This window comes from Mesorhizobium sp. Root102, from assembly GCF_001425625.1.
Lineage (GTDB): Bacteria > Pseudomonadota > Alphaproteobacteria > Rhizobiales > Rhizobiaceae > Mesorhizobium.
In genome coordinates, this window is record NZ_LMCP01000047.1 from 109,820 (window position 1) to 163,471 (window position 53,652).

Here is a 53,652-nt window from a genome sequence, read left to right on the forward strand (position 1 = left end):
GCGCCGGCCGCGCGCTTGAGCTTGGCTCGAATCCCGGCAAGTTCCTGTCCTCGGTGCAGATCGGCATCACCCTGGTCGGCGTGTTGTCAGGCGCCTTTTCCGGCGCCACGCTTGGCGAACGGCTGGCGCGGTTCTTGGCCTCGACGGGCATGCGCGAGAATCTCGCCGACCCGCTTGGCGTCGGCATCGTCGTTGCCATCATCACCTATTTCTCGCTGATCGTCGGCGAACTTGTGCCCAAGCAGATCGCTCTGCGTGATCCCGAAAGGGTCGCCGCCAGGGCCGCTCCGGCAATGACCATCCTCGCCACCGTCTCGGCGCCGCTGGTCTTCCTGCTCGACTTCTCAGGCCGCGCCATCCTGTGGCTGCTCGGCCAGCGCGGCGAAAGCGAGGAGAAGGTCACCGACGAGGAGATCAAGATGCTGGTCGCCGAGGCCGAGCATCACGGCACCATCGAATCCGACGAGCGGCGCATGATCGCCGGCGTCATGCGGCTTGGCGACCGCGCCGTGCGAGCGGTGATGACGCCGCGCACCGAGGTCGACTGGATCAATCTGCAATCCGACGAGAGCGCGATCCGCAAGCTTTTGATGGAAACCCAGCATTCGCGCCTGCCGGCCGGCGACGGCGGCGTCGATGTCATGGTCGGCGTCGTCCAGACGCGCGACGTACTGGCGGCAATGCTTGCCGGCCGCGTGCTCGATCCGCGCAGGCATGTGCGCGCCGCACCCATCGTCTACGACCAGGCCGACGCGCTGGATGTGCTGCAGAAGCTCAAGGAATCCGACGTGCCGATGGCGCTGGTGCATGACGAATACGGTCACTTCGAAGGCATCGTCACCCCGGCCGACATCCTCGAAGCCATCACCGGCGTGTTCCGGGCGGACACCGACGCCGGCGATGAGGAAAACGCGGTCAAGCGCGAGGATGGCTCATGGCTGCTCGCCGGCTACATGCAGGCCGACGAGATGGCCGACATTCTCGGCATCGACCTGCCGGAAAACCGCGACTACGAGACCGTCGCCGGCTATGTGCTGGCACACATGCACCATCTCCCGGCGACCGGCGAATGCGTCGACGCGCAGGGCTGGCGCTTCGAGGTGGTCGATCTTGACGGCCGCCGCATCGACAAGCTGATCGCCACCCGCCTGCCCGGCGTTCACCGCGAGGCGGTGCGCTGACTGTCGATGATCGCCCTATCGTTCCCAGAAGGGCTTGGCGATCTCTCCCTCGACCTGCTGTATCGTCAGACCGATATCGTCGATCAAATGGGGATTGTCCTTCGACATTTGCCTGAGTTGCCAGCGAAAGCGTATCCGCTCGCGCCAGGTCCGATCGTGCCAGGTCGCGATGATGCTTCGCAGGGTCGTCAGGTGCCGACGCGACGCCGGCCCCACCGGCGTTTCAGGCCGCGCTGCACAATGCAAGGCCGAGGTGAGGGTATTGGTCATGGCAACCTCCATATGGTTTGAGGGCCGGAGGGCTCTCGAAAGAGGTTGAATTCTGCGCGATACGGACAGCGCCGTAATTAAGCCTTCCCAAATAGTTCTCAAAACTTCCAAACCGGGTAGAGCAGTTTTCCGGTTCACGGAACCAGCAAACTGCTCTAACTCTTTGTTTTGACGCAACTCCGGCCGGAAAACCGTTTCACACTTTTCCTGGAATTGCTCTATAGATGCGCCCTATGCAGGGATCGCGTTTTGCCTTTGGTCCGTTCGTGCTTGATCCGGGTGCGGGAACGCTGCTTCGGAACGATGTGTCCGTTGCCGTTGGCTACCGCGGGCTAAATCTGCTCGCGGCGCTCGTCGGACGGCCCGGCGAAATTCTGGGGAAAGCCGAGTTGATGGACGCGGCTTGGCCGGGCACCGCCGTGGAGCAAGGCAACCTCACCGTCCAGATCGCGCAGTTGCGCAAGCTGCTTGGTCCGGCCGCCGACGGCGGCGAATGGATATCCACCGTTCCGCGCGTCGGCTACCGTTTCACGGGAACCGTCGAACAGCTCGCTGGCGCGAAGCGAAAGCCCTTGCCGCTGCCTGGCAAACCATCGATAGCCGTGCTGCCCTTCGTCAATGTCAGCAACGATCCCGAGCAGGACTCCTTCGCGGATGGGTTGACCGAAGACCTGATCACCGACCTGTCCAGAATCTCCGGCCTGTTCGTCATCGCGCGCAACTCGGCCTTTGCCTACAAGGGAAAGGCGACGGACGTGCGCGAGATCGCTGAAGACCTTGGCGTGCGCTACCTGCTGGAGGGCAGCGCAAGACGCGCCGCGGGGCGCGTGCGCATCAACGCACAGCTGGTCGACGCGGTGAGTGGCGATCATCTGTGGGCGGAACGCTTCGATCGCGGCCTGGAGGATATCTTTGCCGTTCAGGACGAGGTGACGGCCAAGATCGTGGAGGCGCTGCTCGGCCGGCTGCGCGCATCGCCGCCGCGCAATCGGCCCAAAAATCTCGAGGCCTACGACCTCTGCGTGCGGGCGCGCAAGCTGATCGACGACTCGCCGCAGATGGCGCAGGAAGCGCATCTGATGCTCACGCGCGCGGTGTCGCTCGATCCTGACTACGCCGAGCCCTATCGCTGGCTTGCCATGAACCACTGGATGGGACAGGTGCATTGGGGCGGACCAACTGAAGCTGCCCGCAGCGTTGCCTTGGAACTCGCCCGCAAGGCCGTGGCGATCGATCCCAATGATGCTGGCTGTCGCTGGATTCTGGCTTATCTGCTTGCCTATGAGCGCAGCTTCGCCGAGGCGGATGCCGAATTCGCCAAGGCGATCGAGCTCGACCCGAACGAGGCCGACACCTGGGCGGCATTATCCGACATCGCGGTCCTGACCGGGCGGGTCGAAGAGGGCCTTGAGCATATCAGCAAGGCGTTCCGGCTGAACCCGTTTCCGGCGAGTTGGTACTATCTGACGCTCGGCCAGGCGCAATATGCGGCGCGCGACTACGAAGCCGCTATCGAGACACTGCGCAGGGACGAGACCTATCGTACAAGCTCACGCCGTTTCCTGGCGGCAAGCCTGGCCCAACTCGGCCGGCTCGACGAGGCGCGCGCCGAGGTCGAACTGTTCCTCGTCGGCAACCCGCATTTCACGACCCATCACTGGGCCACAACGGAGCCATTCCGCGACACCGCTATGCTTGAGCATTTCGTTGACGGCTTTCGCAAGGCCGGTCTTCCCAAGTGACGCGCAGGCGTGATCCCGGCATCACATGACTTGCTCCCTCAAACTGCGGCCTCGATTGGCTCGGCAAGTTTCGGATTTGCCCGCGCGGCGATCAGGCAGCCGGCGACGATCAGGCATGCTCCGGTCAGCGTGGTCCAGGTCGCCTCCTCGTCAAAGAAGAACCAGCCAAGCGCGACCGCCCAGATGAAGGCCGAGTATTCGGTCGGGATCAGATATTGCGCTTCGGCGCGGGCGTAGGACCAGCTCATCAGGAATTGACCGGCAAGCGACAGCACCGTCACCCCAGCCAGGGGAAGCCAAAGATTGCTCGGCAGCGCGACGGCGAGCCAAGGTGCTGCGAGGCCGAGAAAGATGGCAACGCAAAGGTTCTGGAACAACATGATCTCGATCGGCTTGGCCAACTGCGCCTGTTGCCGGGCGAGGATCAGATTGTAGCCGTAGAACACCGTCGATACGAGCACCGCTGCCGTGCCAAGCATGGCATCTTGCGAATAGCTTGCCTGCCCGAACTGGCCGGCCATGATGATCGCGACGCCGGCGATGCCAGCCAACGATGCCCAGACGGCCTGCCGCCGGATCCGTTCGCCCAGCAGCAGCGCGGCAAGGAAGAGCGCAAACAGGGGCGCGACAAAGCTCAGCCCGATCGCCTCGGCGAGCGGCAGCCTGGCGAGACCCCAAAAGAAGGATATCAGGACGATCCCGACAATTGCGGCACGCAGCGCATGCAGCCTCAGCACCGGAAAGGTTGGCGTTGCGCGCGGCCCTGCCGACCAGGCAGCACCCGCGACCACGGTCGCGACCATGCTGCGCCAGAGCACCGTGTTGTAGACGCCCACCGCAATAACCAGGGTCTTCATCGCCGCGTCCATCCCCGACAGCAGGAAGATCCCGAGCGCGCATACGAGCACCGGGATCATCGGGGAAACGGCGCCGGTCAGGCTGGATGTCTTCACGGCTTCACTCATGTGACGGATTGCAGCCGGATATATCAGGGCAAGACAGCGCGGCCAGATGGCAGGACCATCGATGTAGAGGTCCAATCCGATTGGCGTGGTGTCCGCTGCGAAACTAGGGCATCAGCACCACCTTTCCTGTCGAGCGGCGCTCGTCCAGCAAGCGGTGTGCATCGCCGGCTTGATCGAGCGGGAAGCGGCCGCCGATCGCTACCTGCAGACGGCCGCTCGCCGCCAATTGGAACAGCTCTGACAGGTTGGCTCTCAGCACGTCGGGAGACAACAGCGGCAGTAGCGCGAAACCCCTGAGCGACTGGTTGCGGCCGATCATCGCCTCCAGATCGGAAGCCGCGAGCGCATAACGGCCGAGTGCCGCGAACACCAGTTCGCCGCCAGGCGCCAGAGCCTGCAGCGACGCAGCCGTCAGCGCGCCGCCAACTGTATCGTAGATGATGTCGACGCCCTTCCCGTCCGTGACGTCGCGGACGCGGGCGGGCCAATCCGGATTGGTGTAATCGACTCCGGCATCGGCTCCCCGCGAGAGGCAAGGATCGAGCTTGGCCTTGCCGCCGGCGGCTGCGATCACCTGGCGGGCGCCCTTCAGCCTGGCCAGTTGGATCAGCAACGATCCCACGCCGCCCGACGCGGCCGGGACCAGCACCGACTTGCCCTCTGGCGGGCTTTGCCGAAGCAGATAAAGGGCGGTCAGCCCCTGCACCATCAAGGCCGTCGCATCCTCAAACGGCAGCGAGTCCGGCAGCGGCACGACGAGGTCGGCTGACATCGTCACCTGCTCCGCATAGCCGCTGTGAGGACGCCGCGACATGAACAGCGGCGCCGCCCCACGGGTTCCGAGCAGCTGTGTATCCACGCCTTGCCCGACGGCCTCCACGACGCCCGCCGCCTCGACACCGAGGATCATGGGAAGCTGCGGCGTCACCGCGTAGCGGTCGGCCCGCATCAGCACTTCGAAGAGGTTGATGCCGGCGGCATGAACGCGGATCCGCACCTCGCCAGCCTGCGGCACCGGTGTCGGCAGATCGACCACCTCCAGCACGTCGGGACCGCCGAAGCGGCTGAGTTGAATGGCTTTCATGGCAAACTCCGATCGCACTGGCATCGCCAGCGGTTTGCCACTATCTGCGGAGCCTCGACTACACACTCATTTGTCCCCTGCTGACCAGGAGGTGACCATGCCCAATCCCAACAGAATGCCCGTCAAGAGACTGCCGACGCTGCCGGCGGAACGGGCGCTGAAAGTGATCGCGGGGCGCTGGAAGGCGGTCATCCTCTACCATCTCTTCGATGGTCCCCGGCGGCTGTCGGCGCTGAAGGCGATCATGCCCGGCATCACCCAGAAAGTGCTGATCCAGCAGCTTCGCGAAATGGAAGTACATGGTCTCGTCAGCCGCGAGATCTTCGCCGAAGTGCCCTCGCGCGTCGAATACTCGGCGACGCGCCTCGGCCTCAGCCTCGAGCCGATCCTGCTGGCGCTTTGCCAATGGGGCCAGCATCACGCCGACGAATTGAACGAGATGGGCCGCCTCGCCGACTGCGTTATCCGGCCGAGACAGGCACAACAAGACGGCATGGCCTCCCCCAACTGAAAAGGGCGGCGCAAGCGCCGCCCCATATCCTTGGGAGGATAATTCGAACCGGCGGTCAGGCCGCCTTGACTTCCTCGGCGACGGCATCGGCCTGCCGCGCTGCCTTGAGCACCTTGGCCCACCAGGCAACGTCGTTGACCAGCGCGCTGGCGGCCTGGTTCAGATGCTCGAGATCTTCCAGCTTCTTCTCGCCCTGGCGGACGGCGAGGAAATCGCTCCAGGCGATATGGACAGCCGACTTGACCGGCGCCATCTGCAATTCGACGGCATGAAGGCGGAGCTGTTCGACGGCGCGGGCACCACCGACGCTGCCATAGCCGACAAAGCCGGCCGGCTTCTTGTTCCATTCGTTGGCTGCGTAGTCGATGGCGTTCTTCAGCACGGCTGTCGGGCCGTGATTGTATTCGGCGGCGGTGAAGATGAAGCCGTCGAATTCGGCGACCTTCTTCTGCCAGCGCTGTGCCACTTCATTCGTCGACGGCACCCAGGCGGAGGATGCGACCTCGTCGAAGAAAGGCAGCGGGAAGTCGCGCAGGTCGACGACTTCGACGTTGATGTCGGCATGTGACTTGGCGATCTTGGCGATCCATTGGGTCGGTACGTCGGCAAAACGCGCGGCGCGCGTCGAACCGACGATGATGGCGATCTTGGGTTTTGACATGGGGGCTCTCCTAGTAAGCGATTCCGGGGCAAGTAAAGCTGGTATCGTTTGGATACCGGCGCTATATGAGATACTGCCAACTCGAGACGCAAGGAGGCACCGTTTTGTTACTGAGGCACCCGCACAACACCGAAGACTGCCGCGCCGTCTCGGAAATCCTGCAGCGCGTCGGCGACAAATGGACCGTTCTGGTCGTCGGCAAGCTGGGCGACGGACCGCTGCGCTTCAATGAATTGCGCGCAGCCGTCGGCGGCATTTCGCAGAAGATGCTGACCACCACGTTGCGCGGGCTGGAGCGCGACGGCTTCGTCACTCGCACGGTGTTTCCGACCATACCGCCGCGTGTCGACTATGAGCTCACCGAGCTCGGTCATGAGCTGCTGATCCCGGTCAGCGCGCTAGGCGAATGGGCGCGCAAGAACACCACGCGCGTCAAGGCGGCGCGCGAAAAATTCGACGGCATGCACGTTTGAAACCCTTGGCCAGCAAGGGATGCAGTCTGCGCGTGACTTCGGCTTGACCTGATCCGGAATTCCATCTCGGCCGTGCGGATCGCTGCCCGACCGCACGCAGTGTGTTCACTGGCGTATTGCCTCTGTGCCCCATCCTCTGACGGCTGATCTCAGGCTCCTGACGGGCTGCCATCACATCGCATCGCGGCACAGATATCACACCGCGCGGCCCGCTCGCCGAGGGCCGGGTGGTCATGCGTGCAGGCAATGCGCGAGATGTCTTCCTTCACCTCCGCATAAGCGGTCACGCCGAGCAGGCAGGTCGTCGCGACCAGGGCTGCCACGAGCCAGCCGTTCAGCATATGTTGACGCATTGTCTCTCCTCCGACGCCCACACAATCGGGCCTGGAGGCAACCATTGGATGTCGCGAAAAGCGCCTCCCGAACGGGCGCTGTTACAAATGGCCAAGCATGGGAGAAAACGGCTTCCGTCAGCCTTCGGCGGGAACCGCTTTCGGCTTGCCTTCGCCGTCCAGCGCCACCATGACGAAATCGGCATGGGTGACCTTTTCCATCAAGTCGGAGAGGTAGCGCTGCGCCCAGGCTTCGACCTTGAGCGTCATCGAGGTGCGGCCGACGCGCTCTACATGGGTGTAGATGCACAGCGTGTCGCCGATCTTCATCGGCTTGGCGAATGACATCTCTTTCACCGCGGCCGTCACCACGCGGCCCTTGGCGCGCTCGGCGGCGCGGATGCCGCAGGCAAGATCCATCTGCGCCATCACCCAGCCGCCAAAAATGTCGCCGGCGGCATTGGCATCCGAAGGCATGGCCAGCGTGCGCAGCGTCAGATCGCCGAGCGGCCGTCCTTCAGCGTACTGCACCATGGGAAAATCCTTCGAGACCGGTTGCCCTCGATCCCGTATCGTCACGGCGCCGAGAGGTCAACGCGCCACTGCCGACTGTACCCCTCAGCGAGGGCTCGCCTGGCCGCTAAAAGTAACGCTTGAGGTTCGTGCGAATGCGATCGAGCACGCTGTCCCCGGAAAGGTCGGGAGAGAATTCCCTGCCCGTGATCGCCTCATAGGCCTGCGCATAAACCCTGGAGGCCTGTTCGACGATCTCGTCGGGTATTTTTGGGATCGGATCCTTGTAAGGATCGCACCGCGCCGAGACCCACGACCGGATGAAATCCTTGTCAAAACTCTCCGGCCGGCTGCCGCTGGCGATCGCCTGTTCGTAACTGGCGGCGATCCAGTACCGGCTGCTGTCCGGCGTGTGGATTTCGTCGGCGAGAATGATGGTCCCATTCTTGTCGGTGCCGAATTCGTATTTCGTGTCGGCGAGGATCAGGCCGCGCTCGGCGGCACGCTGCTGGCCACGGGCGAACAGGCGCAAGGCGTAGTCCGACACGGTATCCCACTGCGCCTGCGCAAGCAGGCCCTGTTCGAGGATCTCGGCTTTGGACAGCGGCTCGTCATGACCGCCATGCAGAGCCTTGCTGGTCGGTGTGATGATCGGCTCCGCCAGTTTCTCATTGTCGCGCAGGCCGTCCGGCAGGCGCATTCCATACATGTCCCGATTACCGCGCCGGTACCTGGTCAGGATCGAGGTGCTGGTGGTTCCCGCCAGATAGCCGCGCACCACGATCTCCACCGGCAGGATGTCGAGCCTTGTGCCGACGACGACGTTCGGGTCGGGGTATTCGAGAACATGGTTCGGGCAGATGTCTGCGGTTTCCTCGAACCAGTAACGCGCCGTTTGGGTGAGGATTTCGCCCTTGTACGGGATCGAGGTCAGGATGGTGTCGAAGGCACTGAGGCGGTCGGTTGCGATGATGATGCGCCTGCCATCCGCCAAATCGTAGTTTTCGCGGACCTTGCCGCTGTAGTGGCCCGGCAGTTCGGGAATGAAAGCATCCGACAGGACACGCATATGATTTTCCTGCCTTCCGCAGAGTGGCCAGAGCATGATTCCGAAAAGTTGCAGACTTTTCGGAAAAAATCATGCGCCAAATAATGCCATCGCATAAGCTGTCGAGCCGGTACATATCAAGCGCGATTGTTGGGAATCCCCGCAAACCCGACCAGTTCGACAGTCGCTTTTTTCACAACTGATGCCGGATGGCGCGGCGACGCGGTCAACCCGTGGCGTCTAGGCTGCGGCCAGATTTCCGCGCCGCCCAAACCAATCATGCAGACCATCCATCATGCAGACCTATGACTTCATCATCGTCGGCTCCGGCTCGGCCGGCTCGGTCCTGGCGGAAAAACTGTCGGCCTCGGGGCGCTTCTCGGTGTTGGTGCTGGAGGCCGGCGGCACCGACCGCCGCTTCTACGTGCAGATGCCGCTCGGCTACGGCAAGACCTTCTTCGATGCTGATGTCAACTGGAACTACAAGGCCGAGCCGGACCCTGGCCTCGCCGGCAATGCCGACCACTGGCCGCGCGGCAAGCTGCTCGGCGGTTCGAGTTCGATCAACGCCATGGTCTGGATCAGGGGCGCCCGCGAGGATTTCGATGCCTGGGCGGCCGCCGGCAATCCCGGCTGGGGCTATGACGACCTCTTGCCCGCCTTCAAGGCGCTCGAGGACAATCAGGCCGGTGCTGACACATGGCGCGGCACGGGCGGCCCGCTGCATGTCACCGACTGTTCGGACGCCGTCCATCCGCTGACCAGGCGCTATCTCGCCGCCGGCCAGCAGGCCGGCCTGCCGCTCAATCCGGATTTCAATGGTGCCGCCCAGGAAGGCGTCGGCATCTACCAGATCTCGACCCGCAACGGCCGCCGCTTGTCGGCGGCGCGCGCCTTTCTGCGCCCGGCAATGAAGCGCGCCAATGTCCGCGTAGAGATGAAGGCGCTGGCGACCCGTGTCCTGTTCGAGGGCAAACGCGCCGTCGGCGTCGAATATCTGCAGAACGGCGAGACGAAGACGGTGCGCGCCGGCCGCGAAATCATCCTGTCGGGCGGTTCGGTCAACTCGCCGCAATTGCTCCAGCTGTCCGGCGTCGGGCCGACCGCTCTGCTCAAAGGCCTGGGCATTCCCGTCCTCCATGCCAACGAAAATGTCGGCGCGCATCTGCAGGACCATGTCGGCATCAACTACACCTTCAAGGGCCGGCTGCCGACACTCAACCAGACGCTGCGCCCCTGGTGGGGCAAGCTGCTGGTCGGCATGCAATACATCCTGACCCGCTCCGGCCCGCTGTCGCTGTCGATGAACAATGCCGGCGGCTTCTTCCGCACCGACCCGGCGGCGACGCGGCCCAACATGCAGCTTTATTTCCAGGCCTTCTCGACTGTCATTCCCAAGAGCGGCGAGCGCCCGATCCTGACGCCGGATCCATGGCCGGGCTTTTCCATCGGCCTGTCCAATTGCCGTCCGTCGAGCCGTGGCGAGATCATGATCCGCTCCAGCAACCCGCGCGACTACCCCAAAATTGTCGCCAACGCCTACTCCACCAATGCCGATGTCGAAGAGATGCTGGCGGCGGTGAAGTTCGTGCGCAAGATCGCCTCGATGCCCGCCATGGCCGAGATCATCGAGGAAGAGGTTTTGCCTGGTCCTTCAATCACTTCGGACGCCGATCTGATCCAGGATTTCCGGAAACGCTCCGGCACCGTCTATCACCCGGTCTCGACCTGCCGCATGGGCCCCGATCCTTCACACGCCGTCGTCGACCCACGTCTCAAGGTGCACGGCATCGACGGCTTGCGCGTCATCGACGCCTCGATCTTTCCCGACAACATCACCGGCAACACCAACGCCGCCTCGATCATGACCGGTTGGAAGGGCGCCGAACTGGTTCTGGAGGACCAAAAATGAAGATTACCGACGTCAAGACCTGGGTTGTCGGCAACCCGCCGCCCGGCATCGGCGGCAAGTATTTCATCTTCGTCAAACTGACCACCGATGGCGGCGTCGTCGGCTATGGCGAGGCCTACAACGCCACCTTCTCCGCCCATGTCACGGCGAAGATGGTCGAGGACATGGCCGAGCGCTATCTCGTCGGCCGCGATCCGCACGACATCGAGAACTTTTTCCGCCGCGCCTATTCGTCCGGCTTCACCCAGCGCCCCGACGTGTCCGGCATGGGCTGCTTCTCGGCGCTGGAAATGGCCTGCTGGGACATCATCGGCAAGGAGGCCGATAAGCCGGTCTACAAACTGCTCGGCGGCCAGGTGCACGAGACGCTGCGCTCCTACACCTATCTCTATCCGCACACCGGCAGCGTCCATTCCGAGGACGCGCCCGATGGCAAGAACGTCTACAACGACCCCGATCTCGCCGCCGCCTGCGCGCTCGAATATGTCGAGCAGGGTTTCAATGCCGTCAAGCTCGACCCGGCCGGCCCCTACACCGCTTTCGACGGCCATCAGCCGCGCCTCGTCGACATCGATGTCTCCACCCGCATGATCAAGGCGATCCGCGAGGCGGTCGGCACCCGCGCCGACATCCTGTTTGGCACGCACGGCCAGTTCACCGCGTCCGGCGCGCTGCGCATGGCGCGCGCCATCGAGCCCTATGATCCCTTGTGGTTCGAGGAGCCGGTACCGCCTGACATGCCCGAAGTGATGGCGCAGGTCGCCCGCGGCACCTCGATCCCGATCGCCACCGGCGAGCGGCTGACGACCAAGTTCGAATTCGCCCGCGTCATCGAAAACCGCGCCGCGACCATCCTGCAGCCGGACCTCGGTCGCTCCGGCGGCATCCTCGAGACCAAGAAGATCGCCGCCATGGCCGAGGCCTACCACATCCAGATCGCCCCGCATTGCTATTGCGGGCCGATCGTCGGCGCCGCCAACATCCAGCTGGCGGTGACCCTGCCCAACTTCCTCATCCTGGAATCGCTGAAGCAGTGGGACGGTTTTCACGCCACGCTACTGAAGAAGAAGATCGAGTGGCAGGACGGCAACGTCATCCCGTCGAAGGAGCCCGGCCTCGGCGTCGAGCTCAACGAGGCGGTCTGCGACGCGCACCCCTATACGGGCAAGGACCTGCATCTGCAGATGATGCAGACACCGCTGATGCCATGAGCGAAAACTACGCCTTCATCGGCCTTGGTCATCTTGGCGGCAACCTTGCCGCCAGCCTGATCCGCAACGGCTTTGCCGTCACCGTCTTCGACCGTCACCCCACGGCCGTCGAGCGCCTCGTGGCGCTCGGCGCCACCGCAGCAAGCAGCCCCGCCGAGGCCGCCGCGCGTGCCAGCAATGCCATCACATGCCTGCCCTCGCCCACGGTCAGCGAAGCGGTCCTGGCCGGCCCCGGTGGCTTGCTGGAGGGCCTACCCAAGGGCGGCACCTGGATCGAGATGTCGACCAATGGCCGCGACGAGATTCTTCGCCTCGCCGCGCTCGCCTCGGCCAGGGGCGTCGAGACATTGGAATGCCCGGTCACCGGTGGCGTGCATCTGGCGGCGGCCGGAAAGATCACCGCGCTGGTCGGCGGCGATCCAGCGCTCTACGCGCGCCATCGTCCGGCGATCGAAGCGATGTGCGCAAAGTCGTTCCTGATGGGACCGGTCGGCTCGGCGGCGGTGATCAAGGTGATCACCAACATGCTCGCCTTCATCCATCTCGTCGCCGCCGGCGAAGCACTGATGCTGGCCAGGCGAGGCGGGCTTGACCTGGCCCAAGCCTATCACGCCATCGTTGCCTCCTCTGGCAACAGCTTCGTCCACGAGACCGAAAGCCAGCTCATTCTCAACGGCTCCTACGACATCGGCTTCACCATGGACCTGGCGCTGAAGGACCTCTGCTTCGCGCTTGCCATGGGCAAGGATTTCGGCGTGCCACTCAGCCTGGCATCTCATGTCAAAGCGATTTTCGAGGTGGGCAAGCAGGAATATGGCGGCAGCGCCTGGTCGACCCAGATCGTCAAATTGCTGGAAGATACCGTCGGTACCGACCTGCGCGCGCCCGGTTTTCCGGCCAAGCTCGAACTCTGATGCTGGCTGGATATCAAGCGATTTCAAGATGTTGGATGGATTGGCGGACCCATCTGAATCAATCTGTCAACGGCTTGAATCAATATCTGAGCGTCAGTGCGCCAGGCAGGATATCGAAGGTAGCCGGTATGCGCCCCGGCGACTCGCCATCTATGTCGACCTGCGCGCCGTTCTTCTCGATATCGCCGAGCGGTTCGACCACAACTTTCCTGCCGCGCAGGATAGTGATCGCCGGATGGTTGCGGTGCCGGCCGCCATAGAGCAGGCGGATGTCCCAGATCAGCTTCAGCTTGCCGGCCGCGCGCAGGATGACGATGTCGAACTGCCCGTCGGTGAGTTCGGCATCCGGCGCGATCATCATACCGCCGCCGAAGAATTTTCCATTGGCCACCGCCACCAGCGCCATGCGCGCTTCAACCGGAGTGCCGTCATCGACGGTGATCCTGACGTCCTGGAAGCGGTAGCGGATGAACTCGACCACGGTGCGCAACAGGAACAGCGCCTTGGCCGACATCCTGCCCTTGCGCTTGTCGGCATTGACGGCGCGGTCGGTGGCGCCGGAAAGCCCCAGGCTGGCGATGTTGATGAAGTGCCGGCTGGCCAGCGCGCCGTGATCGTCGATGTAGCAGATGCGCCCGGCATCGACCTTGCGCCCCTTGGCCTTAGCGATCCGCTTCAGCACCGCGTCCACCTCCTTCGGCAGGCCAAGCCCGCGCGCGAAATCGATGCCGGTGCCGCACGGCAACAGGCCAAGTTCAGTGATACACCCGCTCTCCTGGGCTGCCTGCAGCAGCCCGTCGGCCACTTCGCTGGCGGTGCCGTCACCGCCGGCCGCGATCACCAGATCGAAGCCGCTCACCGCGAGATCGATTGCCAGCCTTTCGGCGTCGCCTTCGGCCTGCGTCTCGCGCAGTTCGACTTCCCCGAAATGCTTCTTCAGCGACGCCGCGACCTCAGGCCAATGCCGTTTGAGCCGGCCGCCACCGGCAATCGGATTGAGAACCACCCCGACTTTCAAGCACACCCTCCCGCAAGGACATCGAAACGCTCAGCACCTCGAATCCTTTGCCGGCATTGAAGCCCGCACCGGCCGACAGGGCAAGGGCCGAATGTCCGCCGATGCCGCCCCTCATGACGGATACGAAAATCCCGCTATTCCCAATTGATCCCCGATAATCCCGTTATCCACAGGCCCATGGCCATTCCCTGCGACCCTTACCCGGCGTACGTTAAACCCATCTCAGGCGGCTACCGATCGCCCAGCCGAAAGGCGAAGTGAAAGGCGGATTTCCTGAGGCCCGTACGGCCCGGATCGAGAGCAGGCTTGCCTGGTTGAGGGACGGATGCCGAGACCTACGGGGCCGCGGAAAGCGTGCCAACGCCGACGGCGGACCGATGCTGCCATGAAGGACGGCAAAAACCTTCGATGGTGCGCAGGGCAAAGCTCGCAAGGGTGGAGACCGGCGTGGTCCCGAACGGACGCTGCTTTCGGGTGGCGGACTGGCAGGACCGTCAAAATCAAGGCCGGCAAGGCGCGACGACTTTACGGAAGTTGCTGCCGCGACCGTGTCCTGATCTGACAGGGAGGCGCTGGGAGAAATCCCGGCGCCGACTGTCTTTTCCCCCTCGATGCCCTTTGCGGCGATCTTGCGAGCGCCGCTTCACCGCGCGCTAAAATCGGTTAGTATCGCCTGGTCAGAGCCCGTTTGAAAACGCGCTCTGCCGAGTCGGATGGCGTGGTTTTCGAGAACCGAAGCGCAGCGGACCTTTGGGTCCGTGAGCTCAGTTCTACTGCGACGCAGTAGAACGGGAAGCGCGGAAAACCGCGTCAGGCGCCCGGCGGAGTAGCGTTTGCAAATGGGCTCGTAGAAGGGGGATACTTCATGACGCTCATCCAGAAGCTTGCCGTTGCCTATGCCTTCCTGTTCTTCGGTGTCGTCGCATCGGCTACATACCGGCGTTCAACGATGCCGACGGCAATCTGTTCGGCCTGTTCTCGCTGCAATGGTATGACGACCTGCTTCACGCCTTCTCCGGCGTCTGGGCGCTGGCCGCCGCCTTCATCTCGCACCGCCAGGCAGTGTTCTATTTCAAGCTGTTCGGTTCGGTCTACCTGTTCGACGGCGTGCTCGGGCTGATCACCGGGTCCGGCTGCCTCGATGCCGGCATCTTCATCAACGGCTTCCGCTCCCTCAACGATATCGAATTCCCGGCCCGCTTCTTCGCCAACCTGCCGCACATCGTCATTGGCGGCTTCGCCGTCTATGTCGGCTTCTGGCTGGCCAAGCGCGTACACGACCACTTCGCCACGGCCTGATCGGCCATGTTCCTGTTCCGCTGGCTGAAGCGCATCATCAAGACGATCCTGTGGCTGATCGTCATCGTCATCCTCATCCCGATCGTCGGGCTGAGTTACGGCTTCCTGACGACGTCGTCGCTCGACAAGACCCCGTTGCCCGGCATTGCCGACGGCGCCCCGCCCAAGGCGCTGGCCGACAAGGTCCGCGCCGAAATCCCCGGCTACCAGCGGCCGGAGGAATCGACCTTCCTCACCTATCCGGAATGGGCAATCGTCTACGCCGCGCGCGAATATGCCGGCTTCGTCGACAAGGACCAGCCGAGCGGGTTTCCCTACTGGTCCTATGTCGGCCGCTTCTGGCAGGACTACGCCATGGTGATCCGCGCCAGCTCTCCCTACAAGTTCAACTACGCCAACCACCAGATGCTGGTCATCATCGGCACCAGCCACTCGATCGAGCATATCCTGCAATGGGCCTATGAGAACACGGTCGGCCGCATCACCGAGGCGACATCGGCCAAGCGCACCGCCGCCGACAACTATCAGGCCAAGGTGGCGGCCGACTATGCCGCGTTCCTCAACCAGGTGCCCTGGTACCAGTTCCCCTATGCCGAAAAGCGCGCCGGCCTGTTTGCCGTGCAACCGGCGCCGGGTGACAGTTCCGTCCGCACCAGCGAACGCAAGCTCGCCTTCGGCCTCGCCGACACCATCAAGCAGGGCTATGCCGACCTGATCAAAAAGGCACTCGCCGCCACGGCGGACCCGGCCTTCCTCGATATCCATGTCTGGGCCAAGGGGCCGGTCGGCGAAGCCACGCGCAACGAGCCCGACACCTTGCTCGAACGCGACCTGGGAACCGACGGCACCATCTTCGTCACCAAGCGCTATCAGGTGTTCACCGAAATGATCCCGCGCCTGATCGACAAGGGCGTCTCCTTCGTCGAGATCGGCGGCAATGACGAGATCATGGTCACCGTGCTCTCGACCGACACGATCGCCGTCCCCGAAGGCATGCGCATCCTGTTCAGCTATCCGCTCCCGGCTGAGCCTGCCACGCGCCGCACCGGACTGACTGTTGCCGTGCGCAAGCTGCATCTCGTGCTGCCGGCGCTGATCAAGGCAGGCGCCAGGCTCGAACACGTTTATGACTATTGAGGCCTTTCGGCCACGTCTTGCAAAGATCGGCCGTCTCGAGCGCTCCGCCACGCTCATTCCACAATCGCGGCCAAATCCCGCCTTGTTCGCGCGCGATGGAGTGTTGCCGTCACCCAAAAGCGGCAACCGGTTTGGGGCACCGACATGCACCTGAATGGGCTGCCGGGGGGCATCTCGAAGGGACGAGACCGTGATCAAGACCGCCCTTGTCGCCATGACCATCGTCGGGTGCGACTGCGACGCCAAGCTTTGCGAATATATCGGCGAGACACCGGCCAAGTGGTCGACCGTCGCCGAATGCGAAGCGGCGATGAAAGGCCAGATGCTGCACGAGCGCAATTTCAACTATCCGCTCGTCTCCGGCATCTGCCGCACGAAGGGCTCGTCGTCCTCCTCGCGGCTGGCCGCGACCGCGTCGCGCCCGGAATTAAAGCCCGCCAGCCGCGTTGTCAGGGCCGAAAGCCCGTTGCCTCCTGGATTGAGCCACCGGCCGAGCGTCTCGGTGGGTTCGCCAACGACGGCCATGGAAGCCGACGCCGCCCGGCCCGTCGCCTATGAACAAGTGGTCGATGGCGGAACCGGCGTGCTCTATCGCACGAAAAACGGCTACGCCGTGGTCAAGACCGATCTTGGCCGCGCCGCCTCGGCAACCGCCGACGCCGCGAAACGCTCCGTGAACTGGCTGGCCGGACTGGTGCAGAAGGGGCTGTAGTCCCGCCGGTGTCTCGGGTCACGACCGCAACATGTCAGCGCGGCATCCTCTCGTCGCACCGGGTGTCCGTGATTAGGCCGGAACATAGGTCAACCTGATCACGTCATCGCCAATCAGATCGCTTGCCACGAAGCGAAGCCGCGGACGGGGGTCGGCGAAGAATGGCTTGCCATGACCAAGCACGACCGGATGGAGGTAGAGTTGGTACGCATCGATAAGACCAAGGTCGGTCAGGCTTCGTGCCAGGTTTGGTCCAGAAACTGAAATCTCCCCAACGAGTTCAGCCTTCAGCCGACGTATCACCGCCTCGACGTCATCCTCGACAAGTGTGGCGTTGGGGCCGACTGACTTCAGCGAGCGCGACACAACCCACTTCGGCTGGCTCCGCCACGCCGCCGCGAATTCGTGCCCCTCCGCGCTCCACTCAGGACTGTCTTCGTCCCAATAACGCATGACCTCATACATACCGCGACCATACACGCTGCCGGCCAAGTCGCGCACTTGCTCTATCCAGTGACGAAAGATTGTCGGGCCTGACGGCATTTTCTGGTGGTCGACATAGCCGTCGAGGGACTGGTTCATTCTGAAAATGAGCTTCGCCATACTGCAGGATCTCCAACCCAGGGTCGTCAGAATAACTTGGGCCGCCGTTACGCAAAAGTGTGGACCCCCAGCCGAAATCCAAACTGAGACACGGCCCTGGTCTCCTACAGCTTGACCTTCAGGCTCTGCCAGAACTTGTCGATCAGCGGCTCTTCGGCCGCCTTGTCCTCGCCGGCAATGCGGGTGATGAACAGCAGCCCCTGATCGGCAAGGCCGAAGCCGACGATCTCGAAATAGGCGGTGTCGGTGCGTGTCTTCACTTGGGCGCGGATGCCGGTCAATTCCTTGCCGTCGGCAAGCTTGCGCGTCGTCGGCCCTTGCGTCAGCGTGGCGCCGGCCTGCACCGATTCCTTGGTCATCTCCTGCAGCATCAGCTGGTTGAGCGACACCGGATTCATCTTGCCATATTCCTGCACGACGACGATCGTGCCCAGCGCCGACGCCATCAGATACTGCGTGATGTTCTCGCCAAGATCGGTCTTGGTCACCGAAATATTGCTCGGATGGACGAAGGAGAAAACGCTGCCGGAAAAGGTGGCGAAGTCGTTACGCTCGAGCGTCACCTTGCTGTGCTTGCCGCCGGGCAGCGTCACGTTTGTGCTTTCGCCGGGATCGATATCGACCGTCACGCCGTCGATGGTCAGCTTGAAGGCCTTGAGATCCTCGGCCCCGGCCGGTCCAGCGCACAGCGCGATAAGGGTGAGTGCCGCCGCTGATACCATCCGCATGGGTTGTTCTCCTGCTTTTTATGCCACCCCGCTCAGCACCTTGATGGCACGGTAGAAGGTCGAGGAAAACAGTTCCGTAGGGTCATATTGCCGCTTTGCCGCCAGGAAGGCTGGCAACTCGGGATAGGAGGCCAGCAACTCCTTGGCCGTATAATGCAGCTGATAGGGCAGGAAGAACCGGCCGCCATGCTTGATCGCCACGTCGATCAGCGCCCGGGTCAGCGCCCGCATCCTGGCATTGCCGTCGGCATCGGTCGGCTGGTTGATGTAGAGCACCAGCGAATAGGCCGGCTCCGGCGCGTAGGTCAGCGCCACATCCTCCTTGTGGACGATGCGCACCGAAGCGTTGAGCACCGGCAGGTCTTGATTGCGAAGGATCTCACGGGCTTCCACAATGAATGGATTATAGGCGGAGCGTGGAATAAAATATTCGTGCAGGATGTCGGTCTCTTCCATCTGATCGTTGAAGAGATAGGGCACCGAATCGTGCATCGGGTTGTTGCGGGTGACGAGGCAGGCCTCGCCCTCGGCCATGGCTGAGGTGCGCGCCACCGTGCAGCTTTCGAATTTCGGCTCCAGCGTCTTTTCGGTGAACCATTTCAGCTCCTGGAACAGACTGCCCCATTTCGCCAGGTTGATGATCACACGCTTCAGCCCCACCGAACCCGGTTCGCCAATTGCCGGCTGGTCGGCCGGCGGCTGATCGGCCACCTTGTCATAGCGGTAGACGATCATGTCCTCGAGGAAATTGCCCGGCGCCGTCGACAGATGGCCGTAGAACAGGCCGATCTCCTTGTTCGGCTCCAGCACCTCGGCGAAGAATTTCGGAAAATCGTCCGATTTGATGATTTCGCGCGAGGTGCGGTAGACGGCGTTGTCGACGATATCGAGCGTCGCCTCCAGCACCACGCCGAACAGGCCGTAGCCGCCGACGACGTGGCGGAACAGCTCGGTGTTCTCGGTGGGCGAGCAGGTCGTCACCGACCCATCGGCCAGCATCACCCGCATCGAGCGGATCGAGCCGGCAACCGAGCCCGCCTGATGGTCCATGCCATGCGCATTGACCGACAGCGAGCCGCCGACCGAGAAGATGTCGGTCGACTGCATCGCCTTCACCGCGAAGCGCGGATGAAGCATGTTCTGGATGTCGTGCCAGCGCGCGCCTGGCTGCAGCGTCATGGTCTTCGCCGCAGCGTCGACCGTCACCTTGTTGAACTTCCTGAGGTCGAGCACCAGCGCGTTGTCGTCGAAAGCGTGCCCGCCCATCGAATGGCGGATGGCGGCCATTGAAACTTTCAGGCCGTTGCCGCGCGCGAAGGCCAGCGCCTTGGCGATGTGCTCTTCCTCGCCGATCTCGACGACGCCATAGACCGGCGTCTTCGACACGCCGCTGGCATCGTTGATGTCGCCGCCTTTTGCCGACCAGGGCAGCGAAGGATCGAAGGTAGGCGCATTCTCCAGTGGCTTCAGTGGTAGCGCGATGCCGTCGATATCGGCAATCCGGCCGGCGTTCTTTGGTCCCGAAGGTCCTCGCGCCAGCCGCGCCACCGTGGTGCCGCCCCACAGCACCGCGCCGCCGACGACAGCCGCACTCAGCAGCAATCGCCGCGACAGGCGAAACCCTTTTTGCTCGTCAGCCATGAATATCCCCCGTTGGCCAAGGGATAGCGCGGCTCTTTGGCAAAAACCATAGAGATGGTGCCGGGACAACCGGCCGCCAGACCTTCCTTGGACATTCAACCGGGAGACCTCATCCTGGCCGTCTGGCGTCGAGGGCGGCGAGCATGAAAATGGCCGGTCCCCAAGGGACCGGCCAGGAGTGGAACAGGGTCTGAAATTTCGGTCAGCAGGTCCGCTGACGCACGACGCTGATGCCCTACGAGGCCTTCTTGATCGACGTCACGATGCCGGTCTTGTCATCGACAGTCACCGCCACCTTGGCGCCCACCTTCAGTTTCCCGATCGTCGCTTCCGGCGACAGTTGGTAGATCTTGCCGTCGTCGAGGGTGATCGACTTGGTTGTCGGGTCGACGGCCTGGATGGTGCCCTGAACGGTCGCGGCATAAGCGGTGCCGACGAAGGCGAGCAGAGCGGCTGTGGTTGCGAGGGTCTTCTTCATGGGTAGCACTCCGTGCTGTTTCACTTTTCCGGACCGCCTTGGGAAACGACAGCACCGGACGGCCTGAAACTGGAACGGAAAGCGCTCGCTGAGCAAATCACGTTGGGTGTATTTTCGCAAACAATATCATAGGCTTAATTCCGACACATTGCTTGCTGCCGACATCATTTCCGGCCGCTTCGGCTCCCCCGATGAGCGCACTTCTGTCCGCGAAAAGAGTCGTTTAGCCGGATTGTGGCGGGCGGGTTCGATCACGGCACAGCCGTCGCAATCCGTCTCGGGCGGCATCACGAAACAGACTGCCGACCGGTCACCGATACACACTTTGTTTCATGGATCAGCTCAACTCGCCACTCCAAAGTGGTTGAAACTCGCGCTCCGGTTGCAAATCGGGAACGGATGCAGGATGGTGCGCCGTTACGATGAAGGGGGGCCTTCCATGAAGCTTGCAGTCCGGACCATGATGTCCTGATGCTGGCGCTTGCTCCGGGATCGGCCAGCGCACAAGGCGCGGGTCCGGGCGACGACAAAACGGTTATCTTTACTCCCGACGATCCAGAGATGGCGGCGACGGCGCAGGCGCTCGCCAGCCTGGACGACTTCCTGGCCTTGTCCGAGGCTCCTCCCTCCGACACAGACAGGTTCAAATTGAAGGTCAAGGTGCGGGACGGGAACGTCATCGAACACTTCTGGGTCATACCGTTCCGCCGCACCGAGACCGGATTTGTCGGCATATTGGCGAACCAGCCGGAGGGAGTGCACAACGTCGTCCTCGGCCAAAACGTAGAATTCACCAGGGACGATATTTCCGACTGGGGATACACACGCGCCGGGCGTCAGGTCGGCAGCTTCACCGTCTGCGTCATGTTCGACAAAATGTCGAAAGAGGAGGCGGACTGTATGCGCGACAAATACGGCTTCGACTGCTGACGGCTCGGTCCGATTAACCCTCCTCGTCCTTCGCGCCGATCTTTCGCACCAGCGCTGCCGTCGCCAGCATAGCGCCCATGTCTGATATCATCGGCGCGACATGCGTGGTGTAGTCGAGCGGCACCGAAATATCCGGCAGCTCGAAGAAGTTCTTCGTCTGCGGCAGCAGCAGGAATCCGTCGCTGCCGTTGAGCGCGACGCGGGCCGGGTCGTCCGGCCAGGTTTCGCCAAGCCATTTCAGCGCCTGCGCCAGGCGGCCTGTCACCAGCGGTCGCGCCACCTCGGCGTTGTCGGTGCGGAATTCATAGGCGGCGTCGAGTTCGGGCACACCGGACGACAAGTCCTGCATCTTGCTGGCGAACATGCCCCGGAAGAAGCCGACGACCGCATTGGTCCGGCGCGTTGCCACCAATACTCCCGGGAACGGCTCGATCGCTTCGAACGCGACGATGACACCCTTGAAGGTTGTCGATGAATCCTTGCCCGACCCTACTCGCATTTCTGCTTCGTAGATCTCGAACGGAAACTCTTCGTAGCGGCCCGAAACGACATCGTCGAACGACTGCCGGTTGAAGGCGCCGACCGCCTCGCGCGGCAGCCGGTCGAAAGAGTTCGGCCTCCCTCCATGCTGGTAACGCATATCCGCGATGAAGCCGAAGATGATCGGCAGCAGCGTCTCGCGGAACGATTGCTGCAGCCGCGTCGCCGGTTTCCTGGCCTGGAAGTAGAGCACGCTCGAAGCCACCAAGCCGATGCCATAGAGAGACAGATGTGGCGTCGAGACCCATTGCTCGTTGGGGTCGGCGACCTTGTTGAACAGCCAGGCGACCAGCACCACGGCCACCAGCACCAGGCCGACGAACAGCGGCACCCGCCAGCGCACCTGCCGGACCGCCGAGGCCCTTGCCGCCTCATAGGCCTCGATGTCTTTCCGGATGCCGGCGATGTCAGCCTCTCCAGGCATGAAATCCGCTGTTTCCATCGCCACCCCCGCAAGCCCGCCCCTGCCGTGGCATGATAGTCGGTTTTGCAGGAGCCGCCAGACGGTTAAGCGGTGACGCCCTCTTCGCTTGAAGAGGAAGGAAAGACCGCCCTCAGCCGAGCTTCGACCTTGCCGCGCATTTGCCCAACCAGCGCCGCCACCGGCAGCAGCCGCTCGTGGTCGCCGGCGCGCAGCCGCATGAAGGGATGCAGCCGGTAAGACGAAATGGCGCCCCGCGAGCCGGCACCGGTACTGACATCGACAACGAGGATGCCGCCAACGCGGCCCGGCCATGGCTGGCGAGCAAAGGCGGTGCCGAGGAAATCGCCAAGCCCATAAGCGACGATCGTCCTGCCGATCTTTTCCATCGGCTGCACGACATGGGCGTGATGGCCGGCGATCAGCCCGACGCCCTGCCCGGCCAGCCGCCTGGCCAGCACCCGCGTCTCGGCGCGCGGAAAATGCCGGAACTCCCAGTCCCAATGCGGCACGGCGCAAAGAAGATCGACACCATCGCGCGGCCAGTGCGCCGGATCGCTGTCCATCGATACACGCCCGGCGAACAGGCTTTCATCGGCGTTGCGCCACAGTGTGAAGGCGGCAAAGCCGATATCAAGCGGTCCGACCCGGACAGGCACCACCGGACCGTTGGCGGCCAGGCCGACCGTGCGGATGCCAAGCCGCTGCAGCGCCGCGACCGTCTCGTCAAAACCGGCGACGCCCTGGTCGAGCACATGGTTGTTGGCCAGCGAGAGCACGAGCTTTTCGCGCGCAATGCCGACCGCCGTCAGCGCCCCGGCCAGGAACCGTTCGCTCATCGCATGATGCGTGCCGAGCGTCGTCCCCAGCATCGCGCTTGGTCTGCCCACAACAGGACTTTCGCAATTGCCGATCACCAGATCGGCGGCGCCGAGCAGCGCCTTGATCGCCGGATCGCAGTCCGGCGCGCTGCGGTTGGCCACCGCCGAGATGTCGCCGACGAAGGCAAGCCGCACCGCTCGCTTCGGCGGCGGATCCATCAGCGTTCCCGCCATCGGCGCAAAGTCTCGTGCGTCGCCGGCGAGCGACGGCTTCACGAAACGCGGCAGCCAGGACAGCTTGTAGGAAAACGGATAGTTCGACACGCGGCGCCCAATTGTTTGCCCTGTGTAGACCGTCCGCGGGGCCGGTTGAAGCGCGACGCCGCAAATGGTGTATATTTGCTCTGCGCGACAAATATTGGGGGGAAGAGATGACACGACTGGCAGGCCTGCTGACATCCGCTTTCATGCTGATTGTGCCGCTGTCTTCTGCGTCGGCGGCAATGCCCGAAGCGGCAACCGCACTGTTCGAGGCCAAGACCGTGGCTGCGCGCGACACCGCTCTCTCGACGCTGGAGGCCGCCGCGCCCAAGGACCCGGTATCAGCCTATGCCGCCGGCGCCGGCGAGTTCTTCACCGCATTGGAGATCCTGGCCAGCGGCCTGCATCGCCATGGCTTCGAAAGCCCGCAATCCTTCATGCTGCCATTGATGCGGCTGCCGGTACCCGACAATCCCAATCCCGAGCCGCTGACCTATGAGCAGTTCCGCGCCATCCTGGTCGCCTTCCGCGACCGGCTGGAAAAATCCGCCGCCACGTTTGCGTCGGTGCCGGCAAACGCCGATATCGGCATGGTCATCGACCTCACCCGTACCGGCATCGACCTCAACGAGGACGGCACCATCACGCCTGATGAAAGCATGGCGGCGATCATCGCCTCGTTGTCGCGCGGCGGCATCTCGTCGGACGGCGTCACTCCCGCACTGACATTCCGCTTCGACCGCGCCGACGGTTTCTGGCTGCAGGGCTATGCCGAATTCCTGATGGCGCAGGCCGATTTCTGGCTGGCGCATGATTTCAGGAGCACCTTCGACGGCTCGTTCCACATGCTGTTCCCGCGCGCCAAGCTGCCGTTGCAGGATATTCTCGTGCCGCCGGCCGCCGACATGGGCAGCAGCATCTTCTCCTCGGAATGGCGCATCGCGGATTTCATCTCGATGGTGCATCTCATCAACTGGCCGGTGGTCGAGCCGGAGCGCCGGCAAGCAGCGCGCCGCCATCTGCTGGAAATGATCCGGCTGTCACGCGAAGACTGGAAGGCGATCCGCGCCGAGACTGATAATGACCGCGAATGGCTGCCGGCACCGCAGCAGAAGGGCGAGAACCCGCTCACCGGCCTCGAAGTCGGCGAAGAGCAGGTCCAAGCCTGGCTCGCCGCCCTGAGCATGGCCGAGGATCTCCTGGAGGGCCGCAAGCTGCTGCCGCATTTCCGCATCACCGGCCTAGGCATCAACATGAAGCGTTTCTTCGACGACCCAAAAAACTTCGACCTGGTGCTGTCGATCACCGGCCCGGCCATCGCGCCCTATCTCGAAAGCGGCACGATCCTGACCAGCGACGATTTCGACCAAATCCAGCGTGAGTTCGGCGGTGGCGGGTTTCTGACTTTTGCGCTTTGGTTCAACTGAGCGGCCGCCCGGGCGGAGAAATTGCGACAGGCAGCCGACAGTTTTGCCGGTGACAGGCGCCTTTTTAGGCAATTCCTGCTGGCAATCGCTTCGCCGCATCTATCGCGGGAAGGCGCTGCGTAAAAAAATCGCAGGGGCCGTTCGCTTGACTTGGCCGACAAAAACGGGCAGCAAAACAGGCTTGGAAGGGCAGCAACACCACTTCCTTGGTCGTGGAGAAGCCATTTTTGGCAAGCATCCACATCTCGTCGTTGGTTTTGAGAGGGATTGATTAACCAACTTTGTCCATATTTTGAAGCAATCGGCAACCAACGACAGGCGCGGCAAACGCGTCGGGGACCACCTGGGATCACTCGCAGAATGGTCGTCGCGGCTCACAAGGCCACGTACGGGGAAAACCGATTGGAGCGAGATTGGTTGCATGGCGTTGTCGAGTAAACAAAAAATAATCTGGGAACAGCGTGAAGGCGGCGAGTTCGTCGATCCACCGCGTTCCTCTTCCTTCAATGCTGGCCGGGTCGTCCGCTTGATCGCATTGCCTTGCGCCAGCACCGCCATCGGCCTTTGGCTGATCGGCACCATGGCCGGCCTCAGCTCCGTCGGCGCCTCGCTTTCGGCGACATCGGGTGGCCTGCCGCAAACGCTGTCGATGTCGGGATCGCTCGCCCTTGCCGACCCGTCGAAACAGCATTTCTTGAAAGCGCCGTTCGTGCTGGCCAATGCTCATGGCGGCGTGCAGGCGCTGCGTGACCATGCCGTGCAATGCGGCGCGAGCTGCTTCAAACTGGCTGGGGTGAGCCCTCCGGCGGAGAAATCCGCGCGCCTTGTGGCGCAGGCAAAGCCCGTACCCACCGTTGCAAAGTCGAAATCGCAGGAACGCTTCGAACGCATGGAAGCGTCGCTGTCGCCGATGAAGCTCGCTGCTGTCTTCGCAAGTGCCGGCAAGCCTGCCCTGGCAGCCAACACACCCGCACTTCCGGTCATTTCCAGCGTCGCACCGCAAGTTACCAAGGCGTCGCTGGTGCCATCCGTCCAGGTCATGGCCAGCCTGTCGGATGACATGCCGGCTCCGGCGGCGGAACGCTTCGCTCGGCTGGATACCGGCTCAGTGGTCGTGCAGACCGCGCCGGCCCCGTCGGGCTTTGCCCAGTCGGACGCAAGGACGCCAGACAATTCGCAGCTGGCACTGGCTCTCGTCCAGTCACTGCCGGTCGACGACGAGGCGTTCGCCTCGCCGTTGCCGATCGAGGAATCGCCGGCTGACGTCGCGGTTTCGCCCGTCGAAACCCAGCAGGACCAACCCGGCGATGCCGCCTCGCTGCCGGACGCGCTGACCGACGACGTGCCATTGCCGACCCGCCGCCCGCAATTCGACGCGCCGCAGCAGCCCAAAATCGTGCAGCAGCAGTCCAAGCCCGTCCAGCAGCCGAAGCCGGCGCGCGAGACCGTCCAGCAGGCCAAGCCGGCAAAGCCGGCGCGTCAGGGCCGGCCGGCCGATGGGGGCGACGTGTTGGCCTATGCCAAGCCGGACACGCCTTCGGGTGGCCTTGGCAAGGCATTCAGGAACCTGTTCAATTCGCCAGGGTCCAGGAGCGGCGCGGGCAATGGCGTCGCCGTCTACGACATTAGCAGCGCGACCGTCTACATGCCTGACGGCTCGAGGCTTGAGGCGCATTCAGGCGTCGGCGCCATGGCGGACCAGCCGCGCTATGCCGACCAGAAGAACCGCGGACCGACACCGCCCAACACCTACAATCTGTCGCTGCGCGAGTCGCGCTTTCATGGTGTGGAGGCTTTGCGCCTGACACCGGTCGATGGCCGCAACAAATACAATCGCGACGGCTTTCTGGCCCATACCTACCTGCTTCGGGGCCGCTACGCCCAGTCGAGCGGTTGCGTCGCCTTCAAGGACTATGCGCGCTTCCTCGCCGCCTTCAAGAAGGGCAAAATCAAACGCCTCGTTGTGGTGCCGCGCCTGAACGGATCGCCGACGCAGGTCGCTTCAGCAGCCAGGGGCGTGTAGGCTTTCGGCCGCACCTTCCCGCCTGCTCCTGACAGCCTGCTGTCAGGAGCGGCAGCTGGCGGCACGCCTCACCTCATCTCACTCTTTCCATTTTGGCCAGGAAATCCCATATTCGGGACATGGCCAAATCTCCCGATAAGAAAACGCCGCCGACGGCGAATGACGACCGCGCCGCGCCGAAGCGGCGCAGCCCGCTGACCGATTTCCTCGACGCCTCGGAGCCGCTGCACAGAGCCGGCTTCGCCGAGATGCCGCAGCCGGAGCTCTCGGGCACGCCGCTGACCGGTTCGATCGCGGATTGGGCCGAGCAGATCGAGCAGGAAGCCGAACGAGACGGGCGCCGAATCTCCCCCCTTGAGGGGGAGATGTCGCCGAAGGCGACAGAGGGGGTCGCCGCAGAAGGCACCACCAAGACATCGAATCCGGTCGAACCGACCCCACCCGGCGGCTCCGCCGCCACCCTCCCCTCAAGGGGGAGGGAGAGCGCCAAGTCGAAGAAGATACCCGAGCGCTCAAGCTCGCCGGGGCGCAGCTCGCGCGGCACCTCGATGGGTGGCGCGGCAACGGCCAGGGAGCGCACGGCAGCCGGCCTCAATCCGGTCGCCGGTCTCGACATCTCGCTGGAAGACGCCGAGACGATGGCCTCTGGCAGCGTCACCGCGACGGTGGCCGCGCTGTCGGCGCTGATCGAATCCGGCAACCCGCTGCACAAGGACGGCGTGCTGTGGACGCCGCACCGCCCTGCCCTCCCCGAAAAATCCGAAGGCGGCATTACCATCAAGATGGTGTCGGATTTCGAACCGGCCGGCGACCAGCCGACCGCGATCAAGGATCTGGTCGAAGGCGTCGACAACAACGACCGCACCCAGGTGCTGCTCGGCGTCACCGGCTCCGGAAAAACCTTCACCATGGCCAAGGTGATCGAGGAGACGCAGCGCCCCGCTTTGATCCTGGCGCCGAACAAGACGCTGGCGGCACAGCTCTATTCCGAGTTCAAGAAATTCTTCCCGGAAAACGCCGTCGAGTATTTCGTCTCCTATTACGACTATTACCAGCCGGAAGCCTACGTTCCGCGCACCGACACCTTCATCGAGAAGGAATCCTCGATCAACGAACAGATCGACCGCATGCGCCATTCGGCGACGCGTTCGCTGCTCGAGCGCGACGACGTCATCATCGTCGCCTCGGTGTCCTGCATCTACGGTATCGGCTCGGTCGAGACCTATACGGCGATGACCTTCCAGATGCAGATCGGCGACCGGCTCGACCAGCGCGCCCTGCTCGCCGATCTCGTCGCCCAGCAATACAAACGCCAGGACATCAACTTCGTCCGCGGCTCGTTTCGCGTGCGCGGCGACACGATCGAGATCTTCCCGGCCCACTTGGAAGATCGCGCGTGGCGCATTTCGATGTTCGGCGACGAGATCGAGCAGATCACCGAGTTCGATCCGCTGACCGGCCAGAAGACCGGCGAGCTGAAAAGCGTCAAGATCTACGCCAACTCGCACTATGTGACGCCGCGCCCGACCCTCAACCAGGCGATCAAGTCGATCAAGGAAGAGCTCAAGCACCGTCTGGTCGAGCTGGAACGGGCCGGCCGCCTGCTGGAGGCGCAGCGGCTGGAACAGCGCACCCGTTTCGACCTCGAGATGCTGGAAGCCACCGGCTCCTGCGCCGGCATCGAGAACTATTCGCGCTATCTCACCGGGCGCCAGCCGGGCGATCCGCCGCCGACGCTGTTCGAGTACATTCCCGACAATGCGCTGGTCTTCATCGACGAAAGCCACGTCACCGTGCCGCAGATCGGCGGCATGTATCGCGGCGACTTTCGGCGCAAGGCGACGCTGGCCGAATACGGCTTCCGTCTGCCGTCCTGCATGGACAACCGGCCGCTGCGCTTCGAGGAATGGGACGCCATGCGTCCGCTTTCGGTTGCGGTCTCGGCGACGCCGGGCGGCTGGGAAATGGAACAGGCCGGCGGCGTCTTCGCCGAACAGGTCATCCGCCCGACCGGGCTGATCGATCCGCCGGTCGAGGTGCGCCCGGCCAAGAACCAGGTCGACGATGTCGTCGGCGAGATCCGCGACACCACCAAGGCCGGCTACCGCACGCTCGTCACCGTTCTGACCAAGCGCATGGCCGAGGACCTGACCGAATATCTGCACGAGCAAGGCATCCGCGTCCGCTACATGCACTCCGACATCGACACGCTGGAGCGCATCGAAATCCTGCGCGATTTGCGGCTTGGCGCCTTCGATGTACTGGTCGGCATCAACCTGCTGCGTGAAGGCCTCGACATTCCCGAATGCGGCTTCGTCGCCATTCTCGATGCCGACAAGGAAGGCTTTCTGCGCTCGGAAACCTCGCTGATCCAGACCATCGGCCGCGCCGCCCGCAACGTCGATGGCAAGGTCATCCTCTATGCCGACCAGGTCACCGGCTCGATGGAGCGGGCGATGGCCGAAACCAACCGACGCCGCGAAAAGCAGGTGGAGTGGAACGAGGCCAACGGCATCACCCCGGAATCGGTCAAGTCGCGCATCTCCGACATTCTGGATTCGGTCTACGAGAAGGACCATGTCCGCGCCGACATCTCGCAGTTCACCGACAGCGCCGGCGCCATGATGGGCAACAATCTGAAGGCCCATCTCGACGCCATGGACAAGCAGATGCGCGACGCCGCCGCCAATCTCGATTTCGAGAAGGCCGCCCGCATTCGCGACGAGATCAAGCGGCTGCGCGAGATGGAACTGTCCATCTCCGAAGACCCGCTGGCCAAATATGCCGACATGGAAAGCCCTGTCTCGGGCCGCGAAAAGGGCAAGCACAACAAGGGCGTGGCCAAACATCGCACATCAGAGGAACAGGAGCGTTTCCGCAAGCTCGACGAGGCACGTGCCGCCGAAGCGACAGCCCGGCCCAACCTCTTCCGCAAGCCTGATCTCGACCAGATGGGCGCCGATGGCGCCGTGCCGGTGAAGAAGCCGCTGTTTTCCAAGCCGTCGCTCGACGCCATGGGCCCGGGCACCGACATGCCGACGCCGGCCGGCGCGGTGTCACGCTCGCTGTTCAAGAAGCAGTCGGCCGAAGAGGCGCACGGCTCCGATTTCGGCATTCCGGGCGAGCCGGTCAAGCCACTGTTCAAGAAGAACTCGCTGGATGAAATGACCATGAGGCGCACGGAAAAGCCGGTCGAGGGAAAAGTGCCAACAAAGCCCCAGCCGATCTCCCCCCCAGTGGGGGAGATGCCCGGCAGGGCAGAGGGCGGCGCGAAGGAACGCGACGATTCCGCCAAGCCGATCGTCCGCCAGCGCGCCGGCATCGGCTCCTACGAGGATCCAGGCGACGCCCGCCGCGAAAAGCGCCGGCCCGGCAAGACGGGACGGCCGGGGCGGTAGGAAGCTGCAGCTTCGAGTCTGCGATCGGTTGCGGATTTCAGATGCCGTCGCTTAGAATAGGTGATGGTCGTCGTTCGCAGACTTGATGAAGAGGAGTTCAAGGCTTGCTTCGCCGAGCCAATGACGAATGTCACCGCGACGGCGAATGCTGTCGTAGACATATGGCCCTATGTCGACGCGCTAAATCTGGACGAAATCGGCGTGCCCTATTTGAACGACGTCCATTATGTTTACCGAGACGCCCAAAATCGGTTTGATCAAGTTTCGATTGGCACCGGAAGGGTCAACGCCCTGCTTGTGATTGTCATCGATCTCGGCAGAAGCGCGGTTTTCGGGCATTTCCTGCTCGACTTGAACAAGGAATATGGATTGACCGGCGGTCACCTAAGGTCTGTCTGACTTTCGCCTTCGACAGCCGGTGACAGCCTTGAGGTCGACTACGTGCCTTGGACCGGCCCCTTGTCTCCACCCCCGCCTTTGGTGTAATCGCTCCCGCACACTCAACGTCTTGTCTTGAAAGGAGGGCTCACGTGTTCGATTTTTCTCGTCACCATCGTCAGCGTGGCCCGATTTCTGCCCTGCGAGCTTGCTTGCAGGGCTGACCAGGGACGGTCCGGGTTTTTCCCGCTTCGATTTTTTGGTCTGCCCTTCGTGGTGCGCAACGCCGAGCCTGATGGCCAGCATGCGCACCGTCAAAGTGCATTGAGCCGGGTTCCGGCAAGACCAGAGAAATCAACATGGCCCTAATCAGCCTCAAATCCCTCGGCGTCACCATGAGTGCGCCGCTGTTCTCCAATCTCGACCTCACCATCGGCACCGGCGACCGGCTCGGCATCGTCGCCGCCAACGGCCGCGGCAAGTCGACCTTACTGAAATGCCTGACCGGCGAGATGGAGCCCACCTCCGGCGACATCACCCGCACGCGCGGCCTGCGCGTCGGTCATGTCGAGCAATCCGTTGCCCCGGCTCTTCTCAGCCGTACGTTCCACCAGGTGGTGGCGGATGCCTTGCCGGCCGAGCAGGCCGACAGCGAGATGTGGCGTGTCGACGTCGTTCTCGATTCGCTCGATGTGCCGGAGCCGATGCGCGAGCGGCAAATGCAGGCGCTGAGCGGCGGCTGGCAGAGGCTGGCGCTGATCGCCCGCGTCTGGGTCACCGATCCGGACGTGCTGCTGCTCGACGAGCCGACCAACCATCTCGACCTTGCCCGCATCAGCCAGCTTGAGACCTGGCTGAACGCGCTGCCGCGCGAGGTGCCGGTCGTCATCGCCAGCCATGACCGCGCCTTCCTCGACGCCACCACCAACCGGACGCTGTTCCTGCGCCCGGAACAGTCGCCGGTGTTTGCCCTGCCCTATTCCCGCGCAAGGCAGGCGCTCGACGACGTCGATGCTTCGACGGAGCGCAAGTTCCAGCGCGACATGAAGGTGGCGCATCAATTGCGCCGGCAGGCGGCCAAACTCAACAACATCGGCATCAATTCAGGCAGCGACCTGCTGACGGTCAAGACCAAGCAGCTCAACCAGCGCGCGGAAAGGCTGGAAGAGGCGGCAGCCTCGGCGCACCGCGAAAAGTCGGCGGGTGCCATAAAACTGGCCAATCGCGGCACCCACGCCAAGGTGCTGATCACGCTCGACGATGCAACCGTGGAAACGCCCGACGGCACGCTGCTGTTCAGGACCGGCAAGCGCCACATCTGCCAGGGCGACCGCATCGTCCTGCTCGGCCGTAACGGCGTCGGCAAGTCGCGCTTCGTCACCCTGATCCGCAACGCCATCATCGAACCGGACACGGTGCAGAATGTGAAGGTGACGCCGTCGACGGTGCTCGGCTACAGCGACCAGGCGCTGTCGGGCATCAGCGGTAACGACACGCCGCTGGCGCTGGTCTCGCGCCGCTACGATGTCGGCGAACAGCGCGCCCGCTCGCTGCTCGCCGGCGCCGGCGTGGTCATCGAAATGCAGGAGAAAAAGATCGGCGTGTTGTCCGGCGGCCAGAAGGCACGGCTGATGATGCTGGCGCTCAGGCTCGCCAATCCCAATTTCTATCTGCTCGACGAACCGACCAATCATCTCGACATCGACGGCCAGGAAGCGCTGGAAGCGGAACTACTGGCGCATCAGGCAAGCTGCGTGCTCGCCTCGCACGACCGCTCCTTCATCCGCGCCATCGGCAACCGCTTCTGGCTGATCGAGAAGCGGAAACTAACCGAGGTCGAGAACCCCGAAGACTTTTTCCGCGAGGTGGCCGAAGCGACAGGATGAGCCTAACGGATCATGAGGGTCGACTGGCGTGTAAATTATTTGCTTACAGAATCTTGTTTTTTGTAAGCAATCTGTTTACATGTATCCATGATCAAGTCCTTCAGGAACAAGGCGCTGCTGAACCTCTTTCAAACTGGAAAGACCGGCAAGATCGACGCCAAGCTGCACAAGCGCATTCTTGTCCGGCTTGACCGCTTGGAAGCTTCGGAGAAGCCGGAGGAAATGAACCTGCCCGGCTTCGATTTCCACCCGCTGAAAGGCTTCGATCCCATCCGTTACACGGTCCATGTCAACGGCCCGTGGTGCATCACATTCGAGTTCGACGGCAAGGACGCCGCCCGCGTCGATTTCGAGCAATATTACTGAGGCGGTCAGATTGGAGAAGTTCGACTTATGACCGTGCACGAGCCGACGCGTCCTATTGAGCGTTGTCCCTCCCACCCGGGAGCGCTGCTTGAGGACATTATCCCGGCAACTGGAAAGACCAAGGTGGAAATTGCAAATCTGCTCGGGATCTCCCGGCAGCAGCTCTATGACATCATCCGCGAAAAGAAGCCGGTTTCGCCGGCTGTGGCCGCCCGCCTTGGGAAGCTGTTCGGCGACGGCGCCGCGATCTGGCTTCGAATGCAGGCGGCTTTCGATGCCTGGCACGCAGAGCGTGAAGTTGATGTTTCAGCTGTCCCGACGATCAAGGTTGCGTAGGCGCCGCTCGGCGGCGCCTGAATAGAATATCAAACGCTGCCCGCAAAAATTTTCGACGGTCTGTCGGATGACCGCCACGTACCGCGTCCTTGGGATGCCGACACAATGATGCCGCTCAACCGAGGACAAAGCATCATGTTCACCCTGTCATCCATGGGTCGCATCACCACCCGTTACATGCGAGCTTGCGCCCGCCATCGCAGCGAGCGCGCCCTGCTTTCCCTGCCGATCGAATTGCGCAAGAACATCGGCTGGCCGGAAATCGTAACCGACGCGCAAAATGGCCCCCGGATCTGCAGGGCTCCCTGACCTATGCAGAAGGGAAGCTACGCCATCGATGCCGCCTGGCGACCGCCAGTCAGTCATGCGTATCGCCCGAAAGCGGCGTCGCCTGCATCGATACGCGCTTTTCGAAAACCTCGAACCAGCGCGTCAGCCGCGCCCGTGAGCGAAAAGGCGGAAGGTGACGGAACGCCATCCAGGACAGCGTGGTGGCCAAGGCTATGTGGCCGACATGGAGTGGCGCCTCGTCGTCCAGCGTGCTTTCGATCCAGTCGTAGCTCGCCTCGATCTTTTCCCGGTATCCGTCGGCGAGAGCAGGATAGCGCAGCTGTTCGGGCCTCCTTTCCGTCTCCCAGCGCAACGCTATGCCAGTCTGCGCCAGGCCCTGGGCGACCGCCTGCAGCCGCAACGCCTGCCAGCGCGCCTCGCCGTCCTGCGGCAGCAGCTTGCGGCCGTCATGCAGCGTGTCGAGATAGGCGCAGATGACATCGGAATCGAAGATCGGCGACGCGTCGGGCCGCAAAAGCACCGGGACTTTGCCGAGAGGATTTTCGGCGTAGACGCGAGCATTGCGCAAGGTCGGACTGGTCTCGTGATGAATGACCTCGAGCCGATCGGCAATGCCGGCTTCATGAGCGAAGACGAGCGCCTTGCGCGCGAAGGGTGAGTGGGTCTGATAATAGAGGATCACTATCATCTCGGGGTTGAGGAGGCGTCGCCTGATCCATCTGTTCTAGCCTGCGAGCCGCTAGAATTGCGCTCTGATTGGGGGCCGCCGATGCAAGTTCGTTTCACGTCTCTCGTTCAAACCCGCCGGCTGCCTGGCCTGTCCAAGGCCGGCCCGCCAAGAAAATTTCGCGGCCATGTAGGATCGCCGTCACCTCACGCGTCCTGTGATTGGCAAGGCCAAACGCAAAGAGGAGCAAGACATGACTGATCAGACCCCCGTTCAGCCCGCGGCCAAAGTGCTCGGCGGATTGACCCCTTATCTGCAACTGGATGGCGCCTTCAAGGCTGCTGAATTCTACAAGACGGCCTTCGGCGCCGAGCAGGTCTTTGCTTATCCGGCGGACGAAAAAGGCCGCACCATGCACATCCATCTCCACATCAACGGCTCGACGCTGATGCTCTCCGATTTCTATCCCGAAAACGGGATGCCCGCCGTCAAGCCGCAAGGCTACACAATGCAGCTTCATATTGGCAGCGACGACATCGACACCTGGTGGAAGCGCGCCGTCGATGCCGGCTGCGAAGTCGCCGTGCCGCTCCAGGTCATGTTCTGGGGAGACCAGTGGGGCAATATGCGCGACCCGTTCGGCGTCGAGTGGGCGATGAACGCGCCGGCGAAGAAAGCCTGATCTATCGCCAATGGGAAGTCCCTCACCGGCTGGCGTCGGTGAGGCCCTGTGAACTTCCAGAAGGAGACCCTCAATGTCCTATGTCGATGGCTTCGTGCTTGCCGTGCCCAAGGCAAATCTCGATGACTACAAGAGGCTGGCCAACCTCACAGGCCCTATATGGATGGAACACGGCGCGCTCGCCTATGTCGAATGCATCGGCGACGACGTGCCTTATGGCGAGGTCACTTCGTTCCCGCGCGCCGTGCAGGCCAAGGACGACGAGATCGTCGTCTTTTCCTGGGCCGTCTATGAATCGCGCGGGAGCCGCGATGCCGTCATGGCCAAGGTGATGGCAGACCCGCGCTTGACACCCGATTGGGGGCCCATGCCCTTCGATATGAAGCGCATGATCTTCGGCGGCTTCCAGCCCTTCATGGAGCTTTGAGCAAGTTAGCGCAACGCTATCTGACTAATCGTAAGCCTTGGAGATTGACCTAAGCGCCCATCGCTTCGTCATCCTACGGCGGAGTAAGGAGCGAAGCGACGCGGCGCAGACCATAGGATCCATGCCGCGACGTCAAAGCGTTGAAAACGGTGAAGAATTCTGCCCCGTTGCATCCTTCGGTCGAGGTCACGGAGTGGATCCTCGGGTCTTCGCGACGGAGCTTCGCTCCTGCTTCGCCCGTGGATGACGATGTTGGAGCGCTTCGGCTAATCTGTAACCAGGACGCTAATCTAGCTTGTCCAGCAGCGGCTTGAGCCGGTCGCCATAGCGCTTCCACAGATCGACCGAGCCCTGATACATCGGCTGGCGCACCTGCGCGGCGGAAGCCGTGCGCACCGGCCGGTCGGTCTCGTGGAAGGACAGCGCCGCATCATCCCAGGGCAGACCGAGATGGGCGATCAGCGCCCGCGTCTGGCCTTCCTGGTCGGCGACGAAATCCTCATAGCGCACATCATGTACGACGCCTGGCAGCACCGTGTGCCAATGCGCCATCATGTCGGTGTAGAGATTGTGGAAGTCGGCGAGTTCGCCGAGATCGTAGCCATAGCGGTGGCTGTCGCCGCGGAAATGCACCTTGTAGATCGACAGGCAGGTCGCCGCCGCATCGCGTGCGCAATGGACGATCTTGGCCTTGGGCAGCATCTGATGCAGGAAGCCGATCAGCAGGAAGTTGCCCGGCATCTTGTCGGTGACATGCTTGAAGCCGGGGTAACGGCCATGCAGCATGTCGAGATAGGCTTCGCCGGCCTCGGCAAAAGTCTTGTCGGGCATGTCGGCGATCCCTGCGGGAAAACCGCCCTTCATGGTCAAGGGAAACTGCTTGCCGACCGCCGTCTTCAGGATGCTGAGCTCGCCGGCGCCGTAAACTTGGGGATGGCTGGCGATGATCTGCTCGACCAGCGTCGTGCCCGAGCGCGGCATGCCGACGACGAAGATCGGCGTGTCGTCGCTGATTGAGCTGGGCCGATGCTTCTCGAAGAAGCCGGCATCGAAGGTTGCCTTCATCGCCTCGAACTCGGCCCGCGTCTTGGCCTGGTCGTAATCGATGCCCTTGCGACGGATCGCATTGCCTTCGGCGAAATAATCGAAGGCCCGGCCATAATCCCTGAGATCGTCATTGGCCTTGCCGAGACCGAAAGACAACTGCATGCGCGACAGGCTGTCCTGCGGCGCCTTGGCATGCTGAGCCTCCATGCTGCTCAGTTCGCTGTCGCGCTCCTTCTGGCGCTTGACCTGCGTCAGCATCAGCCAGGCTCTCGCCATGCCGGGGTCGACGGCCAGCGCCTGCCGGAACAGATCGGCTGCTTCATCGAGCTTGCCCTTTTCCATCAGCCCGACACCGAGCCCGTGCAGCAGGTCGGCATCCCTGGGCCGGATCGTCAGCGCCTCGCGGAAGACGGCGAGCGCCTCATCCAGCCGCCCGGCTTCCTGCAACGTTTCAGCAAGTCCTATGCGGGCGCGGACATGGAAGGGATTGCGCCCGACCGTGCCGCGATAGATCTCTTCCGCACCCTCGAACTGGCCGAGCTGCTTCAGCGATGAACCAAGATTGTCGCGCGCCACCAGTTGGTCGGGCCGCAGCGTCACCGCCTTGCGGAAGCAGTCGACGGCGGCAGCGACCCGACCGAGGTCGCGCAGCACCGTGCCGAGATTGTTCTGAAAATCCGGGTTGCCGCTCTGCAGGCGCACCGACTGTTCGATCAGGTCCAGTCCCTCGGCGCTGCGACCGGTCTGGTGCAGCAGCAGCCCCAGGAAATGCGCCGCGGCAGCGTGATTGGCCTTTTGCGCCAGCACCTGCCGGTAGATCGCCTCGGCTTCTTGCCGACGCCCGGCCTGGTGCAACTGCAGCGCCTGCTGCACGCGCTGGTCGAGCCCCAGCGGTGGCTGTCCCCCAGCGCCAGATCTGGCTCCCGCACCCGCTGCTCGTCTCTGATCTCTGTTGATGGGAAACCTGCCGTGTTTTGTCCGCCTGTGGCGATCTAGGCCATCAGCGCGGCAGGTTCAAGGCTTCGCTTGGTATCTCGCCCTTCCCATCGGGTTGCGAAGGATCAGATCAGGCGGTTGGTCTCGGCGACCTGTCTGGCCCGCCTCATGGTGCCATCGGTATCGGCGATCGTTCGCCTTGCCGCCTCATCGCTTCTGATGGTCAGCCGTGCCGACTTGACGATCATCGGCTTGCCCGCCGCGCCGGCGGCAATGGTGTGCATGGTGGTTGGCTTGATGATCGGGTTGATCGCTACGGTCATGCCTCTCGGGGTTCTGACGGAAACCATGGCTTTTGTCCTTCTGTGAATAATAAAATGCAAGTGCCGGGAAAATCGTCCCAGCGTAAATCTAAGCAATTTTTGAAAGCCACCGACCCATATCAGAGTTTTCCAGATAATTACAGGGATCTATTTTTCTGCCATCGTCAGAGGTTTTCAGAAATCTTCTTGAACAATGAGCCTCATCGGCCTATATAAGCAAGATCGCTTTGGGCCAGAATTGGCATCTGGCGGCGTCAGAGGTTCTCGACCCGCCAATCTCTTTCCAAATCATCGATACCGGGCGCGCGGCATATTCGCTCCGCGGCCATGTCTCATTCTTCGAAAGATCCACATGAACACCGGAACCGTGAAGTTCTACAATGGCCAGAAGGGCTTCGGCTTCATTCAGCCGACCGATGGCGGCAAGGACGTTTTCGTCCATGTCAGCGCGCTGGAGCGCGCCGGCTTCCCCGGCCTCGCCGAAGGCCAGAAGCTGCAGTTCGAGTTGGAGCGTGACACCAAGGGCCGCGAGTCGGCCGCCAATTTGCAATTGATCTGATCCGGCCGAATTCGATGAACGCTGACCACGGATGTACTGGCAGCTCTCGAAAGCGGCTTATTTCCAGCGACTGCCGGAAATAGGAAAGCGGGGCTCGTCCCCGCTTTTTTGCTTTCAGGACCGCTGCTTTGCACAGGTAGGACAATGCCGGACCGCACCACCCACTCCATCGCGCATTTCGCTGCACCTTTCGTGCTCGGCGGACTGGAAGGGCAGCTGCCGGCCGGCGACTACGACATCGATCACGACGAAGAGCTGATCGAGGGCATGTCGCGGGCTGCCTGGCGCCGCGTCGCCACCTTCATCCATCTGCCGGCAAGGGCAGTGAAAAACCCGCCCACCAGCCAGCTTGTCGCCATCGATTACGCCGAACTCGAAACAGCGCTGAAGCGCGACAGGGAGAACGCAGCATGATCCGTTTCCAGCAGAATGCGCGCCCGCGCACCGACACGCCCGCGCACCAGTTTGCGATTGGTCAGACCGTGCGCATGAAGAGCCGCACCGGCCTCGTCCAGAAGACCGCCGAACTGTTCCAGATCAAGAGCAGGCTGCCGGTCAAGGACGGCTCGCCGCAATACCGCATCCGCAGCGAGCAGGAGACCCATGAGCGGGTCACCACCGAAGACAATCTCGAACCGGCCGACACCCCGGTTGTTGCCAACGACCCGGTTGTTGCTGACAGCCCGGTCGTCTGAGACCCCACCGCAAAGCCAAGCCAACACGCAGCAGGAGCACGACATGTCCAAGGGTCAACAGCGAAGCAACCGCGAAACGCGCAAGCCGAAGAAGGACAAGGTCGTGGCCAAGCCCGCCTCCCCGTTCGGCTCGTCGGTCAAACAGGCGGAGAGCAGCCTGAAGCCGAAATCGAAGGGCTGACAAACTGGAGGGCGCGCCTCAAGCGCCCTCTCCGTCGTCCTCCGTGAGGCGGCGAACTGACTGAACAGACCCGCGCAATGCTCTGCCATGGAGGCGCGCTTGAACTTCGTCATCGAGTTCTACCGGTCGCGCGACGCCGACGAAGCCACACTCGACAAGGTGTCGCTCGAAGCGCCGAATCTGCGCGCCGCGCTGCAGGGCGCCACCGCGCTGTTCCACACGCTGGCCATGCCGCAAATCCCCGATCGCCTGCGCATTTGCGACGAAAACGGCAGCGAGCTTTATGCCGGCCCGGCCGACGGAGCGTATCCGGCACCGTGACCAGCAGCGTGAGCTTCAATCTTCACGCGCTGCCTTTACCGATCTGATCATGTCCTGCGGACATCGCCCTGCCCCTCAGCACGGCCCGTCGCCAACGACACGATAGTCAGCGGCGCGGGCTTCGCAGGAATTGGGGAAGGTACGCATCTCGCCGTGCCGACGAGCGCACACCGGCGCATATTCGCGGGTGCAGAACGTCTGCTCTTCGCCGCTACCACCGCCGTCGCGGCACGGACCGTCGCGCACGATGCGATAGCCGGCCCGGTCGGCAAGGCAGGCATTGGCGAAGGTCTGGCGGTCGCCGCCGCGCCGGGCACAGACCGGCTCGTACTGCTTGCTGCAATATTGCGGTTCGGGCCGTGGCGGACGCGGGCGCGGCCCTGGTCCCTCATCGACCACGACCGTGCAGGCGGCAAGAACTACCGACAGCAACAGGATGGCAAAACCCTGTCGCGAAAAGATTGCCGCCAGAAATTTCATGATAATCTCCCACGATCGCGTCCCCGGTTGCCGATCCTCGCCATTCGCTTGCCAATTGCAACCCCCGTTTGCAGCCCTTTCAGCCGGAAACGGTGCCTGCGGCCGTGGTCGGCGTCTGCTTCCTGGGCCACCTCGACATCTGGCCTATTCGTGGCCCGGCTCTGGCCGATGACCCGGCCGGCAAGCAAGCCTATGCCGTGCCGATCGATGCTCAGGTTAGTCGATCCATGCGTCGGGATGCGCCAGTGCGGCGGCCCGCGGCGCTATCTTGCAACCATCACGTTTCCGTGCGATAAATTCCGTGTTCGGGCATTTGCGACCCGGAGAGCGGAACGTTTTGGACGACCTTTCCCCGATACTGTGAATCTCTGACGGCCCCGTTTTCGGCGGGGGGTTTGACCATGCGCCAATGCATGACTGCCGAAGCAACCACCGGGAACTGCCCTTTGCGCCAGGCGGCGGGCAGGACCACCAAAGACTGAACGGGTGAAGGAGTTTCCCCAATGGCCCAGACCGGCACCGTTAAATTCTTCAACGCGACCAAAGGCTTCGGTTTCATCACGCCCGATGGTGGCGCCAAGGACGTGTTCGTCCATATTTCCGCGATCGAGGCTTCGGGCCTGCGCACGCTCGTCGACGGCCAGAAGGTCACCTTCGACGTCGAGCCGGACCGCATGGGCAAGGGCCCCAAGGCCGTCAACCTCCGCGCTGCCTGAGCCATCGGCACGCCGCACGTCTTTCGGACGCGCGACGGAGGCTCCAATGCCTGAACCTGGCTTGGAGAGGGATTTGAATTTTGGAAAGGCGCGGCGATCTTCGTCGCGCCTTTTTCGTACCGAAAAAGCAGACCAATGCATATCGCCCGAAAGTGGTCCCGGGTTTGGGGGAACGTTACGCATGAAAACAAAGAACTAAAGCGAGTCGCGAGGCGCTTCAGGTGCCCGCAAAACTTTCTCTTGCCGATGACGCTAAAATAAAGGACAAATTTCCGCTCGGGCATTTGCCGGCCCGAGACTGGAGTTTATGGGACAAAGGAGCTTCCCATGCCGCAGACCGGCACCGTCAAATTCTTCAACCATGCCAAGGGCTTCGGCTTCATCACGCCCGATGATGGCGCGAAGGATGTTTTCGTCCATATTTCAGCCGTGCAGGCGTCCGGTCTTCCCGGTCTCGAGGATGGCCAGAAAGTGTCATTCGACACCGAGCCGGACAAGCGCGGCAAGGGTCCGAAAGCCGTCAACCTGTCGGTCGGCTGAGCCAGCTTCAGACCGGCTGCGGCGGGCAGTTTCGCCTCTCGAGAGCGTGTGATCTTTGACGTCTGTTTTGAATAAACACGTCGAAATCCGTTCAGCCCCCGTTCAGCCACGGTCGCATATTAGCCTTTGGTAAAGCCGGACCGCACCCCCCGAAACTGCACGGTCCGGCACGAAGGAGACCGACATGAACCGAATTTTCAAGACCGCCGTCCTGGCCGCTGCCGTGGCCGCCACCACGCTCGCAACCTTGCCCGCCGCAAACGCGCGTGACTGGCGCCATCACGGCCATCACGGCAATGGCGATGCGATCGCCGCCGGCGTCCTCGGCCTCGCGGCCGGCGCGCTGATCGGTGGCGCGTTGGCCAATGACCGGCCGCCGCCCTACGCTGACCGCTACTATGATGACGGTTACTCCGATCGTGACGTAGTGGTGCGCCCGGCCCCGGTCCGCCGCTACTATGCGGAGCCAAGGGTTGTCTACGCCGATCGTTATGCCGAGCCGTGGACGCGTGACTGGTACGAATACTGCTCGGACCGTTACCGCAGCTTCAATTCCCGTACCGGCACGTTCACCGGTAATGACGGTGAACAGCATTTCTGCACGACGAACTAAGACCAAGGGCTTCCCTGCCCCAAACAAAAAGCGCTGACCGCGAGGCCGGCGCTTTTTGTTATTGAGCCCCCGATTTCGATCGGTCGTTAGGAGCGCCAAGACGTGTTGAGATTCAGGCCAGGCCGAGCCGAAAATGGGTTTCCGAGAACCGGAGCGGAGCGTACTTAAAGTACGTGAGCACCGGAAGCGCAGGAAGCCGCCGTTTGCAGGCCGGCCTCACCTGAATATCAGCACCGTCTACACCAGGAACGGATTGGTCCGCCGTTCCTCGCCAAAACGTCCGCCGGGACCGTGGCCACAGATGAAGCCGATGTCGTCGCCGAGCGGCAGGAGCTTGCCCTTGATCGAGGCGATCAGCGCCGCGTGGTCGCCGCCCGGCAGGTCGGTGCGGCCGATCGAACCGCGAAACAGCACGTCGCCGACATGGGCAAACTTGGCCGCGCGGTTGTAGTAGACGACATGGCCGGGCGCATGGCCGGGACAGTGCAGCACCTCGAACACATGGCTGCCGAACGACACGGTCTCGCCTTCGGTCAGGAACCGGTCGGGCACGCAGTTGCGCGCGCCGGCGATGCCGTAGCGTTTGCCCTGGGCTTCCAGATTGTCGAGCAGCGACTTGTCGGCCTCGTGCGGGCCGATGATCTCGACGCCGAGCGCCTCCTTCAGTTCCATGGCGCCGCCGGCATGGTCGATATGGCCATGCGTTATCCAGATCGCCCCGGCTGATATCGCATTGTCCTTCAGCGCCGCCAGCACCTTGTCGATGTCGCCGCCCGGATCGACGACGACACCGTGCTTGTCGTCCATGTCGAACAGGATGGTGCAATTCTGCTGAAACGGTGTGACCGGCACGATGCCGGCATTGAGCTGACCCATGATCGTCCTTTCGCTACGCCAGCGGTGATGTAGAGGCGCGGGCGAAGGGCGTCCACCCCCGAAAGACGAACAGTCAGTAGGTCTGAAACGGAAATGGGCGGCCGAAGCCGCCCATTTGAAAAGCCCGAATGGCCGCTTACTTCTTCATGGCGCCCATGACCGCGCCGAGAATGCCGGTCAGGATCGCGCCGCCGCCGGCGCCGCCGACAATGTTGTTGAGGTTCAGCGCGCTGCCGAGACCGCTCGTTGCTGCTGCCGCAGCCGCCGGATCGACCGCGCCGCCGCCCAGCAGGCTGCCGAGGATCGCCGCACCGCCCACGCCGCCAATGGCTCCGCCCAGGATTTTGGGGAGCTGACCCATCGCCGCCGTCTTGAGCGCCGCACCGATCGCCTGACCACCGATGACGCCAGCAATCACCTGTATGATGATCGGAAGAAGCGTGTTCATGTCCATATGATTAGTCCCTCCATAGCTGCCAGCCTCCCGGGCCGACAGGATCATGAGACGCCGAATTGGACGAAAGTCAAATGCAGAAACGCTGAAATAAAAGGGGCGGCCCGAAAACCGCCCCTGCTTGCTCGAAAAGCTGTGACTATCGTTATTCTGCGGCGATCGCGTGCTTGGGCTGAACGGCGGCAGAATAGTCATTCATTAGGTTTTTGGCGATTTCACCGACCTCGAATCGGTAAGGTCCGATCTCCGAAACCGGCGTTACTTCCGCTGCAGTTCCGGTCAGGAAGCATTGCTCGAAGCCCTCGAGTTCTTCCGGCAGGATGGCGCGCTCGATCACCTCCAGACCGCGATCCTTGGCCAAGCCAATGACCGTGCGGCGGGTGATACCGTCGAGGAAGCAGTCGGGCTTGGGCGTGTGGATCTTGCCCTCCTTGACGAAGAAGATGTTGGCGCCGGTCGCTTCCGCGACCTGGCCACGCCAGTCGAGCATCATGGCGTCGGCATAGCCCTTGGCCTCGGCGGCATGCTTGGACATGGTGCAGATCATGTAGAGGCCGGCGGCCTTCGACTTGGAAGGCGCGGTGCGCGGGTCGGGCCGGCGCCATTCCGCCACATCGAGGCGGATGCCTTTCAGCTTCTGCGCGGGATCGAAATAGCTCGGCCATTGCCAGATGGCGATGGCGCAGTTGATGCGGTTGTTCTGCGCCGAAACGCCCATCTGTTCGCTGCCGCGCCAGGCGATCGGCCGGACATAGGCGTCCTGGAAACCCTGCCTCTTCAGAAGCGTGGAGGAGGCGTCGTTGAGCTCCGCCACCGAATAGGGAATCTTGAAGCCGAGCAGGCGCGCCGAGTCATGCAGGCGCTCGGTGTGTTCGTTGAGCTTGAAGATCTCGCCGCCATAGGCGCGCTCGCCCTCGAAGACGGCGCTGGCGTAATGCAGGCCATGGGTCAGCACATGGATCTTGGCGTCACCCCATTGGACGAATTCGCCGTTCATCCAGATGAAACCATCCAGTTGGTCGAAGGGAACGGATGCCATGGTAACCTCCCGCGGGCGGCAGCCCGCATAGTGTTGTATCGTTGGTGTTTCGTGTCGGCCGCCCAAAGCGGCTTTTATGCTGGAGCGTAGGCGGATAATTGCGCTCTGGCAAACTCAGGAAGTTCCGGAAAAACCGCCTTCCCTTGCCTTTTCGTTCGCAATCCGCCCAAAAGCTTGTCAAAAATTACCATTGCAGGGAAATTACGTCAATAGTACTGACATAATCTCTCTTTCCCACGGAGAAATGATGACGGATCGAAGCCACGCAGCCGGGAAACCGATCAGGACCGCGATGTCAGACGAGGACGGCATCGACTTCGCCATCATCGAGCTACTCTTCTTCGCCTATCGTGACTTCACCTCCGATCCGGATCAGATCCTGGCTGATTACGGTTTCGGCCGTGCCCACCACCGGGTGCTGCATTTCGTCAACCGCAGGCCGGGCCTGACGGTCGCCGAACTGCTCGACGTGCTGAAGATCACCAAGCAGAGCCTGGCCCGCGTGCTCAAGCAATTGATCGACACCGACCATGTCGTGCAGTTGCAAGGTCCGCGCGACCGCCGCCAGCGCGAGCTCTATCCGACGGCCAAGGGCCGCGCGCTGGCGCTGGCGCTGGCGCGGCCACAGTCGCGCCGCATCCATGCTGCATTGGGAGATTCCGGAATAACCGAACGGACCTTGGTGGAACGGTTCCTCGAAGCGATGGTCAATCCGGAACTGAGGGCGCAGATCGACGTTGGATCCGCAGAAATGTCAGGGAAAAGCCATGGAGAGCACTGAACGGGTCGATCACACGGCCGCGCCGGACGACGACGCGCCGCATCTGCTCGTCGTCGACGACGACACACGCATTCGCAATCTTCTCAAGCAGTATCTGACCGAAAACGGCTTTCGTGTCACCGTCGCCGGCAATGCCGGCGAAGCCAGGCGCAAGCTTGCTGGCCTCGACTTCGACCTTCTGGTGCTCGACGTCATGATGCCCGGCGAGACGGGCGTAGACTTGACCAAGTCGCTGCGCGCCGAAAAGAACGTACCGATCCTGATGCTGACGGCGCTGTCGGAGACTGACAGCCGCATCAGCGGGCTGGAGGCTGGCGCCGACGACTATCTGCCAAAACCCTTCGATCCGCGCGAGCTGATCCTGCGCATCAACAACATCCTGCGCCGTGGTGGCCCGGCGACCACGCCCAAGGTCGAGCAGTTGGTCTTCGGCCCCTACACCTTCCAGATCGCCAGGCGCGAATTGAAGCGTGGTGGCGAGGCGCTGAAGCTGACCGACCGCGAGCAGGAGATCCTTGCGATCTTCGCCGCGCGGGCAGGCGAGACGATACCCCGCCACGAGCTTGTCGGCGACGATTCGGAAGTCGGCGAGCGCACCATCGACGTCCAGATCAACAGGCTGCGCCGCAAGATCGAGCGCGATCCGTCCAATCCGGTCTGGCTGCAGACCGTACGTGGTATTGGGTATCGGCTCAGCGTGGAATAGAATGCCGCCTGCGGCCGGCTGAACGGCTGCGGGCAAGCGATAAGAGCGAATGGCAACCACGGAACTGGAACAGCCGGGCAATGGCGGCTTGAGCGCACGCGCCACGCGGACGCTAAAGGCGGTGCCGCGCGCCTGGAACCGTTTCTGGCGCTTGGTCTCGCTCTACATGCCCAAGCGGCTCTATGCCCGCTCGCTGATCATCGTCATCGCGCCGATGATCCTGCTGCAATCGGTCGTCGCCTTCGTCTTCATGGAACGCCATTGGGCAACCGTGACGCAGCGCCTGTCGCAGGCCACCGTGCGCGACATCGCCGCCATCATCGACCTGATCGAGACCTATCCGCACGACGCCGACTACACCAGCATCATCCGCATCGCCCAGGACCGCATGCAGTTGAAGGTTGACCTGCTGCCGCCCGACCCCTTGCCGCCGCCAGGACCCAAACCCTTCTTCTCGATTCTCGACGACGTTCTTTCGTCCGAGATCACGCGCCAGATCAACCGCCCGTTCTGGATCGACACGGTCGGCAATTCCAACATCGTCGAGGTGCGCGTCCAGCTTGAGAACAAGGTGCTGCGCGTGTTCGTGCGCCGCAGCCAGGCCTATGCCTCCAACACCCACATCTTCCTGATCTGGATGGTCGGCACCTCGCTGGTGCTCCTGATGATCGCCATTCCCTTCCTGCGCAACCAGATCCGGCCGATCCTGATGCTTGCCGAAGCCGCCGAAAGCTTCGGCAAGGGCAGGCCGATGCCGCGCGATTTCCGGCCGCGCGGCGCCGAGGAGGTCCGCCGCGCCGGCTTTGCCTTCATGCAGATGCGCGAGCGCATCGAACGCCAGATCGAGCAGCGCACCGCCATGCTCACCGGTGTCAGCCATGACCTGCGAACCATCCTCACCCGCTTCAAGCTGCAGCTTGCGCTTTCTGGCGGCAAGGCCGAGACCAAGGCGGCGCTCGACCAGGACATCGACGACATGCAGTCGATGCTCGAAGGCTATCTCGCCTTTGCCCGTGGCGAGGCTTCGGAAGACGCCGGACGGTTCGATCTCGAGGCCTATTTCGAGAAACTCGACGAGGAAGCCAGGCTGCGCAAGCGCAAGCTGTCGACGACGCTTGCCGGCGACCCCGATGTCCATGTGCGGCCGAACGCCTTCGCCCGGCTGATGTCCAACGTCATCGGCAACGCCTTCCGCTATGCCTCGACGGTGGAGGTCAACGCCAGCCATGGCCGCGGCTCGCTTCTGGTCACCATCGACGACGATGGTCCGGGCATTCCCCCCGACCGGCGCGAAGACGTGTTCAAGCCGTTCGTGCGGCTCGACGAGGCCCGCAACCTCGATGCCAGCGGCACCGGGCTCGGCCTGTCGATTGCCCGCGACATAGCCCGCAGCCATGGCGGCGACATCACCCTCGACGACAGCCCGCTCGGCGGGCTTCGCGCCGTCATCAAGGTTCCTGCATAGTCGGCGCAGGACGGGCTTCATCCGCCCGTCATGAAACCATGGTCAAGAGCGCGCATGAAGCGCGCGACCTCAATTGATTCGGCCTTGCCGCCTCACTTCGATCCCGTGCCCGCCCGGGTGCGCTGGAGCGAAGCGCGGGCAGCGGGCTGGTCGCCGTTCCGGCATCGTCTCAAGGCAACCGCCGACCTTTCCTGCAAAGGGCCGCCATGCGCATACTGATGGTCACCGACGCCTGGCGCCCGCAGGTCAACGGCGTCGTCCATACGCTGGAGCGGCTCACCGAAACGCTGAAATCCTTCGATGTCGCGGTGGATTTTTTGACGCCCAACATCTTTCGCACCCTGCCCCTGCCGACCTATCCCGACATAAGGCTGGCGCTGACCACGCCCGGCCATGTCGCTCGCCTGATAGAAGCCGGCAAGGCAGACCACATCCACATCGTCACCGAGGGTCCGCTCGGCATCATGGCGCGGCGCTATTGCCGCAATGCCGGCCGGCCGTTCACCACCAGCTATCACACGCGCTTTCCCGAATATCTCAGCGCCCGCCTGCCGGTGCCGGAAAGCTGGGCCTATCGCTGGCTGCGCGATTTTCACAATTCCGGCCAGGGCACGCTGGTCGCCACCCAGTCGCTCGCCGACGATCTTGCGGCGCGCGGCTTCACCAAGCTGCGGCCATGGACGCGCGGCGTCGACACCGATCATTTCCGCCCGGACAAGAAGAAGGATCTCGGCTTCCCCGGCCCGGTCTTCCTCTGCGTCGGCCGCGTCGCCATCGAAAAGAACCTCTCCGCCTTCCTCGACCTCGACCTGCCGGGCAGCAAGGTGATCGTGGGCGAAGGCCCCGAGCTTGCCAGGCTCAAGGCGAAATACCCGCAGGCGCATTTCCTCGGCCATCGCCCCAATGACGAACTGGCTGAGATCTACGCCTCGGCCGACGTCTTCGTCTTCCCGAGCCGCACCGACACCTTCGGCAATGTCATCATCGAGGCGCTGGCCAGCGGCACGCCGGTCGCCGCCTATCCGGTGACCGGGCCGATCGACATCGTCGGCGACGGTTTTGGCGGCGCAGTTTCCAACGATCTGCGCGAGGCCTCGCTCGCTGCGCTCAACGTCGACCGCGCGCAGGCACGCGAACGCGCCATGCGCTACAGCTGGAATGCCTGCGCGGAAATGTTCCTCGACACGGTCGAGGAAGCGCTGGGAACGACGCGGAAGCTGGCAGCCTAAAACAACCTGCCGCCGTCCGGCACCTTGCGCTCGATGGCACCGAGCACCACGGCGCCCTCCTCATCGGGAAAGCCGAGCGTCAGCACTTCCGACATGAACGGGCCGATCTGGCGCGGCGGGAAATTGACCACCGCGAACACCTGCCGGCCGATCAGCGTCTCCGGCGCATAGTATTTCGTGATCTGCGCCGACGATTTCTTGATGCCGATGCCGGCGCCGAAATCGATCTTCAGCTTGAACGCCGGCTTGCGCGCCTGCGGAAACGGCTCGGCCTCGACGATCGTGCCGGCGCGGATGTCGACACGATCGAAGTCGGCAAAACTGATCTCTGGCTTACGCTCGCTGCTCGAACTCATCTTGGTCTTGTCTGCCTTACGGGGACTCAGGCGTTGCCATAGGTCTCGAATAGCACGCCGGCCAGCGCGTCCTTGGCCGAGGTTCCCGACCAGACGACGAACTGAAACGCCTGGAAATAGCATTCGCAGGCTTCCAGCGCCGACGACAGCAGGACTTCGACCTGCTGGCTCGACGGCTCGACCCCGCCGGCCAAGAGCAGCGACTGGCGGAACATGATCGCACCCTCCTGCTCCCAGAGGTCGAAATGGCCGAACAGCATCTGCTCGTTGATGAGCGACAAGAGCCGCATCACTTCCAGCGCGCGGGTCTCCGGCACCTTGATGTCGAAGGCGCAGGCCAGGTGCAGCGCCTCGAAATCCTCCATCCACGAGAAAGAGACGTGATAGTCGGTCCAGCTTCCGGCAACCGAGATCGAAATCTCGTCGTCGCCGGCCCGCTCAAAGGACCAGTCGTTGTTGTGGGCCACCTGCTCGATAACATCCACCGGATGGATTTCGCGGGAGAATTCGAGTTCGAGAAGTTCCATGGAATGCTTCCTGTCGTTCTGTACGAGCGCCGCCACACGCTCCGCGAGAGGGCACACACAACGAACAATCTTGTCTAGAACTCGGACGGCCAGGACTTTCTTCGCGCAAAAGACTGCTTCTCGACGCAAAGACCCCAGACCGGACCCCACCGCCCGGCCGCATGACCCTGCTCCGAATCATGCAACAAATTCAGTCTATTGATCGGGAGTCGCGTGAACAGCCCAATTTTTCGCACTGCGTCATTCGCATGTGGAAAGCCGCTATCACAAAGATTCATGCAATGCCGTTAAGCGATTCACGGCAAAGCGCTTTTCAGGATCGGGCTATGTGGAAAAGTTTAACGATTATTTTTTTGCGCGGGGCTTGGTCGGCGCCGCTGGTGCGGCGTCACCAGCCAGTTCGGCAAGCTTCGCCTCGAGCGCCTCGATACGCTCGGCAAGGCGGGTGTTTTCTTCCCGAGCCTTGGCGGCCATCTCGCGGGCGGCTTCGAACTCTTCGCGCTGCACCACGTCCATGGTGTTGAGAATGCGTTCGGCCTGCCCCTTGAAGGCCGTCTCCACCTCACGGCGCACGCCCTGCGCGGCGCCGGCGGCGTCGGTCATCAGCTTGGCGAATTCATCGAGAATGCGGTTCGGTCCGGTCGACATGGCAAATCCTCGCTTGCTCGAAATGACGTAGTGGTGCCGCGCGTCGAATGCAAGAACGTTAAGGCTGCTGCGGCATCAAGTCGGCCCCGCCCTTGTCCAAAACACTGGCAAATCTAATCAATAACTATTATTGTCTGGGAGCAGTTTGCAGGAGCACCGTCATGGCCATTAGCGCAGACTTGGGTACCCGTCTTGAGGATATCGTCAATCAGCTTGTCAGCACCGGTCGCTATAATTCGAAGAGCGAAGTGCTACGCGAAGGCGTTCGCCTCGTCGAAGAGCGGGAAAAGCGCCTTGCGGCCCTCGACGCAGCCCTCGCAGAAGGCATTGCAGATGCCGACGCCGGCCGGGTGAAGCCCGGCGACGAGGTGCTGGACAGACTCGAAGCCAAATACAAGGCGATGGCAGAGAAGAACAAGTGAGGCGGCTGGTCTTCACCCGTCGGGCTGAAGCGGACCTTGCAGCCATTGGTGACTACATCGCGCTGCACAACCGCATTTCGTGCGGTGACGTTCATTCAGGAATTGCGCCGCGATTGCATGGAATTGCGCACCATGCCGGAGCGGCATCCGCTCTTTGAGCGGCATCGATCCTCAGGCATTCGTCGGCGCGTTCATGGCAATTGTCTGATTTTCTACCGCGTTAGCGCTGACACCCTGGAGATAATGCACATCCTGCACGGCGCGATGGATTTTGGAACGATCTTGTTCCCCGACAATTGAGTGCGTCCACCTTGCCTTGACCCTGCCAAAAGCCTGCCGCATGGTCCGCGCCCAAACGCGTTTCGCAACCGAGAGTCCCCCGTTGAACGAATATTTCCTGCTGCCGCTGGCCTCCTTGCCCTTCCCCAACATCAACCCGATCCTCATCCAGATCGGACCGCTGGCGGTGCACTGGTACGGCGTCGGCTACATCGTTGGCATCCTGTTCGCCTGGTGGTACGCCAAGCGGCTCGCCGCCAATGCAAGGCTGTGGCCGAACGGCGTCCTGCCGATGAAGCCGGAGGATCTCGACGATTTCATCGTCTGGGCGGCCATCGGCGTCGTGCTGGGAGGCCGCACCGGCTATGTGCTGTTCTACGATCTGCCGCGCTACATCGCGCACCCGCTCGACATCTTCGCGGTCTGGCAGGGCGGCATGTCATTCCATGGTGGCCTGCTCGGCGTCATCCTGGCCATGACGTTGTTTTCCATCAAGCGCGGCATCCGCCCCTGGTCGCTGTTCGATGTCGTGGCGGCCGGCGTGCCGGTCGGCCTTGGCCTGGTGCGCGTCGCCAATTTCATCAATTCCGAGCTGTGGGGGCGGCCAACCGACGTGCCGTGGGCGTTCGAATTCCCAAATGGCGGGCCGTTTGCCCGTCATCCGAGCCAGCTCTATGAGGCGCTGCTCGAGGGCGTGGTGCTGTTCCTCGTGCTGCGCATCCTCACCCATTCGCGCCTCAAGCTGAAGACGCCGCGCTTCGTCGGCGGCGCCTTCATCTGCGGCTATGGCCTGTCGCGCATCTTCGTCGAGTTCTTCCGCGAGCCCGATCAGCAGCTCGGCTATCTCCTCGGTACCAACTGGCTGACCATGGGCATGATCCTTTCTACCCCGATGGTGCTGGCCGGTATCTGGGCGATGCTGACCGCCAAGCCGGTGGCACAGCCGCAGCCGGCATGACACGGCTGAAAACCCGCATCGTCGACCTGATCGAGGCATTGGGACCGCTTCCCGTCAACGAATACATGGCGCTATGCCTGTTCGACCCGACGGACGGTTATTACACGACGCGCGAACCCTTTGGTGCGGCCGGCGACTTCATCACGGCGCCCGAGATCAGCCAGATGTTCGGCGAACTGGTCGCCGTCTGGCTCTACCAGGCCTGGCTGGCGAGCGGCCGGCCGCTGCCGGTTACCATCGCCGAGATCGGCCCCGGTCGCGGCACGCTGATGAAGGACATGCTGCGCACGCTGTCGCGGCTTGATCCTGATCTGGCCAACGGCGCTACCTTCGCCATGATCGAGACCAGCCCGCGCCTGACAGAGGTCCAGCAACAGACGCTTGGCGTCACACCTTTCGCGGTTCGTTGGCACGAAACCATCGAGGCCTTGCCGCGGCAGCCGCTGTTCATCGTCGGCAACGAACTCTTCGACGCCGTACCCGTCCGCCAGTTCGTCCGCGCCGGCGCCGGCTGGCGCGAACGCATGGTTGGCCTCGACGACGCCGATGACCTTTGCTTCTTCGCCGGTGCCGGTTCTGTCGACCCGACGCTGCTGCCCGCCGCTGCCACTGAGGCGCCGCAGGGTGCGATCGTCGAGGTCGCGCCAGCCCGCACCGCGCTGATGGCAGCCATCGCCGAGCGCATATCCAAGGATGGCGGCGCCGGCCTGTTTCTCGATTATGGCCATCTCCAGCCGGGTATCGGCGACACGCTGCAGGCCTTGCGCGGCCACAATCACGAAGATGTGCTGGCCAATCCCGGCGAGGCCGACCTCACCACCCATGTCGATTTCGCCGCCCTTGCCGCGATCGTGCGCGCGCATGGCCTCGACGCCCATCTGTCAACGCAGGGCGACTTTCTGCTCGGCATGGGCATTCTCGAACGCGCCGGCCGGCTCGGCGCGGATGCCGACCGGGCGGCACGCGACAAGATCGCTGACGATGTCGAGCGCCTCGCCGGGCCGCAAGCCATGGGCGATCTGTTCAAGGTGCTTGCCGTGCTGCCACGCGGCGTGGCCGCCCCACTCTTTGCAACGACGCCATTTGCCACGGCGGATTGACTTTTCACCGCCGCCCCTCCCAATCTCCCGTCCGGCAAAAGCACGGCGCCACCGGCCGCCTGCATTTTGCACCCGGACTTTTTCTTGACGAAACCGCCCACACGGACAACAACGCCTGCATGTCGAATCAGACCAAACCGGATCCCGTTCGGTCGCCGCTGCTGGACAAGGCGCAGGCACAAGGCATTCGCCACGGCTATTTCACCCGCATCGGCGGTGTCTCCGGCGGCATCTATCAGGGCCTCAACATCGGCACCGGATCGGACGACGACCAGGCACTGGTGGCCGAGAACCGCGCCCGCGTCGCCGCCTGGATGGGCGTGCCGGCGAGCCATTTGTTGACCGCCTGGCAGATCCATTCGCCCCACGTCGTCATCGTCAGCGAACCCTTTGCCGGCGAGCGGCCCAAGGCCGACGCCATCGTCACCGACCGGCCGGGCGTCGCCATCGGCGCCTCGACCGCCGATTGCGGTCCGGTGCTGTTCGCGGACGCTGAGGCGCGCATCATCGGCGCCGCGCATGCCGGCTGGAAAGGCGCGTTCACCGGTGTGCTCGAAAACACCATCCTCGCCATGGAAAGTCTTGGCGCCCGGCGCGAAAACATCGTCGCCGTGCTCGGCCCCTCGATCGGCCCGGAAAACTATGAGGTCGGCCCGGAATTCGTCGCCCGCTTCGTTGAGGCCGACACTGAAAACATCGGCTATTTCGCGCCATCCACCGATGCCGGCCATGCGATGTTCGACCTCAACCGCTACACGATCGACCGGCTGGCCAAGGCCGGCGTGACGGCCGAGGGCCTCGGCCGCTGCACCTATGCCGAGGAAGATCTGTTTTACTCCTACCGGCGCACCACGCACCGCAAGGAGCTCGACTACGGCCGGCAGATTTCGGCAATCGTTTTGGAGAGAGAATAATGGCGCTGCATTTTGAACGATCGGAATTTGACGCGCGGCGCGACCGGCTGATGATCGAGATGGCCGAGAAGAAGCTCGACGCCATCCTGCTGTTCGCGCAGGAAAGCATGTACTGGCTGACCGGCTACGACACGTTCGGCTTCTGCTTCTTCCAGTGCCTGGTGGTGAAGGCCGACGGTTCGATGGTGTTGCTTACCCGC

General features: G+C 62.9%; 64 protein-coding genes (2 of these 64 only partly in view). 40 read left to right on the forward strand and 24 right to left on the reverse strand.

Annotated elements, in window-relative coordinates; translation table 11 throughout:
• Positions 1-1,181: the 3' portion of a hemolysin family protein gene (locus ASD12_RS30270; RefSeq protein ID WP_056595491.1), read on the forward strand. It extends 130 nt beyond the left edge of the window; 1,181 of the gene's 1,311 nt are visible here — the last part of the coding sequence; the start codon falls outside the window, past its left edge; its stop codon occupies positions 1,179-1,181.
• Between the two features lie 15 nt (positions 1,182-1,196).
• Here ASD12_RS30270 and ASD12_RS30275 read toward each other — a convergent pair whose 3' ends face one another.
• Positions 1,197-1,451 (reverse strand): DUF1127 domain-containing protein, encoded by a 255-nt coding sequence (locus ASD12_RS30275; RefSeq protein ID WP_082525773.1) that lies wholly within the window; start codon positions 1,449-1,451, stop codon positions 1,197-1,199.
• 224 nt (positions 1,452-1,675) lie between these two features.
• Between ASD12_RS30275 and ASD12_RS30280 the strand changes: the two genes are divergently transcribed.
• On the forward strand, positions 1,676-3,193 hold the full coding sequence (locus ASD12_RS30280) for a winged helix-turn-helix domain-containing tetratricopeptide repeat protein (RefSeq protein ID WP_200950982.1): 1,518 nt from the start codon (positions 1,676-1,678) through the stop codon (positions 3,191-3,193).
• A gap of 38 nt (positions 3,194-3,231) precedes the next feature.
• Here the strand turns inward: ASD12_RS30280 and ASD12_RS30285 are convergent, their stop codons facing one another.
• Together ASD12_RS30285 and ASD12_RS30290 are read right to left on the reverse strand one after the other, a co-directional pair.
• On the reverse strand, positions 3,232-4,158 hold the full coding sequence (locus ASD12_RS30285) for a DMT family transporter (RefSeq protein WP_056595985.1): 927 nt from the start codon (positions 4,156-4,158) through the stop codon (positions 3,232-3,234).
• 103 nt (positions 4,159-4,261) lie between these two features.
• Positions 4,262-5,242, reverse strand: a complete 981-nt coding sequence (locus ASD12_RS30290) for a zinc-binding dehydrogenase (RefSeq protein WP_056595494.1) — start codon at positions 5,240-5,242, stop codon at positions 4,262-4,264.
• A gap of 97 nt (positions 5,243-5,339) precedes the next feature.
• Here ASD12_RS30290 and ASD12_RS30295 point away from each other — a divergent pair, with 97 nt between their 5' ends.
• Complete coding sequence (locus ASD12_RS30295) at positions 5,340-5,753, forward strand: helix-turn-helix domain-containing protein (protein ID WP_082525762.1); 414 nt, start codon at positions 5,340-5,342, stop codon at positions 5,751-5,753.
• Between the two features lie 55 nt (positions 5,754-5,808).
• Here the strand turns inward: ASD12_RS30295 and ASD12_RS30300 are convergent, their stop codons facing one another.
• Positions 5,809-6,414 carry an NADPH-dependent FMN reductase gene (locus ASD12_RS30300; RefSeq protein WP_056595497.1) on the reverse strand — a complete coding sequence of 202 codons (606 nt, stop codon included), beginning with the start codon at positions 6,412-6,414 and terminating at the stop codon, positions 5,809-5,811.
• A 104-nt stretch (positions 6,415-6,518) separates the two neighbouring features.
• Here ASD12_RS30300 and ASD12_RS30305 point away from each other — a divergent pair, with 104 nt between their 5' ends.
• On the forward strand, positions 6,519-6,887 hold the full coding sequence (locus ASD12_RS30305) for a helix-turn-helix domain-containing protein (RefSeq protein ID WP_056595500.1): 369 nt from the start codon (positions 6,519-6,521) through the stop codon (positions 6,885-6,887).
• 149 nt (positions 6,888-7,036) lie between these two features.
• On the opposite strand, the gene ASD12_RS30310 is transcribed toward ASD12_RS30305, so the two are convergent.
• The 3 genes from ASD12_RS30310 to ASD12_RS30320 all read right to left on the reverse strand — a co-directional run bounded on the left by ASD12_RS30310 (position 7,037) and on the right by ASD12_RS30320 (position 8,801).
• Positions 7,037-7,240, reverse strand: a complete 204-nt coding sequence (locus ASD12_RS30310; protein WP_056595503.1) for a hypothetical protein — start codon at positions 7,238-7,240, stop codon at positions 7,037-7,039.
• Positions 7,241-7,357: 117 nt separating this feature from the next.
• The gene (locus tag ASD12_RS30315; protein ID WP_056595507.1) at positions 7,358-7,753 is read right to left on the reverse strand and encodes an acyl-CoA thioesterase; all 396 of its coding nucleotides are present in this window, start codon (positions 7,751-7,753) and stop codon (positions 7,358-7,360) included.
• 106 nt (positions 7,754-7,859) lie between these two features.
• On the reverse strand, positions 7,860-8,801 hold the full coding sequence (locus ASD12_RS30320) for a phosphoribosylaminoimidazolesuccinocarboxamide synthase (protein ID WP_056595510.1): 942 nt from the start codon (positions 8,799-8,801) through the stop codon (positions 7,860-7,862).
• Between the two features lie 274 nt (positions 8,802-9,075).
• Between ASD12_RS30320 and ASD12_RS30325 the strand changes: the two genes are divergently transcribed.
• From ASD12_RS30325 to ASD12_RS30335, 3 genes are read left to right on the forward strand one after another with little or no spacing between them, the layout of a single operon-like run.
• Positions 9,076-10,692, forward strand: a complete 1,617-nt coding sequence (locus tag ASD12_RS30325; protein ID WP_056595513.1) for a GMC family oxidoreductase N-terminal domain-containing protein — start codon at positions 9,076-9,078, stop codon at positions 10,690-10,692.
• Positions 10,689-11,903 carry a mandelate racemase/muconate lactonizing enzyme family protein gene (locus ASD12_RS30330; RefSeq protein WP_056595516.1) on the forward strand — a complete coding sequence of 405 codons (1,215 nt, stop codon included), beginning with the start codon at positions 10,689-10,691 and terminating at the stop codon, positions 11,901-11,903. The genes ASD12_RS30325 and ASD12_RS30330 overlap by 4 nt, the downstream gene beginning before the upstream one ends.
• Positions 11,900-12,817, forward strand: a complete 918-nt coding sequence (locus ASD12_RS30335; protein WP_056595519.1) for an NAD(P)-dependent oxidoreductase — start codon at positions 11,900-11,902, stop codon at positions 12,815-12,817. Before ASD12_RS30330 ends, ASD12_RS30335 begins: the two co-directional genes overlap by 4 nt.
• A gap of 79 nt (positions 12,818-12,896) precedes the next feature.
• On the opposite strand, the gene ASD12_RS30340 is transcribed toward ASD12_RS30335, so the two are convergent.
• Entirely contained in the window at positions 12,897-13,835 is a 939-nt protein-coding gene (locus tag ASD12_RS30340; protein ID WP_056595522.1) for a diacylglycerol kinase family protein, read from the reverse strand.
• Between the two features lie 999 nt (positions 13,836-14,834).
• On the opposite strand from ASD12_RS30340, the gene ASD12_RS30345 reads away from it, so the two are divergent.
• The 3 genes from ASD12_RS30345 to ASD12_RS30355 all read left to right on the forward strand — a co-directional run bounded on the left by ASD12_RS30345 (position 14,835) and on the right by ASD12_RS30355 (position 16,983).
• Complete coding sequence (locus tag ASD12_RS30345) at positions 14,835-15,134, forward strand: hypothetical protein (RefSeq protein ID WP_244483026.1); 300 nt, start codon at positions 14,835-14,837, stop codon at positions 15,132-15,134.
• A 6-nt stretch (positions 15,135-15,140) separates the two neighbouring features.
• A complete protein-coding gene (locus tag ASD12_RS30350; RefSeq protein WP_056595527.1) occupies positions 15,141-16,271 on the forward strand; it encodes a hypothetical protein in 1,131 nt (376 codons plus the stop codon).
• Positions 16,272-16,461: 190 nt separating this feature from the next.
• Positions 16,462-16,983, forward strand: coding sequence for a hypothetical protein (locus ASD12_RS30355; protein ID WP_056595530.1), 522 nt, complete (start codon positions 16,462-16,464; stop codon positions 16,981-16,983).
• Positions 16,984-17,055: 72 nt separating this feature from the next.
• On the opposite strand, the gene ASD12_RS30360 is transcribed toward ASD12_RS30355, so the two are convergent.
• From ASD12_RS30360 to ASD12_RS30375, 4 genes are all read right to left on the reverse strand, one after another.
• Positions 17,056-17,586, reverse strand: coding sequence for a dihydrofolate reductase family protein (locus ASD12_RS30360; protein WP_056595533.1), 531 nt, complete (start codon positions 17,584-17,586; stop codon positions 17,056-17,058).
• A gap of 104 nt (positions 17,587-17,690) precedes the next feature.
• Entirely contained in the window at positions 17,691-18,314 is a 624-nt protein-coding gene (locus tag ASD12_RS30365; RefSeq protein WP_056595536.1) for a hypothetical protein, read from the reverse strand.
• 18 nt (positions 18,315-18,332) lie between these two features.
• Positions 18,333-19,955 carry an FAD-binding oxidoreductase gene (locus ASD12_RS30370; protein ID WP_056595539.1) on the reverse strand — a complete coding sequence of 541 codons (1,623 nt, stop codon included), beginning with the start codon at positions 19,953-19,955 and terminating at the stop codon, positions 18,333-18,335.
• A 235-nt stretch (positions 19,956-20,190) separates the two neighbouring features.
• Positions 20,191-20,433, reverse strand: coding sequence for a DUF1344 domain-containing protein (locus tag ASD12_RS30375; protein ID WP_056595542.1), 243 nt, complete (start codon positions 20,431-20,433; stop codon positions 20,191-20,193).
• A gap of 471 nt (positions 20,434-20,904) precedes the next feature.
• Here ASD12_RS30375 and ASD12_RS30380 point away from each other — a divergent pair, with 471 nt between their 5' ends.
• Positions 20,905-21,363: a DUF2314 domain-containing protein gene (locus ASD12_RS30380; protein WP_056595545.1), complete on the forward strand. Its 459-nt coding sequence runs from the start codon at positions 20,905-20,907 to the stop codon at positions 21,361-21,363.
• Between the two features lie 13 nt (positions 21,364-21,376).
• Here the strand turns inward: ASD12_RS30380 and ASD12_RS30385 are convergent, their stop codons facing one another.
• The gene (locus tag ASD12_RS30385; RefSeq protein WP_056595548.1) at positions 21,377-22,345 is read right to left on the reverse strand and encodes a DUF3137 domain-containing protein; all 969 of its coding nucleotides are present in this window, start codon (positions 22,343-22,345) and stop codon (positions 21,377-21,379) included.
• A 65-nt stretch (positions 22,346-22,410) separates the two neighbouring features.
• On the reverse strand, positions 22,411-23,469 hold the full coding sequence (locus ASD12_RS30390; protein ID WP_056595550.1) for a CapA family protein: 1,059 nt from the start codon (positions 23,467-23,469) through the stop codon (positions 22,411-22,413).
• Between the two features lie 107 nt (positions 23,470-23,576).
• Between ASD12_RS30390 and ASD12_RS30395 the strand changes: the two genes are divergently transcribed.
• The 9 genes from ASD12_RS30395 (at position 23,577) to ASD12_RS34995 (ending at position 33,529) form a co-directional block, all read left to right on the forward strand.
• On the forward strand, positions 23,577-24,833 hold the full coding sequence (locus ASD12_RS30395; RefSeq protein WP_056595553.1) for a hypothetical protein: 1,257 nt from the start codon (positions 23,577-23,579) through the stop codon (positions 24,831-24,833).
• Between the two features lie 43 nt (positions 24,834-24,876).
• A complete protein-coding gene (locus ASD12_RS35095) occupies positions 24,877-25,104 on the forward strand; it encodes a hypothetical protein (RefSeq protein WP_156388962.1) in 228 nt (75 codons plus the stop codon).
• 150 nt (positions 25,105-25,254) lie between these two features.
• Complete coding sequence (locus ASD12_RS30400) at positions 25,255-26,856, forward strand: DUF2778 domain-containing protein (protein ID WP_056595557.1); 1,602 nt, start codon at positions 25,255-25,257, stop codon at positions 26,854-26,856.
• A 782-nt stretch (positions 26,857-27,638) separates the two neighbouring features.
• Positions 27,639-30,254 carry an excinuclease ABC subunit UvrB gene (gene uvrB, locus ASD12_RS30405; protein WP_082525774.1) on the forward strand — a complete coding sequence of 872 codons (2,616 nt, stop codon included), beginning with the start codon at positions 27,639-27,641 and terminating at the stop codon, positions 30,252-30,254.
• 63 nt (positions 30,255-30,317) lie between these two features.
• Positions 30,318-30,653, forward strand: a complete 336-nt coding sequence (locus ASD12_RS30410; protein ID WP_056595563.1) for a hypothetical protein — start codon at positions 30,318-30,320, stop codon at positions 30,651-30,653.
• Between the two features lie 338 nt (positions 30,654-30,991).
• Positions 30,992-32,518 (forward strand): ABC-F family ATP-binding cassette domain-containing protein, encoded by a 1,527-nt coding sequence (locus tag ASD12_RS30415; RefSeq protein ID WP_056595566.1) that lies wholly within the window; start codon positions 30,992-30,994, stop codon positions 32,516-32,518.
• Positions 32,519-32,605: 87 nt separating this feature from the next.
• Positions 32,606-32,884 (forward strand): type II toxin-antitoxin system RelE/ParE family toxin, encoded by a 279-nt coding sequence (locus tag ASD12_RS30420; RefSeq protein WP_056595569.1) that lies wholly within the window; start codon positions 32,606-32,608, stop codon positions 32,882-32,884.
• Positions 32,885-32,911: 27 nt separating this feature from the next.
• Complete coding sequence (locus tag ASD12_RS30425) at positions 32,912-33,220, forward strand: HigA family addiction module antitoxin (protein ID WP_056595572.1); 309 nt, start codon at positions 32,912-32,914, stop codon at positions 33,218-33,220.
• Between the two features lie 105 nt (positions 33,221-33,325).
• Positions 33,326-33,529: a hypothetical protein gene (locus tag ASD12_RS34995; protein WP_210173870.1), complete on the forward strand. Its 204-nt coding sequence runs from the start codon at positions 33,326-33,328 to the stop codon at positions 33,527-33,529.
• A gap of 49 nt (positions 33,530-33,578) precedes the next feature.
• On the opposite strand, the gene ASD12_RS30430 is transcribed toward ASD12_RS34995, so the two are convergent.
• A complete protein-coding gene (locus tag ASD12_RS30430; protein WP_056595991.1) occupies positions 33,579-34,193 on the reverse strand; it encodes a glutathione S-transferase in 615 nt (204 codons plus the stop codon).
• A gap of 238 nt (positions 34,194-34,431) precedes the next feature.
• Here ASD12_RS30430 and ASD12_RS30435 point away from each other — a divergent pair, with 238 nt between their 5' ends.
• The gene (locus ASD12_RS30435) at positions 34,432-34,860 is read left to right on the forward strand and encodes a glyoxalase/bleomycin resistance/extradiol dioxygenase family protein (protein ID WP_056595575.1); all 429 of its coding nucleotides are present in this window, start codon (positions 34,432-34,434) and stop codon (positions 34,858-34,860) included.
• Positions 34,861-34,933: 73 nt separating this feature from the next.
• Positions 34,934-35,287, forward strand: coding sequence for a DUF1428 domain-containing protein (locus tag ASD12_RS30440; RefSeq protein ID WP_056595579.1), 354 nt, complete (start codon positions 34,934-34,936; stop codon positions 35,285-35,287).
• A gap of 285 nt (positions 35,288-35,572) precedes the next feature.
• Here the strand turns inward: ASD12_RS30440 and ASD12_RS30445 are convergent, their stop codons facing one another.
• Both ASD12_RS30445 and ASD12_RS30450 read right to left on the reverse strand, forming a co-directional pair.
• On the reverse strand, positions 35,573-37,207 hold the full coding sequence (locus ASD12_RS30445) for a sulfotransferase (RefSeq protein ID WP_056595582.1): 1,635 nt from the start codon (positions 37,205-37,207) through the stop codon (positions 35,573-35,575).
• Between the two features lie 188 nt (positions 37,208-37,395).
• Entirely contained in the window at positions 37,396-37,620 is a 225-nt protein-coding gene (locus ASD12_RS30450) for a hypothetical protein (protein WP_056595585.1), read from the reverse strand.
• Between the two features lie 325 nt (positions 37,621-37,945).
• Here ASD12_RS30450 and ASD12_RS30455 point away from each other — a divergent pair, with 325 nt between their 5' ends.
• The 5 genes from ASD12_RS30455 to ASD12_RS30470 all read left to right on the forward strand — a co-directional run bounded on the left by ASD12_RS30455 (position 37,946) and on the right by ASD12_RS30470 (position 39,349).
• The gene (locus ASD12_RS30455) at positions 37,946-38,152 is read left to right on the forward strand and encodes a cold-shock protein (protein WP_023809797.1); all 207 of its coding nucleotides are present in this window, start codon (positions 37,946-37,948) and stop codon (positions 38,150-38,152) included.
• A gap of 144 nt (positions 38,153-38,296) precedes the next feature.
• Entirely contained in the window at positions 38,297-38,566 is a 270-nt protein-coding gene (locus ASD12_RS30460) for a hypothetical protein (protein ID WP_056595588.1), read from the forward strand.
• Positions 38,563-38,847, forward strand: a complete 285-nt coding sequence (locus ASD12_RS30465; RefSeq protein WP_056595591.1) for a hypothetical protein — start codon at positions 38,563-38,565, stop codon at positions 38,845-38,847. The genes ASD12_RS30460 and ASD12_RS30465 overlap by 4 nt, the downstream gene beginning before the upstream one ends.
• 43 nt (positions 38,848-38,890) lie before the next feature.
• On the forward strand, positions 38,891-39,028 hold the full coding sequence (locus tag ASD12_RS35000; protein ID WP_164482279.1) for a hypothetical protein: 138 nt from the start codon (positions 38,891-38,893) through the stop codon (positions 39,026-39,028).
• A gap of 99 nt (positions 39,029-39,127) precedes the next feature.
• Positions 39,128-39,349, forward strand: coding sequence for a hypothetical protein (locus ASD12_RS30470; protein ID WP_056595994.1), 222 nt, complete (start codon positions 39,128-39,130; stop codon positions 39,347-39,349).
• Between the two features lie 75 nt (positions 39,350-39,424).
• Here ASD12_RS30470 and ASD12_RS30475 read toward each other — a convergent pair whose 3' ends face one another.
• Positions 39,425-39,829: a Kazal-type serine protease inhibitor gene (locus ASD12_RS30475; RefSeq protein ID WP_056595594.1), complete on the reverse strand. Its 405-nt coding sequence runs from the start codon at positions 39,827-39,829 to the stop codon at positions 39,425-39,427.
• Between the two features lie 503 nt (positions 39,830-40,332).
• On the opposite strand from ASD12_RS30475, the gene ASD12_RS30480 reads away from it, so the two are divergent.
• From ASD12_RS30480 to ASD12_RS30490, 3 genes are all read left to right on the forward strand, one after another.
• Positions 40,333-40,545 (forward strand): cold-shock protein, encoded by a 213-nt coding sequence (locus ASD12_RS30480; protein ID WP_006202520.1) that lies wholly within the window; start codon positions 40,333-40,335, stop codon positions 40,543-40,545.
• A 327-nt stretch (positions 40,546-40,872) separates the two neighbouring features.
• A complete protein-coding gene (locus ASD12_RS30485) occupies positions 40,873-41,085 on the forward strand; it encodes a cold-shock protein (protein ID WP_013530020.1) in 213 nt (70 codons plus the stop codon).
• A gap of 184 nt (positions 41,086-41,269) precedes the next feature.
• Positions 41,270-41,698 carry a BA14K family protein gene (locus ASD12_RS30490; protein ID WP_056595603.1) on the forward strand — a complete coding sequence of 143 codons (429 nt, stop codon included), beginning with the start codon at positions 41,270-41,272 and terminating at the stop codon, positions 41,696-41,698.
• 237 nt (positions 41,699-41,935) lie between these two features.
• Here the strand turns inward: ASD12_RS30490 and ASD12_RS30495 are convergent, their stop codons facing one another.
• The 3 genes from ASD12_RS30495 to ASD12_RS30505 form a co-directional block, all read right to left on the reverse strand.
• Positions 41,936-42,574 carry an MBL fold metallo-hydrolase gene (locus tag ASD12_RS30495; RefSeq protein ID WP_056595606.1) on the reverse strand — a complete coding sequence of 213 codons (639 nt, stop codon included), beginning with the start codon at positions 42,572-42,574 and terminating at the stop codon, positions 41,936-41,938.
• 136 nt (positions 42,575-42,710) lie between these two features.
• Entirely contained in the window at positions 42,711-43,028 is a 318-nt protein-coding gene (locus ASD12_RS30500) for a hypothetical protein (RefSeq protein WP_056595609.1), read from the reverse strand.
• Positions 43,029-43,173: 145 nt separating this feature from the next.
• Positions 43,174-44,067: a branched-chain amino acid aminotransferase gene (locus ASD12_RS30505; RefSeq protein WP_056595612.1), complete on the reverse strand. Its 894-nt coding sequence runs from the start codon at positions 44,065-44,067 to the stop codon at positions 43,174-43,176.
• A gap of 247 nt (positions 44,068-44,314) precedes the next feature.
• On the opposite strand from ASD12_RS30505, the gene ASD12_RS30510 reads away from it, so the two are divergent.
• The 4 genes from ASD12_RS30510 (at position 44,315) to ASD12_RS30525 (ending at position 48,248) form a co-directional block, all read left to right on the forward strand.
• The gene (locus ASD12_RS30510) at positions 44,315-44,848 is read left to right on the forward strand and encodes a MarR family transcriptional regulator (RefSeq protein WP_056595997.1); all 534 of its coding nucleotides are present in this window, start codon (positions 44,315-44,317) and stop codon (positions 44,846-44,848) included.
• Complete coding sequence (locus ASD12_RS30515) at positions 44,835-45,554, forward strand: response regulator transcription factor (protein WP_056595615.1); 720 nt, start codon at positions 44,835-44,837, stop codon at positions 45,552-45,554. Before ASD12_RS30510 ends, ASD12_RS30515 begins: the two co-directional genes overlap by 14 nt.
• Before the next feature lie 49 nt (positions 45,555-45,603).
• The gene (locus ASD12_RS30520) at positions 45,604-47,019 is read left to right on the forward strand and encodes an ATP-binding protein (protein WP_082525766.1); all 1,416 of its coding nucleotides are present in this window, start codon (positions 45,604-45,606) and stop codon (positions 47,017-47,019) included.
• Positions 47,020-47,225: 206 nt separating this feature from the next.
• Positions 47,226-48,248 carry a glycosyltransferase family 1 protein gene (locus ASD12_RS30525; protein WP_056595619.1) on the forward strand — a complete coding sequence of 341 codons (1,023 nt, stop codon included), beginning with the start codon at positions 47,226-47,228 and terminating at the stop codon, positions 48,246-48,248.
• Here ASD12_RS30525 and ASD12_RS30530 read toward each other — a convergent pair.
• From ASD12_RS30530 to ASD12_RS30540, 3 genes are all read right to left on the reverse strand, one after another.
• Positions 48,245-48,604 (reverse strand): tRNA-binding protein, encoded by a 360-nt coding sequence (locus ASD12_RS30530; protein ID WP_056595622.1) that lies wholly within the window; start codon positions 48,602-48,604, stop codon positions 48,245-48,247. The two genes, ASD12_RS30525 and ASD12_RS30530, sit on opposite strands and share 4 nt — an antisense overlap.
• A 26-nt stretch (positions 48,605-48,630) precedes the next feature.
• Complete coding sequence (locus tag ASD12_RS30535; protein ID WP_013893499.1) at positions 48,631-49,131, reverse strand: YbjN domain-containing protein; 501 nt, start codon at positions 49,129-49,131, stop codon at positions 48,631-48,633.
• Between the two features lie 345 nt (positions 49,132-49,476).
• Positions 49,477-49,779 carry an accessory factor UbiK family protein gene (locus ASD12_RS30540; RefSeq protein ID WP_056595625.1) on the reverse strand — a complete coding sequence of 101 codons (303 nt, stop codon included), beginning with the start codon at positions 49,777-49,779 and terminating at the stop codon, positions 49,477-49,479.
• Between the two features lie 161 nt (positions 49,780-49,940).
• Between ASD12_RS30540 and ASD12_RS30545 the strand changes: the two genes are divergently transcribed.
• The 6 genes from ASD12_RS30545 to ASD12_RS30565 form a co-directional block, all read left to right on the forward strand.
• The gene (locus ASD12_RS30545) at positions 49,941-50,201 is read left to right on the forward strand and encodes a type II toxin-antitoxin system ParD family antitoxin (RefSeq protein ID WP_056595628.1); all 261 of its coding nucleotides are present in this window, start codon (positions 49,941-49,943) and stop codon (positions 50,199-50,201) included.
• Between the two features lie 48 nt (positions 50,202-50,249).
• Positions 50,250-50,501 carry a type II toxin-antitoxin system RelE/ParE family toxin gene (locus ASD12_RS33820; protein WP_320410762.1) on the forward strand — a complete coding sequence of 84 codons (252 nt, stop codon included), beginning with the start codon at positions 50,250-50,252 and terminating at the stop codon, positions 50,499-50,501.
• An 82-nt stretch (positions 50,502-50,583) separates the two neighbouring features.
• A complete protein-coding gene (lgt, locus tag ASD12_RS30550) occupies positions 50,584-51,438 on the forward strand; it encodes a prolipoprotein diacylglyceryl transferase (RefSeq protein ID WP_082525767.1) in 855 nt (284 codons plus the stop codon).
• Positions 51,435-52,538 (forward strand): class I SAM-dependent methyltransferase, encoded by a 1,104-nt coding sequence (locus ASD12_RS30555; RefSeq protein WP_056595631.1) that lies wholly within the window; start codon positions 51,435-51,437, stop codon positions 52,536-52,538. The genes lgt and ASD12_RS30555 overlap by 4 nt, the downstream gene beginning before the upstream one ends.
• A gap of 119 nt (positions 52,539-52,657) precedes the next feature.
• Positions 52,658-53,452, forward strand: coding sequence for a peptidoglycan editing factor PgeF (gene pgeF, locus ASD12_RS30560; protein WP_056595634.1), 795 nt, complete (start codon positions 52,658-52,660; stop codon positions 53,450-53,452).
• Positions 53,452-53,652 carry the 5' end (the start) of a Xaa-Pro peptidase family protein gene (locus ASD12_RS30565; protein ID WP_056595637.1) on the forward strand. Its footprint extends 951 nt past the window's final position, so 201 of the gene's 1,152 nt are visible here — the first part of the coding sequence; the start codon lies at positions 53,452-53,454; its stop codon lies off the right edge, out of view. Before pgeF ends, ASD12_RS30565 begins: the two co-directional genes overlap by 1 nt.

What these genes read in the sequence shown, in the direction of transcription:
- ASD12_RS30275 (WP_082525773.1), bottom strand. Translation starts at nt 1,451, where the DNA reads ATGACCAATACCCTCACCTCGGCCTTGCATTGTGCAGCGCGGCCTGAA.
- ASD12_RS30280 (WP_200950982.1), top strand. Translation starts at nt 1,676, where the DNA reads ATGCGCCCTATGCAGGGATCGCGTTTTGCCTTTGGTCCGTTCGTGCTT.
- ASD12_RS30285 (WP_056595985.1), bottom strand. Translation starts at nt 4,158, where the DNA reads ATGAGTGAAGCCGTGAAGACATCCAGCCTGACCGGCGCCGTTTCCCCG.
- ASD12_RS30290 (WP_056595494.1), bottom strand. Translation starts at nt 5,242, where the DNA reads ATGAAAGCCATTCAACTCAGCCGCTTCGGCGGTCCCGACGTGCTGGAG.
- ASD12_RS30295 (WP_082525762.1), top strand. Translation starts at nt 5,340, where the DNA reads ATGCCCAATCCCAACAGAATGCCCGTCAAGAGACTGCCGACGCTGCCG.
- ASD12_RS30300 (WP_056595497.1), bottom strand. Translation starts at nt 6,414, where the DNA reads ATGTCAAAACCCAAGATCGCCATCATCGTCGGTTCGACGCGCGCCGCG.
- ASD12_RS30310 (WP_056595503.1), bottom strand. Translation starts at nt 7,240, where the DNA reads ATGCGTCAACATATGCTGAACGGCTGGCTCGTGGCAGCCCTGGTCGCG.
- ASD12_RS30315 (WP_056595507.1), bottom strand. Translation starts at nt 7,753, where the DNA reads ATGGTGCAGTACGCTGAAGGACGGCCGCTCGGCGATCTGACGCTGCGC.
- ASD12_RS30320 (WP_056595510.1), bottom strand. Translation starts at nt 8,801, where the DNA reads ATGCGTGTCCTGTCGGATGCTTTCATTCCCGAACTGCCGGGCCACTAC.
- ASD12_RS30325 (WP_056595513.1), top strand. Translation starts at nt 9,076, where the DNA reads ATGCAGACCTATGACTTCATCATCGTCGGCTCCGGCTCGGCCGGCTCG.
- ASD12_RS30330 (WP_056595516.1), top strand. Translation starts at nt 10,689, where the DNA reads ATGAAGATTACCGACGTCAAGACCTGGGTTGTCGGCAACCCGCCGCCC.
- ASD12_RS30335 (WP_056595519.1), top strand. Translation starts at nt 11,900, where the DNA reads ATGAGCGAAAACTACGCCTTCATCGGCCTTGGTCATCTTGGCGGCAAC.
- ASD12_RS30350 (WP_056595527.1), top strand. Translation starts at nt 15,141, where the DNA reads ATGTTCCTGTTCCGCTGGCTGAAGCGCATCATCAAGACGATCCTGTGG.
- ASD12_RS30360 (WP_056595533.1), bottom strand. Translation starts at nt 17,586, where the DNA reads ATGGCGAAGCTCATTTTCAGAATGAACCAGTCCCTCGACGGCTATGTC.
- ASD12_RS30365 (WP_056595536.1), bottom strand. Translation starts at nt 18,314, where the DNA reads ATGCGGATGGTATCAGCGGCGGCACTCACCCTTATCGCGCTGTGCGCT.
- ASD12_RS30370 (WP_056595539.1), bottom strand. Translation starts at nt 19,955, where the DNA reads ATGGCTGACGAGCAAAAAGGGTTTCGCCTGTCGCGGCGATTGCTGCTG.
- ASD12_RS30375 (WP_056595542.1), bottom strand. Translation starts at nt 20,433, where the DNA reads ATGAAGAAGACCCTCGCAACCACAGCCGCTCTGCTCGCCTTCGTCGGC.
- ASD12_RS30380 (WP_056595545.1), top strand. Translation starts at nt 20,905, where the DNA reads ATGCTGGCGCTTGCTCCGGGATCGGCCAGCGCACAAGGCGCGGGTCCG.
- ASD12_RS30385 (WP_056595548.1), bottom strand. Translation starts at nt 22,345, where the DNA reads ATGGAAACAGCGGATTTCATGCCTGGAGAGGCTGACATCGCCGGCATC.
- ASD12_RS30395 (WP_056595553.1), top strand. Translation starts at nt 23,577, where the DNA reads ATGACACGACTGGCAGGCCTGCTGACATCCGCTTTCATGCTGATTGTG.
- ASD12_RS30400 (WP_056595557.1), top strand. Translation starts at nt 25,255, where the DNA reads ATGGCGTTGTCGAGTAAACAAAAAATAATCTGGGAACAGCGTGAAGGC.
- uvrB (WP_082525774.1), top strand. Translation starts at nt 27,639, where the DNA reads ATGGTGTCGGATTTCGAACCGGCCGGCGACCAGCCGACCGCGATCAAG.
- ASD12_RS30410 (WP_056595563.1), top strand. Translation starts at nt 30,318, where the DNA reads ATGGTCGTCGTTCGCAGACTTGATGAAGAGGAGTTCAAGGCTTGCTTC.
- ASD12_RS30415 (WP_056595566.1), top strand. Translation starts at nt 30,992, where the DNA reads ATGGCCCTAATCAGCCTCAAATCCCTCGGCGTCACCATGAGTGCGCCG.
- ASD12_RS30420 (WP_056595569.1), top strand. Translation starts at nt 32,606, where the DNA reads ATGATCAAGTCCTTCAGGAACAAGGCGCTGCTGAACCTCTTTCAAACT.
- ASD12_RS30425 (WP_056595572.1), top strand. Translation starts at nt 32,912, where the DNA reads ATGACCGTGCACGAGCCGACGCGTCCTATTGAGCGTTGTCCCTCCCAC.
- ASD12_RS34995 (WP_210173870.1), top strand. Translation starts at nt 33,326, where the DNA reads ATGATGCCGCTCAACCGAGGACAAAGCATCATGTTCACCCTGTCATCC.
- ASD12_RS30435 (WP_056595575.1), top strand. Translation starts at nt 34,432, where the DNA reads ATGACTGATCAGACCCCCGTTCAGCCCGCGGCCAAAGTGCTCGGCGGA.
- ASD12_RS30440 (WP_056595579.1), top strand. Translation starts at nt 34,934, where the DNA reads ATGTCCTATGTCGATGGCTTCGTGCTTGCCGTGCCCAAGGCAAATCTC.
- ASD12_RS30450 (WP_056595585.1), bottom strand. Translation starts at nt 37,620, where the DNA reads ATGGTTTCCGTCAGAACCCCGAGAGGCATGACCGTAGCGATCAACCCG.
- ASD12_RS30455 (WP_023809797.1), top strand. Translation starts at nt 37,946, where the DNA reads ATGAACACCGGAACCGTGAAGTTCTACAATGGCCAGAAGGGCTTCGGC.
- ASD12_RS30460 (WP_056595588.1), top strand. Translation starts at nt 38,297, where the DNA reads ATGCCGGACCGCACCACCCACTCCATCGCGCATTTCGCTGCACCTTTC.
- ASD12_RS30465 (WP_056595591.1), top strand. Translation starts at nt 38,563, where the DNA reads ATGATCCGTTTCCAGCAGAATGCGCGCCCGCGCACCGACACGCCCGCG.
- ASD12_RS35000 (WP_164482279.1), top strand. Translation starts at nt 38,891, where the DNA reads ATGTCCAAGGGTCAACAGCGAAGCAACCGCGAAACGCGCAAGCCGAAG.
- ASD12_RS30475 (WP_056595594.1), bottom strand. Translation starts at nt 39,829, where the DNA reads ATGAAATTTCTGGCGGCAATCTTTTCGCGACAGGGTTTTGCCATCCTG.
- ASD12_RS30480 (WP_006202520.1), top strand. Translation starts at nt 40,333, where the DNA reads ATGGCCCAGACCGGCACCGTTAAATTCTTCAACGCGACCAAAGGCTTC.
- ASD12_RS30485 (WP_013530020.1), top strand. Translation starts at nt 40,873, where the DNA reads ATGCCGCAGACCGGCACCGTCAAATTCTTCAACCATGCCAAGGGCTTC.
- ASD12_RS30490 (WP_056595603.1), top strand. Translation starts at nt 41,270, where the DNA reads ATGAACCGAATTTTCAAGACCGCCGTCCTGGCCGCTGCCGTGGCCGCC.
- ASD12_RS30495 (WP_056595606.1), bottom strand. Translation starts at nt 42,574, where the DNA reads ATGGGTCAGCTCAATGCCGGCATCGTGCCGGTCACACCGTTTCAGCAG.
- ASD12_RS30500 (WP_056595609.1), bottom strand. Translation starts at nt 43,028, where the DNA reads ATGGACATGAACACGCTTCTTCCGATCATCATACAGGTGATTGCTGGC.
- ASD12_RS30505 (WP_056595612.1), bottom strand. Translation starts at nt 44,067, where the DNA reads ATGGCATCCGTTCCCTTCGACCAACTGGATGGTTTCATCTGGATGAAC.
- ASD12_RS30510 (WP_056595997.1), top strand. Translation starts at nt 44,315, where the DNA reads ATGACGGATCGAAGCCACGCAGCCGGGAAACCGATCAGGACCGCGATG.
- ASD12_RS30515 (WP_056595615.1), top strand. Translation starts at nt 44,835, where the DNA reads ATGGAGAGCACTGAACGGGTCGATCACACGGCCGCGCCGGACGACGAC.
- ASD12_RS30520 (WP_082525766.1), top strand. Translation starts at nt 45,604, where the DNA reads ATGGCAACCACGGAACTGGAACAGCCGGGCAATGGCGGCTTGAGCGCA.
- ASD12_RS30525 (WP_056595619.1), top strand. Translation starts at nt 47,226, where the DNA reads ATGCGCATACTGATGGTCACCGACGCCTGGCGCCCGCAGGTCAACGGC.
- ASD12_RS30530 (WP_056595622.1), bottom strand. Translation starts at nt 48,604, where the DNA reads ATGAGTTCGAGCAGCGAGCGTAAGCCAGAGATCAGTTTTGCCGACTTC.
- ASD12_RS30535 (WP_013893499.1), bottom strand. Translation starts at nt 49,131, where the DNA reads ATGGAACTTCTCGAACTCGAATTCTCCCGCGAAATCCATCCGGTGGAT.
- ASD12_RS30540 (WP_056595625.1), bottom strand. Translation starts at nt 49,779, where the DNA reads ATGTCGACCGGACCGAACCGCATTCTCGATGAATTCGCCAAGCTGATG.
- ASD12_RS30545 (WP_056595628.1), top strand. Translation starts at nt 49,941, where the DNA reads ATGGCCATTAGCGCAGACTTGGGTACCCGTCTTGAGGATATCGTCAAT.
- ASD12_RS30555 (WP_056595631.1), top strand. Translation starts at nt 51,435, where the DNA reads ATGACACGGCTGAAAACCCGCATCGTCGACCTGATCGAGGCATTGGGA.
- pgeF (WP_056595634.1), top strand. Translation starts at nt 52,658, where the DNA reads ATGTCGAATCAGACCAAACCGGATCCCGTTCGGTCGCCGCTGCTGGAC.